This is a genomic window from Gordonia sp. 11cp, from assembly GCF_057767225.1.
The window spans coordinates 4,140,402-4,197,000 of the sequence record NZ_CM173437.1 but is presented as its reverse complement, the minus strand read 5'-3'; the positions used below and the strand labels follow the sequence as shown (position 1 = coordinate 4,197,000).

Here is a 56,599-nt window from a genome sequence, read left to right as displayed (position 1 = left end):
CAGGTTCTTGGCGACCGGCCCGCTGAGCGTGCCGTCCTCACCGACGAGCACATACGCCAGACCGCGCGCACCGCGCTGCTTGGCCCACTCCTGCCACGCGTCGAGCTGGCGACGCGGCTGCGACGCCCCGCCCGACATGACCACGGCACCGACGTACGGGGCCTGGAACACCCGGAACGGGGTGTCCTTGAAGTACTCGGCGCATTCCACGAGTTCGATCCCGAAGCGCAGATCCGGCTTGTCCGAACCGAAGCGGCGCATCGCGTCGGCGTAGGTCATACGCGGGATCGGGGTCGAGATGTCGACCCCGATGAGCTTCCACAGCGCGACCAGGATCTCCTCGGCGACCGCGATGACGTCGTCCTGGTCGACGAAGCTCATCTCGATGTCGAGCTGGGTGAACTCGGGCTGCCGGTCGGCCCGGAAGTCCTCGTCGCGGTAACAACGCGCGATCTGGTAGTAGCGCTCCATGCCGGCGACCATCAGCAGCTGCTTGAACAGCTGCGGGCTCTGCGGTAGCGCGTAGAACGTGCCCGGCTGCAGGCGCGCCGGGACCAGGAAGTCCCGGGCCCCTTCCGGCGTGGACCGGGTCAGCGTGGGCGTCTCGATCTCGGTGAAGTCGTGCGCAGCGAGCACGCCACGCGCGGCCGCGTTGGCCCGCGAGCGCAGACGCAGGGCCGCACTCGGCCCCTCGCGCCGGAGGTCGAGGTAGCGGTGGCGCAGCCGCGCCTCCTCGCCCGGCGTCTCGTCGAGCTGGAACGGCAGGGGCGCCGACTCGTTGAGGACCTCGAGCTCGGCGGCGTTGATCTCGATCTCGCCGGAGCTCAGGTTGGGGTTCTCGCTGCCCTCGGGGCGCACCTCGACGACGCCGGTCACCGCCACGCAGTACTCGGCGCGCAGCCGGTGGGCGGCCGGTGCGACCGACTCGTCCCGGAAGACCACCTGGACCAGCCCGGTGGCGTCGCGCAGGTCGATGAAGACCACGCCACCGTGGTCGCGACGGCGTGCGACCCACCCGGCGACGGTGACGGTCTGCGACGCGTCGGCGCGGCGCAGCGAACCTGCGGAATGCGTGCGGAGCACTGAGAATCCTTCCCGGAGTCGAAATCGGCCGGCGGAAACGCAGACCAGGTGTCCATGGTGCCGTATCCGTGCCCCGAGGCGTCAATCGCATACCGGCGCTGCCTCACCGAGGGCAGGTTTCGCCACGGCTCGTCGCTTTCGCTCCTCAGCTGCTCAACCAACGAGGGGCGGGTGCCGATCGTGCCAGAATGGCCGCGTGACCTTCCAAGGCAGCGGATCGATCGACACCGGCAACGTCTCCGGCGGCGGGGGCGGCGGGGGCCGGATCGCGCTGGGCGGTGGCGCGGGGCTCCTCATCACGATCGTCGCGCTGTTCTTCGGCGTGAATCCCGGCGACCTGCTCGGCGGCGGTGGTCCGGCGCCCGGGACGTCGTCCGACGCGGCACAGATCCAGCAGCAGCTGGACTCGTGCACCTACGAGATGGCCAACGAGAACACGATCTGCCGGATCAAGGCGACCACCGTGAGCGTCGACACGGTGTGGTCGGACCTGTGGCCCGAGTACCAGGCGCCGCAGACGGTCATCTTCGCCGATGCGGTGAACACCGGTTGCGGTTCGGCGAGTTCGGCGACCGGCCCGTTCTATTGCCCCGCCGATTCGACGGCGTACTTCGACCCCACGTTCTTCGCCCAGCTCCGCCGCATGGGCGGCAGCGACGGACCCCTCGCGCAGGAGTACGTCGTGGCCCACGAGTACGGGCACCACGTGCAGAACCTCACCGGCGCGCTCGCGAAGGGACAGCGGATGGGTTCGCAGGGACCGCGATCGGGTTCGGTCCGGGTCGAATTGCAGGCAGACTGCCTCGCGGGGGTGTGGGCCCACCACGCCGACGACGGTCCCGACGCGCTGCTGGCGCCCATCACCGAGGAACAGATCGCGACCGTGATCCAGACCGCGAAGGCCATCGGCGACGACACCATCCAGGGTCCGGGTTCCAATCCCGAGGGTTGGACCCACGGTTCGGCCGCGCAGCGCACGCGCTGGTTCACCATCGGCTATCAGGCGGGCGACCCGGATCGCTGCGACACGTTCGCCACCGACGCCCTGTGAACGCCACCGAATCCGCGGGCGCGCGCGAGCCCACCGCCGTCGACGCGATCGCCGAGGCGCATCTGGACCGGCTGTGCACGCTCGATCCGCTGTTCGCCACCGAGATCGGCCATGGCGAGCACGACGACCGGATGACCGATTTCTCGGCGCAGGGGTGCGCCGAACGCGCCGAGGTCGCCGCCGGCACCCTGTCCGCCCTGGCGCGCGCCGACGTCGCCGATGCCATCGACCGCGTCACCGTCGCCACCATGAGCGCCTCGCTGCGTCGTGAACTCGCGCTCGCCGAGGCCGGCGAGCACATCGGCGAATGCAACGTCATCGCGTCGCCGCTGCAGGCACTGCGCGACGTCTTCGACCTCATGCCGACCGACACCCGCGAACAACGTGAGGTCTTCCTGTCCCGGCTCACCGCGATCCCGGCCTCGCTCACCGGCGTCGTCGACGGTCTGGCCCACCGGCTCCGGCACGGTCCGCGGCCGGCACGCCGGCAGGTGGAGGCCGTCGCCCGGCAAGCGGATTCGGCGGCCGACGGCATCGGCGGCAACACCGCGCCGATTGCGGCCGACCCGGCGCTGGCGGGCACGCTCGCCACCGCGCTCGACGCCGCCCGCACCTCGTTCGGGACGTTCGCCCACTACCTGCGCACCGAAGTTCTCGATAATGCCGTCGACGACGACGCCGTCGGCCGCGACCGGTACCTGCTGCACCTGCCGGCGTATCTGGGCGCCGACGCCGACCCCGACGACGCCTATGCCTGGGCGATGACCCGGCTGCAGCAGATCGTCGCCGAACAGCAGGAGATCGCCGAGGGGCTGCTCCCGGGACAGGGCGTGCCGGCGACGCTCGCCTGGCTGGATCGCCAGCCGCAGTACCAGATCCACGATCGCGGCGAGTTCGTCGACTGGATGCAGGCGACCTCCGACGCGGCGGTCGCCGGCCTCGCGGGCACCCACTTCGACCTCCCGGCTCGGCTGTCCCGGCTCGAATGCCGGCTCGCCCCGTCGTCGACCGGCATCATCTACTACACCCAGCCCAGTGAGGATCTGGCCCGGCCGGGCCGGATGTGGTGGGCGGTACCCGACGATCAGACCGTCTTCCACACCTGGCAGGAGAAGACGACCGTCTACCACGAGGGCGTCCCCGGACATCACCTGCAGCTCGGCTCGGCGATCGTCGACCCGGACCTCAATTCCTGGCGCAAGCTCGCCTCCTTCACCTCCGGACACGGCGAGGGCTGGGCCCTGTACGCCGAGCGGCTGATGGACGAGCTCGGCTGGCTCGAGGACCCGGGCGACCGCATGGGCATGCTCGACTCCCAGCGGCTGCGGGCCGCGCGTGTCGTGGTCGACATCGGCGTGCACTGCCGGCTGCCCGCGCCCGAGTCCCTCGGCGGCGGGATCTGGGACGCCGACAAGGCCTGGACGTTCCTGACCTCGTCGGTGGCGATGGACCACTCGGTGCTGCGCTTCGAGCTCGACCGCTATCTGGGCTGGCCCGGCCAGGCCCCCTCCTACGCGCTCGGCCAGCGCGTCTGGGAACAGACGCGTGCCGCCGCACTGCGCCGCCACCCGGACTGGACCCTCAAGGACTTCCATTCGCGCGCACTGGCTCTCGGCGGTGTGTCCCTGGACGTACTCGCGGCCGAGGTCGTCGGCCGTCCCGACGACTGACGTTCTCAGCCCAGGAGGCGACGGACCTCGGCGGGCCGTCCCGACAACTGACGTTCTCAGCCCAGGAGGCGACGGACCTCGGCGACCGCATCGTCGAGGGCCACCCGGTGCTGTTCGCCGTTGCCCAGGTCCTTGATCTCCAGCCGGCGCTCGGCCAGTTCGTTCTCCCCGAGCACCAGGGCCAGCCGCGCACCCGAGCGGTCGGCGGCCTTCATCGCGCCCTTGAGGCCGCGATCGCCGTAGGCGAGGTCGACACTGATCCCGGCGGCGCGCAGAGTGCCTGCGACACCGACGAGTTCGGCCTTTGCCGCCGAGCCCAGCGGTACCCCGAAGACCTGGCAGCGCGCCGCCTCGGTACCCGCGACGCCCTCGGCCTCCAGCGCGAGCATGGTCCGGTCGACGCCGATCCCGAAGCCGATACCGGAGAGGTCCTGCTTGGCGCCGAGCTGTCGCATGAGACCGTCGTAGCGCCCGCCACCGCCGATACCCGACTGCGCACCGAGGCCGTCGTGGACGAATTCGAAGGTGGTCTTCGTGTAGTAGTCCAGGCCGCGGACGAGGCGCGGATTGATCTCGTAGACGACGCCGAGCCGGTCGAGGTGGGCGAGGACGAGATCGAAGTGCGACTTCGCGTCGTCGGACAGGTAGTCGATGAGCAGCGGCGCACCCGCGGTGGCCGCCTTGATCTCCGGGCGCTTGTCGTCGAGGACCCGCAGCGGGTTGATCTCGGCGCGCGCCCGGGTCGCCTCGTCGAGGTCGAGTCCGAACAGGAACTCCTGCAACGCCTCTCGATATCGCGGACGGCTCTCGTCGTCACCCAGCGAGGTGATCTCGAGCCGGAATCCCGTCAGACCGAGGCGCCGGTACCCCTCGTCGGCGATCGCGATGACCTCGGCGTCGAGCGCCGGGTCGTCGACGCCGATCGCCTCGACGCCCACCTGCTGAAGCTGACGGTAGCGACCGGTCTGCGGCTTCTCGTAGCGGAAGAACGGCCCGGCATAACAGACCTTCACCGGGAGCTGACCGCGGTCGAGGCCGTGCTGGATCACTGCCCGCACCACCCCCGCGGTGCCCTCCGGACGCAACGTCACCGACCGGTCGCCGCGGTCGGCGAAGGTGTACATCTCCTTGCTGACCACGTCGGTCGATTCGCCGACCCCACGCGCGAACAGCGCGGTGTCCTCGAACACCGGGAGTTCGATGTGCCCGTAGCCGGCGCGACGCGCCGCGTCGGTGAGCGTGTCCCGGACCCTCCGGAAGTCCGCCGAGTTCGGCGGGAAGTAGTCCGGGATGCCCCGGGGGGCCTGAAATGCTCCGCTCACAGTCCGTGTCGTCCCTTCGGTCGTGCGCTCTGGCTGTCGAGTCCGGCCAGGAAGGGATTGCTCGCGCTCTCCTGGCCGATCGTGGTCTGGGGTCCGTGCCCGGGCAGCACCAGTGTCTCAGCGGGCAGCGGCAACAGCTTCGCCGCTATCGAGTCGAGCAACTGCTGGTGGTTGCCACCGGGCAGGTCGGTCCGACCGATCGACCCGGCAAAGAGTACGTCACCGGAGAAGCACACCGGGACCACCGCGGGCGTGTCGGGTCCGGCCTGGTCGCGGGCCTCGCCCGGCACGTCGACCTCGACACCGAGCAGCACCGAGCCCTGCGTGTGTCCGGGCGCGAGGTCGACCGAGAACGAGATCCCGGCGAGCTCCACCGGTTCACCGTCGGAGAATTCGATGACCTTCTCCGGCTCGGTGAACACCTCGTCCCCGATCATCGCGCCCAGCGCGCGTCCGATGCCCAGGCCGGGATCGGCGAGCATGGGCCGGTCCGCTGCGTGGATGTAGGCCGGGATGGAGTACTCGTCGCACAGCTGCGTGGCGTTCCAGGTGTGGTCGAGGTGACCGTGCGTGAGGAGGACGGCCACCGGGGTGAGGTCGTGTTCGGCCAGCAGCTCCCGGACCCGGGGAGCCGCGTCCTGGCCCGGATCGATGACCACCGCGTCCGATCCCGCCTCGGCGGCGACGATGTAGCAGTTCGTCTGGAACATCCCGGCGGGAAATCCGGTGATGAGCATGATGCTCCTCGGGTCGGCGCGGACAGGACGACGCACACACGTCGAGAGTCCATTGTTGCGTAGGCGGCATGGCTCGCCACCCGCCGCACCCTGTTCTCAGGTACAACTGGCACACTTGCCCCCGAGTAAGTGACATCCACGACGATGTCGGCACTGCCATGCCGACAGACCGTCGGCACTCCGTGCGGTGCAGCAGATCGGCACTCCGTGCGGGCAGCAGATCGGCACCTCGTGCCGGGATTCAGGAGGATTCACCCGCGTGTCCAGCAATGAGGAGCGCCGTGAGGCGGCGAAGCGGAAGCTCGAAGAACGCCTCGAGACCGAGCGCCTCGCCCGGCGCAAGCGGAAGATCGTGATCGCCTCGGTGTCGACCGCCGTCGTGGTGGCCGTGGTCGCGGGCGTGACGGCCGTCGTGGTGAAGAAGATCATGGACGACCGTGAGGCCGCACGCTGGACGACCTGCGCCTACGAGGACTCCCCGAGCCGCTTCGACCAGCTGCCCGATCAGGTGCCCGACACCGTCCCGGCTGATCAGCGCCCGCAGTATCAGGCCGAACTCGACGAGCTGAAAGCGGCCGCGAAGAACGAGCGGACCTCCCCCAAGCCCGACGAGCGGGTCCTCAAGTCGGGCACCGAGCAGGCCCTCTTCACCACCACCCAGGGCAACCTGCCGATCACACTCGAGCGCGACGGCGCGCCGTGCAACACCGCGGCGGTCATCTCGCTGATCGAGAACAAGTTCTACGACGACTCGACGTGCCACCGTATGACGACCAGCGACAAGCTGAAGATCCTGCAGTGCGGCGACCCCACCGGCACCGGCATGAGCGGGCCCGGCTGGACCAGTCCCGACGAGCCGCCGACCGACCTGCAGAAGGTCGGCCAGCCGGATCCGATGACCGGCTCGCAGCCCGTCATCTATCCCCGCGGGACGATCGCGATCGCCAACAGCAGCCAGGGCGGACAGAACCCGAACACCGGGTCGAGCCAGCTCTTCATCGTCATCAACGACAGCGAGCTCGGTCCCGACTACTCGATCGTCGGCAAGGTCGACGAGCCCGGACTCGCGGTGCTCGACAAGGTCTACGCCGGTGGCATCAACCCCGGCCCGGTCGGCAGTCAGCCCGGCGACGGCGAGCCCAAACTCCCCGTGACCATCGAGACCGCCACCATCGAGTAGTCGCCGAGCCTCTGCTCCTGAGAGTTGCCGGTGGCAAACCCCTCTGCTCCCTGAGAGTTGCCGCTGGCAAACCCCTCTGCTCCCTGAGGTGCGAGCGAAGCGAGCCACGAAGGGCGTCGCAACGTGCCTCACCAGGCCCTTCGAGGCTCGTCGCTATCGCTCCTCGCACCTCAGGGACCAGGGGTTATGCGGTTCTTTCGGATTGGGGAGCGGGGGTTTTGTTCTCCCGGTGCGGCCCGGTCCGCGCTGAGATCAGGCGGCCGAGGTGACCCGGTAGACGTCGTACACGCCTTCGACGTTGCGTACGACGTTGAGGACGTGGCCGAGGTGTTTGGGGTCGCCCATCTCGAAGGTGAACTTGCTGATGGCCACCCGGTCGCGGCTCGTCGTCACCGATGCGGACAGGATGTTGACGCGTTCGTCGGCGAGCACCTTGGTGACGTCCGACAGCAGGCGGTGACGGTCGAGGGCCTCCACCTGGATGGCCACCAGGAACACCGATTCCGGCGACGGGGCCCACGACACGTCGAGGATTCGTTCCTCTTGCTGCCGCAGCGATTCGGCGTTGGTGCAGTCGGTACGGTGCACGCTGATGCCGCCGCCGCGGGTCACGAACCCCAGGATGTCGTCGCCGGGCACCGGGGTGCAGCACTTGGCGAGCTTGATCACCACGTTGTCGATGCCGTCGACCATCACGCCCGCGTCGCCGCCCTGCCGCGACCGCGTCGGCATCGTCGACGGCGTCGACCGCTCGGCGATCGCCTCCTCGGCGTCCTCGATGCCGCCCAGTGAGGCGACCAGCCGGTTGACGACGTGGCGTGCGGAGACGTGGTTCTCGCCGACCGCGGTGTACAGGGCGGTCACGTCGGTGTAGCGCAGTTCGCGCGCGATCGCCGACATCGATTCCGCACTGAGGAGCCGCTGGAGCGGGAGTCCACCGCGGCGGACCTCCTTGGCGATCGCGTCCTTGCCGGCCTCGAGCGCTTCCTCACGGCGTTCCTTGGCGAACCACTGCCGGATCTTCGCCTTGGCGCGGGGCGAGACCACGAAGGTCTGCCAGTCCTTCGACGGGCCGGCGGTGGGCGCCTTGGAGGTGAACACCTCCACCACCTCGCCGTTCTCGAGCGTGCGTTCCAGCGCGACCAGTCGGCCGTTGACGCGCGCCCCGATACATCGATGCCCGACCTCGGTGTGGACCGCGTAGGCGAAGTCCACCGGCGTCGACCCGGCGGGCAACGTGATGACGTCGCCCTTCGGGGTGAACACGAAGATCTCGCGCACCGCGAGGTCGTAGCGCAGGGACTCGAGGAACTCACCCGGATCGGCGGCCTCCCGCTGCCAGTCGAGCAGCTGACGCATCCACGCCATGTCGTCGATCTCGGCGGTGTCGGACTTCTTGCCCGACTTGCGGTAGCCGTTCTCCTTGTAACGCCAGTGCGCGGCGATCCCGAACTCGGCCGTCCGGTGCATCTCGTGCGTGCGGATCTGCACCTCGAGGGGCTTGCCCTCGGGTCCGATCACGGTGGTGTGCAACGACATGTAGACACCGAAGCGCGGCTGGGCGATGTAGTCCTTGAAGCGGCCCGCCATCGGCTGCCACAGGGAGTGCACGACGCCGACGGCGGCGTAGCAGTCGCGGTCCTCCTCGCAGAGGATGCGCATCCCGACCAGGTCATGGATGTCGTCGAAGTCGCGGCCCTTGACGATCATCTTCTGATAGATCGACCAGTAGTGCTTGGGACGTCCTTCGACGGTCGCGTTGATGCGCGCGCCGGACAGCGCGTTGTTGATGTCGGCACGCACCCGGGCGAGGTAGGTGTCGCGGGACGGCGCGCGATCGGCGACGAGCCGGACGATCTCCTCGTAACGCTTGGGGTGCAGGATCGCGAACGACAGATCCTCGAGCTCCCATTTGACCGTCGCCATACCGAGCCGATGCGCAAGCGGCGCAATGACTTCGAGGGTCTCGCGCGCCTTGCGGGCCTGCTTCTCCGGCGGCAGGAAGCGCATCGTGCGCATGTTGTGCAGGCGGTCGGCGACCTTGATGACCAGAACACGCGGATCGCGCGCCATCGCGATGATCATCTTGCGGATGGTCTCGGCCTCCGCGGCGCTTCCGAGCGCGACCTTGTCGAGCTTGGTCACGCCGTCGACGAGATGGGCGACCTCCGGCCCGAAGTCCGCCTCCAGTGCCGGCAGGGAGTAGCCGGTGTCCTCGACCGTGTCGTGCAGCAGCGCCGCGATGAGGGTCGTGGTGTCCATACCCAGATCGGCGAGGATCGTGGCGACCGCCAGCGGATGGGTGATGTAGGGGTCGCCGGACTTGCGCGTCTGGCCGCTGTGCCGTTCGTCGGCGACGTCGTAGGCGCGCTGCAGCAGCGCGACGTCGGCCTTCGGGTAGATCTCGCGGTGCAGGGTGACCAGGGGTTCGAGCACGGGGCGGACCTGGCTGCGGGTGGCGGTCATGCGGCGGGCGAGTCGTGCGCGCACCCGGCGCGAGGCCGACGAGGACGCACCGGGCTGGATGGAGCCCACCGCGCCCGATCCGCTCGCCCGGTCGGCACTCTCGGTCGTCGTCCCGGCGGTCTCCGCGGGGGTCACGCCGCGCTGCGCCGTGTCGGATTCATCGGGCATCAACGGTCCTCCTCACGGTTGTCTGCCGCCACACGGCGAGCCGTCCGGCCTGCCCGGGCGCGCTCAGTCGATTCTAGTCGCGCGCCGGCCGGCATCGTGTCGACGCCGTCAGTCCAGCGCGACCGCGTGGACGGGCACGTCCGGTCCGAGCCCGCGTGCGATCGTGTCCCGACCGCCGAGACCGGCGAGTTCCATGATCACCGCGACCCCGACGACGTGTGCGCCCGCACGGTGCAGCAGTTCGGCCGCGGCGACGGCCGTTCCGCCGGTCGCGAGCACGTCGTCGACGAGCAGCACGCGGCGGCCGGACAGGTTCAGACCGTTCGCCGGGATCTCGAGCGTGGCCTGTCCGTACTCGAGGCTGTAGTCGATCGCGATGACCGGCGGCGGCAGTTTGCCTCCCTTGCGCACCGCGAGCACCCCGACCTCGAGTTCACGCGCCACCGCACCGCCCAGCAGGAACCCGCGCGCGTCGATACCGGCCACGAGATCGATCGACGTGCAGCCGTGGGTGAGCGCGGTGACGATCGTCGACAACCCTTCCGGGTCGGCGAGTACCGGCGTCAGATCCTTGAAAGCGATTCCGGGAGCAGGGAAGTCGTCGACGAGGCGGGCATGTTCGGCGATGGCCGCCCGTGCTCGCGAGACCGCTTCCGCCGTACGTTCGGGCACGACACCACCCATCGGTTCACTCCCCTGCTCAGCCACGGATCGTCCACCGATCCATGTTCCATCCGGTGCCGTCGCGGCCCATGCCGGCCACCACGTTGCCCACCCGATCCTTCCATTGCCGTACCCGCGGTGCCGCGAACAGGGGCACCGACGGCATCGTCGACCAGGTCGCGTTCTCGATGGACCGGGCCAGACGCAGACGATCGGGCGCCGCCACGGTCGTTGCTAGCTGGTCGACTCCCCGGCTCACCATCGGCTCCCGGATGCCGGACAGATTGAGCGGGTCGCCCCCGCGCAGGGCGTAGGCGTCGCGGCTCGGGTCGGCGGCCCCGGCCGCGGCGAACGACGCGCCACCGGCGACGATCAGGACGTCGGCGTCGCGCCCGAGCGCGTCGGGACCGAGCTCCGGGGAGGAGACGTCGTCGACGACGAGGCCGGCGGCGCGGCAGGACGCCGCGATCGCGGCGGTCATCTGCTGCCATCGCGGGGTCGGTGCGACGTAGCCGATGCGCACCGTCCGCGGCGCGACTCCGGACGCGGTCGTCTCACCGGTGGCCGGATCCACACCCGCGCCCTGACCGGTCGCCGACCGCACGAGTCCCCGCGCCCGTTCGATGTCGGGCCGCTGGTAGGCCTGACCGAATTCCGTGTTCATCTGTCCGGCGAGATTGTCGGCGGGTGAGAGCACACGGAGATTCCAGACTTGCGCACCCGCCCCGAAGTCGCGCGCGAGGTCGGCACGCGGCACACACGACGCGAACGCACGGCGCATCCGCACATCACCGAAGACGCCGCGACCGGCCAGGACGAGCTCCTCCACTCCGAGTGCCCGTGCGGGCGACGCCGGGCCGGCCGCACCCGCCGAGCCGGCCACATCGCCGTCGACGAGGCCCGCCGTCACGTCGACGACGTCGAACCGGCCCTCGGGGAGCCGGCGGGTCGCGTCGGTGCCGCGACCCCAGACGACGATGCGCGAGGTCTCGGGCTTGTCTCCCCACCAGGTCTCGTTGGGCACCAGGACCAGACCGCCCGATCGCGAGTACCGGTCGATGCGATAGGGCCCGGACGCCGGGTAGTGCGCGTGGTCGACCCGGCCGAATGTCAGATCGAAGCCGGTGTTCCACGCGTCTGCGATACGCCCGATGGCGGCCCGGTCCATGGCGCGGATCGGGTCGATGACGTCGGTGAGTCCCGCCACCCGGGCCACGACGTGTGCCGGCACCATCGCGCCGGCGCCGAAGAGCGAGAGCCAGTTGCGGTACTCACGTCCGGGTGCGAAGGTCACGGTCGCGCTCTTGTCGCCGGCCGCGCAGTCCACCGAGTCGATGTCCCGGTAGCCCGCGGTGGTCGCCGGGGTGAACCCGGGGAGGCGTCCGCTCATCGCCGCCCAGGCCAGGAGGAGGTCGTCGCAGTCGAGGGCCACTCCGTCGGAGAAGGTCGCCTCGGGGTGGAACTCGTACCGCAGGGTCGGGACCCGGCCGGGCACCTGGGTGACCGTGCCGACGTCACGATCCGGGATGACCTGACCGGCCGGGCCCAGGAGACTGAAACCCGGCAGCAACCGGGTGGTCGCCATGAGCACGCCATCGGCGTTGCCGCCCACCGTGTTCGCGTTGTAGGTCGAGATCCGGGCGTCGACGACGTAGTCGATGGTCGGGGGTCCGTCGTCGCCGCACGCCGTCAGCAACCCGGCGACAGTGACGAGCCCGACGACGAGGCTCAGGATCCTGACGAACTCCCGGCTCCGACTGGTCACGTCGGTGAGACTAGCGGTTGCGGCGGCGTTTGCCGGTCGGGACCGCCCGGTCCGCGTCGTCGGTGTCGACGGTCTCGCCTCGACGGTGGGTCCGCACCGGTCGCGCGTCGCCGACCGGCACGCCGGCCTCGACCGCGGCGCGACGCCGAAGGACCTTCTCGGTGTGCCGGGCGACGTCGGGTCGACGTTCCTTCAGCGTCGCCAGTAGCGGCGCGGCGAGGAAGATCGACGAGTACGCGCCGACGATCACGCCGACCAGCTGGATGAGGCCGAGGTCCTTGAGCGTGCCCACCCCGAGCAGCCAGACCGCGATGATCATCAGCGCGATGATCGGCAACACCGAGATGACCGTGGTGTTGATCGACCGCATCAGGGTCTGGTTGACGCCGAGATTGGCTTGTTCGGCGTAGGTGCGCCGGGTGGTCTGCAGGACCGAGCGGGTGTTCTCGGAGATCTTGTCGAACACCACCACGGTGTCGTAGATCGAGAAGCCGAGGATCGTGAGCAGACCGATGACGGTCGCCGGCGTGACCTCCCAGCCGACCAGCGAGTAGATCCCGGCGGTCACGACCAGGTCGAAGAACAACGACCCCATCGCCGCGACGGACATCTCCCGGTCGAATCGCACCGCGATGTAGACGAAGACGATGACCAGGAACACGGCAAGCGCGATCAGCATCCGCTCGGTGATCTCATTGCCCCAGGTCGAGCTCACATCCGAGATGCTCACCTCGGCGGGTGCGAGCTCCGGCCCGAACTCGTCGGCGAGCGCGCGGGTCACCGACTCCGCCTCGGCGAGGTCGAGTGTCTCGGTGCGCACCTGGATCGTCTGGCTGCCACCGGCGCCCGCGGTCTGCACCGACTCGGGCGCCTCACCGAGGGCTGCGGTGACGACTTCCTCCACGGATTCGGCGGTGATCTCCGAGGAGACGACCGGCACCGACATCTGGGTACCGCCCTCGAAGTCGATGCCGAGGGTGAACCCGCGGATACCGATCGAGGCCAGGCAGATCAACAGGATCGCCGCGGTCACGCCGTACCACATCCGGCGGCGTCCGACGATCTCGAAAGCACCCGTACCGGTGTAGAGCCGGGACAGGAACGACCGGTCGCGGTCGGCGACGAAGTCGGCGTCCGCGCCGGCCTGCGCCTTGTCGGCGTCGAGGACGGCCGAGTCGCCGGCTGCCTTGTTGTCCGGCCCGGTCATCGCACCGTCCCCTTCTCCCGAGTGGCGTCCGTGGTGTCATCGGCGTCGGCCGTCGCGGCGGCGGACCCGGCGGCGGGACTCGCACCCGATTGCCGGTGCGCGGCCACGCGACGCTGGCGGGCGACCTCGCTGATCGCCCCGAGTCCGTTGACGCTCGGCTTCGACAGGAACGTCGAACGGCTCGCGTAGACGACCAGCGGATGGGTGACCAGGAACACGACCATGACGTCGAGGATCGTGGTCAGACCCAGGGTGAACGCGAATCCGCGGACCTCGCCGATCGCCAGGATGTAGATGACGGCGGCGGCGATGAAGCTCACCGCGTTACCGGACCAGATGGTGCGGCGCGCGCTCGCCCAGCCGCGGGGCACCGCGGACCGGAAGCTGCGACCCTCGCGCATCTCGTCCTTTATTCGTTCGAAGTAGACGACGAACGAGTCGGCGGTCATACCGATACCGATGATCAGACCCGCGATACCGGCCAGGTCGAGCGTGAACCCGATCCAGCGGCCGAGCAGGACGATGATGCCGTAGACCATCGCTCCCGCGAGGACCAGTGACAGCACTGTCAGGATGCCGAGCATGCGGTAGTAGGCCAGCGCGTAGATGAACACCGCGATCAGGCCGACCAGTCCGGCGATCAGACCGGCCTGCAGCGAGGCGAGACCCAGGGTCGCCGAGATCGTCTCGGCATCGGAGGCGGTGAACGACAGCGGCAGCGAACCGTACTTCAGCACGTTCGCGAGCTCGTTCGACGACGACTCGGTGAACGGGCTGGCGCTGCCGCCGCTGATCCGGGTCTGACCGCCCGGGATCGGCTCGTTGATCGCCGGCGCCGACACGACGCGCGAGTCGAGGGCGAACGCGGTCTGGGTCCGGTTGGGTGCCTGCTCGGCGGTGTACCGGGGCCAGAAGCTCGCGGCCTCGCCCTCGAACTCCAGGGTCACCACCCATTCGCCGGTCTGCGGGTCGGTTCCGGCGTTCGCGTTCTTGATGTCGCGACCGTCGATGATCTCCGGGCCGAGAAGGTAGACCTCCGAGCCGTCGGTCGAGCAGGCCACCAGGTACTGGTCGGGGCGGTCGTTGCCCAGCAGCGGATCGTTGGCCGTCGGCGAACAGTCCATCTTCGCCATCTGCTGCTGAAGCGCCTCGAGCTGCTGCGGGCTCGCGTTCGCGGGGGCCTGACGCAGTTTGCGCTGCTCGTCGATCGCGGCTGCCGCGGCCTCGGTCGGCAGGGCGTCCGCTTGATCGTCGGCGCCTTCGGGCTTCGGCGGTTGCGGGGTCGCCATGACGGGCTGCCCGACCACCGGCCGGACATACAGGCGCGCCGTCTGGCCCAGAGAGCGGGCTTGGGCGCCGTCCTGGCCCGGGACCGTGATGATCAGGTTGTCACCGCTGACGACGACCTCGGAACCGGAGACACCGAGTCCGTTCACACGCTGTTCGATGATCTGCTTGGCCTGGTCGAGCTGCTCTCGGGTCGGAGCCTTACCGTCTTCGGTCCGCGCGGTCAGGGTGACGCGCGTACCGCCCTGGAGGTCGATACCGAGCTTCGGTTCGATGGTCTGTGGGCCGGTGAAGAAGATCAGTCCGTAGACGACCGCGAGCAGGCCGATGAAGGCCACGAGCGGGCGCCACGGCGGGATCTCTCGAGCCGGTCGCGACCGCTTCCCTGCAGTCCGGCCCTTCCCCGAAGTCCGAGAGGGAGTTGTCACAGCTGTTCAGGTCTCCTTGAGAGCGTCAACCGGCCGACAGGCATCTCGACCGGCACGGCCACCATCGGCCCGGTGTCCGGGACACACCAGAGGAGGTCCAGGGCGGCCGCGCGGGCAGGTGGGCGCGCCGCGTCGTGAACCGACGCGGCGCGGATTCGGCTTACTTGTCGGTGTCGCGTGCGTCGTCGGTGGCAGGCTTGTCCAGGCTGACCGAGTCGACGTCGTAGTCGTCGGAGTCGATCTCCGGGGCGACATGGCCCGCATAGGTGGCGGCGGCTTCGTCGGTGGGGACGACACGCATGACGGCCAGCCGGTTCCAGCGGGTGACCACACCGGTCGCGATCTCGACGTCGACGACGTCGGGCGAGCTCGCGTCGATCACGGTGCCGAAGAGCCCGGAGGTCAGCTGGACGCGGGTGCCCGTGGACACCGAGTTCTGCATCTCCTGCATCTCGGCCACACGCTTCTTCTGCTTCCGCATCGACAGGAACATGAAGCCGGCGAGCAGGGCGAGCAGGAGCGGGAAGAGCAGAGCGTCCATGAGTGCGAGTCAATCCTTCGGGTATCGGGATGTACGGCGTGAGCGAGCGGCCTGTCCGGACGGATCCGGGCAGCATCAGCTCAGCTGTGCTCCACACAGTGTGCCACGTCTTGCGGGGAGGTCATCCCCGCAGGTGGTGCCGGTGGGGTCAGAGGTCGTCGAACAACGTCTCCGCGGCGACGTCGCGCGGACGCACCCCGAAGGTGGCGTTCATCGCACCTGCCGGCGGGGTGAGACCGAGGTGATGCCAGGCGGCTGCCGTGGCCACCCGCCCGCGTGGCGTCCGGGCGATCATGCCCGCACGCACCAGGAACGGCTCGCAGACCTCCTCGACGGTCGCCGGCTCCTCGCCGACCGCCACGGCCAGCGTCGACACACCGACCGGACCGCCGCCGAAGGCGCGGATCAGGGCGTCCAGCACGGCCCGGTCGAGTCGGTCGAACCCCAGCTCGTCGACGTCGTAGACCGCGAGGGCCGCGCGGGCGACCTCCACGGTGATCGAACCGTCGCCGCGCACCTCGGCGTAGTCCCGAACCCGACGCAGCAGCCGGTTCGCGATGCGGGGGGTGCCGCGTGAGCGGCGGGCGATCTCGCCGGAGGCGTCGTCGCGCAGTTCGATGCCGAGGATCGCCGCCGCCCGGCGCAACACCCGGACCAGTTCCTCCGGCTCGTAGAACTCCATGTGCGCGGTGAAACCGAAGCGGTCGCGCAGCGGACCGGTCAGCGACCCCGACCGCGTCGTCGCACCGACCAGGGTGAACGGCGCGACATCCAGCGGGATCGAGGTGGCACCCGGGCCCTTGCCGACCACGACGTCGACCCGGAAATCCTCCATCGCCAGGTAGAGCATCTCCTCGGCCGGCCGCGCGATGCGGTGGATCTCGTCGATGAACAGCACATCGCCCTCGACGAGATTGGAGAGCATGGCCGCGAGATCGCCGGCCCGCTCGAGTGCCGGGCCCGAGGTCACGCGGATCGCGGCGCCCATCTCCGAGGCGATGATCATGGCCAGCGACGTCTTGCCGAGCCCGGGCGGACCCGACAGCAGGATGTGATCGGGGGTCCCGCCGCGACCCTTGGCTCCCTGGAGCACGAGTTCGAGTTGCTCGCAGACGCGCGGCTGGCCGACGAATTCGGCGAGCGATCGGGGCCGCAGTCCGGCGTCGAGGTCACCGTCGGACCGCACCGGCATCGCGCTCACGTCGCGATCGTCGACGTAGTCCGGGTCCTCGGTCATCTAGGACGCCTTTCCCAGCAGCGACAACGAGTGCCGGAGCGCCGTCGACGCGTCGGCATCGGGATGTTCGGCGAGTACCGCGGTGACCGCCTTCTCGGCGGGGCCGGGCGTGAACCCGAGGCCGACGAGGGCCTCGGCCACCTGATCGCGGATGCCGCCGACGACCGTGACACCGCCCGACGGCTCGCCGGTGGGCCGGTCGACCTTGTCCCGCAGTTCGACGCAGAGCCGTTCGGCCACCCGCTTGCCGATACCCGGAACCGAGGTGAGGGCCTTGGTGTCGGACTCGGCGAGCGCGCGGCGCAGCGCATCGGGCTCGAGGACCGCGAGGGTGGCCATCGCCAGTCGCGGACCGACGCCGGTCACCGTCTGCAGGAGCGCAAAGAGGGAACGGGCGTCGGGTTCGGTGAAGCCGTAGAGCGTCATCGAGTCCTCGCGGACGATCATCGAGGTCAGCAGCGTCGCCTCGTCGCCCCGGTGGAGCCGGGACAGTGTCGCGGGTGTGGCCAGCACGCGATAACCCACTCCTCCGCAGTCGATCACGGCGTGGTCGAGGGCGATCTCGAGCACCGGTCCGCGGACTGACGCGATCATGCGCGACTCCCCTCTCGTGCTTGGGCCACCCGCGCGCGGTGACGGGCCGCGGCCGCGTCGGCCTGCTTCTGCGCGGCGGCCATCCGTTCCATCATCGGTCCGCGCCAGCAGTGACAGATCGCGAGCGCCAGCGCGTCCGCGGCGTCGGCAGGACGCGGTTTGGTCTGCATGCCGAGAATCCGGGTGACCATCGCGGTGACCTGCGCCTTGTCGGCGCGCCCGCTGCCGGTCACCGCCGCCTTCACCTCCGACGGGGTGTGGAATCGGACCGGGACATCACGTTGCGACGCCGCGAGCGCGATGACGCCGCCGGCCTGCGCGGTCCCCATCGCGGTGGACACCTGGTTCTGCGCGAAGACCCGTTCGATGGCCACCACATCCGGCTGGTGGACGTCGAGCCAGTGACACGCGGAGGTGTAGATCGCGAGCAGCCGCTCGGCGAGTTCCATGTCGCTCGGGGTTCGCACCACGTCGACGTCGAGGGCGGTCACCGTTCGGCCCCGACCCGACTCGACCAGCGCGATACCGCACCGGGTCAGACCCGGATCGACGCCCATGACGCGCACTCGTACCCTCCCAGGCATCGTGTTCTGCGAACAGTTGTTCGAGATCTTATCGGGGAGGACGGACAAGTCCGGTGATCAACACACCGCGCGGGGTCTCGGCGTCAGTCGTTCTCGAGTTCGGCGAGGACCTCGTCGCTGATGTCGACGTTGCTGTAGACGTTCTGGACGTCGTCGGAGTCCTCGAGCGCGTCGATCAGCTTGAACACCTTGCGGGCACCGTCGGCGTCCACCGCCACCTCGACCGACGCACGGAAGCTCGCCTCGGCGGAGTCGTAGTCGATCCCGGCCTCTTGGAGGGCGCTGCGGACGGCGATGAGATCGCTTGGCTCACTGACGATCTCGAAGGAATCACCGAGATCGGTGACCTCTTCGGCGCCCGCGTCGAGCACCGCCATCAGCACGTCGTCCTCGCTCTGCCCGTTCTTCTCCAGCGTCACCACTCCCTTGCGGGTGAACAGGTAGGACACCGAGCCGGGATCGGCCATGTTGCCGCCGTTGCGCGTCATCGCAGTCCGGACCTCGCCCGCCGCGCGGTTGCGGTTGTCGGTGAGGCACTCGATGAGGACGGCCACCCCGTTGGGGCCATAGCCCTCGTACATGATGGTCTGCCAGTCCGCGCCGCCGGCCTCTTCACCGCCGCCGCGCTTGCGCGCGCGCTCGATGTTGTCGTTGGGGACCGACGACTTCTTCGCCTTCTGGATGGCGTCGAACAGCGTGGGGTTGCCCGCCGGGTCGCCGCCGCCGGTCCGTGCCGCCACCTCGATGTTCTTGATGAGCTTGGCGAACATCTTGCCGCGCTTGGCGTCGATGGCCGCCTTCTTGTGCTTGGTGGTGGCCCATTTGGAGTGGCCGCTCATGTCCGTCGATTCCTTTCCCGGCGCCGGCACGTGCGGCGGGCCGCGGCCCGCATCCGGCGCATTCCTGGCTCTACTCGGTCGCCCTGTCGGTTGGGCGCCCTGGTGGATTGTTCCCGGCGTGCCGGGCTCGTGGTCTACCGCTGGTTCGGCACGATCTTACCGACGCACCATCTCCACGAAGTATTCATGTACGCGCCGGTCGCCGGTCACCTCTGGGTGAAACGACGTCGCGAGCACGTTCCCCTGGCGGACCGCGACGATGCGTCCGGCCGCCGGGCCGTCGGGAACGCGCGCCAGCACCTCGACCTCGGGGGCGATCGTCTCGACCCAGGGCGCACGGATGAACACCGCGCGCATGGGCGCGGCGCCGTCGGTGTCGGTGATGCCGGTGAACTCGAGGTCGGTCTCGAAGCTCTCCACCTGGCGGCCGAATGCGTTGCGCCGCACGGTCACATCGAGGGCATCGAGATGTCGTGCGTCGGGCCGCGTGTCGAGGATCGTGGACGCGAGCATGATCATGCCGGCGCACGACCCGTAGGCCGGCAGTCCGTCGGACAGCTTTTCCGCCAGCGGGTCGAACAGATCGAAGATGCCGAGCAGCTTGCTCATCGTCGTCGACTCACCGCCGGGGATGATGATCCCGTCGATCTCGTCGAGTTCGGCCGGGCGTCGGACGGCCACGGCGTCGGCGCCGGCCGCCTCGAGCGCGAAGACGTGTTCGCGCACGTCGCCCTGCAGGGCAAGGACCCCGATACGCGGTCGGCTCGGCCCGCTCACCGATCAGTCCGCGCGTGCTGGTCGGCAGGGATCGCGCGGCCGGTGCGGGCCAGCCCCTCCTGGGTGACCGCGGCGACGAGTCTGCCCCGGATGTCGAAGATCCGTCCCTGGGTCAGCGCTCGGCCCGACCCCGCCGACGGCGACGTCTGGTCGTAGAGCAGCCAGTCGTCGGCGCGGAACGGCCGCATGAACCACATCGCGTGATCGAGCGAGGCGACCTGCGGGTTGGACTCCGGGTGCGGCACCCGCGAAGACCCGAGGAGGGTCATGTCACTCATGTAGGCGAGGGTGCCGACGTGGAAGACGGTGTCGTCGGGCAGCCGGTGGCGGTAGCGGAACCACACCCGTTGCTGCGCAGCGAAATACGATGACGTGACCATCTTCTCCCGCGGCACGATGCGCAGGTCGAAGTTGGCCCACTCCTTGAACACCGCGCGTTCCTCCGCGCCCAGTTCGTCCAGGCGGTCGGTCAATTCGTCCGGTTGCGGCGCGGGAGGCATGCGGTCCTGATGCTCGTAACCCTCGTCGGTGCGGACGTGGAACGACGCGGACATGGTGAAGATCGCCTCACCGTTCTGGACGCCGGTCACCCGCCGGGTGACGAACGAGCGCCCGTCCCGGATCCGGTCGACGAGGAACACCGCCGGGCGGTCCGGGTCACCGGGACGCAGAAAGTAGCCGTGCAGGGAATGGACGTCGAACTCCTCGGACACCGTTCGGGTCGCCGACATCAGCGACTGTCCGGCGACCTGTCCGCCGAAGGTCCGCCGGAGATGGCTCGGGAACGCACCGCCGCGGTAGATGTCGGTCTCGATCTGCTCGACCTGGAGTATGTCCTCGATGGCTGCCACGCAGACCAGTATCGCGCACGACCCCGGTGGGGACTCCCCTGCCCACCGAAGCGCCGGCGACGATCAGAGCTCGTCGAGCGTCATGATCCCGTCCTGGATGGCCCGGGCCACCAGCGACGCCTTCGTCGGGGCCGGACGGCCGATCTCGGCGTACTTCGCACGGATGCGGGTGAGGTGGGTGTTGACCGTGCCGAGGGAGATGTAGAGCTCCTGTGCCACAGCGGGTTTGGAATCGACCAGCATCCAGGTGCGCAGAACCTCGACCTCGCGCGAGGTGAGATTGGGCTTGGCCCGATCGACCGATGACGCTACCGCCTCGGGGATCTCGGCGGCGGGCACGGTGACCGCCCGGTGCAGGTGGGGATGTCCCGGACGATGTCCGAGTGCCAGCGGCTGACCAGCGCGCGACGGCTGGATCTGGTGGCCGGGCAACGGCATCCGGCGGGCTGCGAGACGCGCCAGTGCTTCCTTCCGGCGCGCGATGGCCTCCGCATCGCGACGAGCGCTGACCGAGCGCAGGTGCTGGGGGGCCTGGTGGGCGATCGCAGTCATGTGTGCTTCCTCTTCACTCATTGTCTTCCGGTGGTCACCCGGGTTGTCCCGGCGATGAGATGAAGATTATGAGCTTTCGCCCGGGTGGTCGATGGGGAGAACTCCCCTACCCGTGGGGAGAACTACCCACCACGAAACCGCAGGTCAGACGGGCAGTGATGAGACACCGGACTCAGCCGGCGGCGTTGCGTGCCGCCTCGGCGTCGATGAGAGGGAGATCCTCACGGGTGACGATGCGCGACGACACCGCGTACTCCACGAGTTTGGTCCGGCGGTTGCTGGCGAGTTTGCCACCCCCGCCGCGCATTCCGCTCACCCCGAGTTGATCGAGTTTGTCGCAGACGTTGTCGAGCTTGCGATTGAACTTGGTGAGCGGCCACCCCAGCCGGCGGGCCGCCTGCGCCGACGACGGGATGGCACTCGCGCCGGTCCCCTCGCGTCGCAGGATCTCCTCGGCCAGCACGATGATCAGCAGCTTCTGACTCTCGGTGAGGGTCGGCACCCCCTGCGTGGTGTGTCCCCCGCTGTATTCCGGGCGCGTCACCGACTTCACCTGGGGGGCGCGGGCGAACAGGCTCAGCTCGTAGGTGGTGGGGCCGGCGGTGAAGACGATGGTCGTCTCACCGAAGACCAGCGGCATCCGCGCACCGGGGCCCAGCGTCGCCGAGAACCCGACGTCGCCCGCCGACACGCTCGCCGACAGATGCGTACCCAGGTTGGTGAGCCACCACAGCCCGTTCTCGTTGTGGATCACCAGGAATCGCCGATGCAGGTAGGGATTGTCGTCGATCGACAGATCTGCCTCACGCCCGATGAAGAACCGGCGGTCGGCGTCGAGGGCGATGCGCTCGCCGCAGTACTCGACGTAGGTCGCCCCGGCATCGAGCGCGGCGTCGCCCGGTTCTGCGGGGGTCGCGGCTCGGTCCTGCCCCGTGGTCATCAGCTCTCCGATCAGCTCGGGTCGGGGGCCGGTGCCTGTCCGGCGGCCTCTCCCGGCGCCGAATCGTCGAGCGCGGGCATCGTCAGGGTCGGTACCGACTCGTGGACGGTCACGACGATCACGGTGACGTTGTCGTGTGCACCGAGTGCCAGCGCGGCGTCGACGAGTCGCTCGGCCGCCTGCTGGGAGTCGGCCGCGTTGCGCAGGATGTCGCCGATCTCCTCGTCGGGCAGCTCTCCGGTCAGGCCGTCGGTGCACAGCAGCAGCACGTCGCCGGGGAAGGCCGGCGTGCTCGAGTAGTCGGCCACCGGGTCGACCATGCCCGCCCCCAGCGCACGGGTGATCACGTTGCGGCGCGGGTCGGTTCGGGCCTGCTCGGGAGTGAGGAAGCCGGCGTCGATGAATTCCTGAACCTGAGAGTGGTCGGTGGTGAGCTGGTTGAGCGACCCGTTCTGGAAGCGGTAGGTCCGCGAGTCGCCGATGTTGAGCACCAGCCAGTGGGGGCTCTGCTCGTGGGTGACGAGCACGATGCCGGTCGCGGTGGTGCCGGCGCGGCGCTCGGTCTCGGTGTCGATCTCCCCGATGCGGCGCTGGGCGGCGAGCAGCAGGTCGTCGAGTTGCAGCTGGGTTGCCTTGAGGTCACCGGCGCTGGTGGCCTCCGACAGCGTGAGCAGTGCCGCCTCGCTGGCCAGTTCACCGCTGTCGTGTCCACCCATGCCGTCGGCGAGCAGGTACATCCCCGGCAGCGCGAGAGCCGCGTCCTCGTTGGTCTCCCGGACTCGCCCCACGTTGCACGCGGCCGACCACTCGAGCCGCAATTCACCCACGATGTGTGTGCCCGAGACCGAGGCGTCTCGAACGATGGTCGCCGCATCCATGATCAGCAGATACTACCGCCGCGGAGCCCCTGACCCGCTACGCATGTCGACTGTTCGGTCTCGGCGTGTTGGGCGGGGCGCCGCGGCGGACGGCGGTCCGTCTGACCACCTACGATCGGGTCGCGATCCTCACCAGCCGCGCTCGGCGAGGCGGTGCGGCTGCGGGATGTCGTCGACGTTGATGCCGACCATCGCCTCGCCCAGACCGCGCGAGACCTTCGCGAGCACGTCGGGGTCGTCGTGGAAGGTGGTGGCCTGCACGATCGCCGCGGCGCGCTGTGCGGGGTTGCCCGACTTGAAGATCCCCGATCCCACGAACACGCCCTCGGCGCCCAGCTGCATCATCATCGCGGCGTCGGCCGGGGTGGCGATCCCGCCTGCGGTGAACAGCGTGACCGGCAGCTTGCCGGCCTCGGCCACCTCGACGACGAGGTCGTAGGGCGCCTGCAACTCCTTTGCCGCGACGTACAACTCGTCTTTCGGCAAAGACGTCAGCCGGCGGATCTCGTCGCGGATCTTACGCATGTGCGTGGTCGCGTTGGACACGTCGCCGGTGCCGGCCTCACCCTTCGAGCGGATCATCGCCGCACCCTCGGTGATCCGGCGCAGGGCCTCACCGAGATTGGTCGCACCGCACACGAACGGCACGGTGAAGGCCCACTTGTCGATGTGGTTGCTGTAGTCGGCCGGGGTCAGGACCTCGGACTCGTCGACGTAGTCGACACCCAGGCTCTGCAGGATCTGCGCCTCGACGAAGTGACCGATGCGGGCCTTGGCCATCACCGGGATCGACACCGCGGCGATGATGCCGTCGATCATGTCCGGATCGCTCATCCTGGACACGCCGCCCTGTGCGCGGATGTCGGCGGGCACCCGCTCGAGCGCCATGACCGCGACCGCACCGGCGTCTTCGGCGATCTTCGCCTGCTCGGGGGTCACGACGTCCATGATCACGCCGCCCTTGAGCATCTCTGCCATGCCGCGCTTGACCCGGGCCGTGCCCTGGCCGACCTCGGGGACGGTCGCGCCGTTGTGACTCACTGAAGATCTCCTCGTGTCGCAGTCTCGACCTGCCGCGATCGCAGCGGCGGTACCCCACCAGTCTAGGTGAGGGGCCGATCGCCCCTGACGAGGGTCAGTCCGCCTGGCCTGGGGTGACGCGCTCGATGATCTCGAAGTACTCCGGGGGCGTCGCGTGTCCGCCGAGCCGCAACCACCGGACGGGCCGGCGTTGCGCGAGAGCCCGGGTGTCGCGCACGGCGTCGTTGTAGAAACGACGCGCCATCATCACCCGTGTCTCGGCGTCGGCGAGTTCGACGACGAGCGCTGCGGACCGGCGATTCGGGTCGGTCCGCGCCAGTGCGGCCGACACGGTGTTCTCGGCGTGCTCACGCTCCGACGGTGCCGCACGCTCGGCCAGGTCGGCCAGGAGCGCCAGTTCCCGCGCCTGCGCGGCGACGTCGTCGCCCGCGGACCTGCGGTATCCGGCGGTCCCCTCGCCCGCGATCATCTCGGCGGACACCGCACGCACGACCACCGCGCGCCGGTCGAGGCTCGACTCGAGCGCCTGGCGGGCGAGGTCGACCCGCACGTTGAGGCGGTCGAGTCGATTCGCCGTGTGGTAGGCCCAGCCGATCACGAGCAGCACGGCCACCACGCCGAGAACGATCCAGGTGGCCATCAGTCCGACACCACGACGGGACCGGCGCCCACGGTGACGGTGTCGTAGACCCGGAGGATCTGATCGGCCACCCGCGACCAGTCATACCTGTCGGCGCGCACCCGCCCGGCGGCGACGAGATCCTCACGTGCCTCCGGATCGGCGAGGAGCTCGACCAGACCGGCGGCGAGCTGGTCCGGAGAGCCCGTCTCGACCAGCCGACCCGCCCGGCCGTCGTCGAGAACCCGGCGGAAGGCGTTCAGTGAGCTGGCGATCACCGCCGCCCCGGCTGCCATCGCCTCGACCAGGACGATGCCGAAGCTCTCGCCGCCCAGATTGGGGGCGCAGTACACGTCGGCGGAGGCCAGCGCCCGCGCCTTGGTCGCGTCGTCGACCTGTCCGAGGAACACGAGGTGCTCGGCGAGCGCCCCCGCCCGTCGGCGCAACGCTGCCTGATTGCCGCCGCCGACGACGAGGACTCGCACGTAGGGGAATTTCTCCACGACCGAGGGCAGCGCGCGCATCAGCACGTCGATGCCCTTGCGTGGTTCGTCGAAGCGACCGAGGAACAGGATCGTCCCTCCGGGGTGCGGATAACCGTCGAGGGGCTCCGCGTCGGCGAAGGACGAGACGTTGATGCCGTTCGGGATCTCGACGGCATCCGAGCCCAGCGACTCCATCTGCCACCGGCGCGCGAGCTCGGACACGGCGATCTTGCCCGCGATCCGCTCGTGGTAGGGCCGCAGGATCCCCTGGAAAGCGCTCAGCCACAACGACTTCGAGGTGGCTGTGTGGAACGTGGTGACAATGGGTCCCGACGCCACCATCAGCGACAGCATCGAGATGCTCGGCGAGTTCGGTTCGTGGACGTGCAGGACGTCGAAGCCGTTCTCGGCGATCCAGCGGCGCATTCGCAGGTAGCCCTTCGGGCTGAAGTTCACCCGGGAGACCGACCCGTTGTACGGGAGCGCCAGCGCCGGCCCGGCCCGGACGACGTACTCCGGGAGTTCGGTGTCGCGGGCGGCCGGGGCGAGCACACTCACCTCGTGACCACGGTCGAGGAAGACGTCGGCGAGTTCGGTGACATGGGCCTGGACCCCGCCGGGCACATCGAAGGAGTAGGGGCAGATCATCCCGATTCGCATGGCACTCCCCTGGTCGTCGTTCCCCAATCCCGATCGTCCCCGCCGGTCACGGTGGCGGTCCGTCCTGCTCCACACGACCACGCTGCCGGTCGGTCCAGTCCGCTTCCCAGAGCGGCTGCAGCATGTGCCAGTCCGCGGGGTGTGCGGCGATGTTGACCGCGAACGCGTCGGCGAGCGCCTGCGTGGCGGACTCGATGCCGCCGGAGGTGTCGATCGGCTCGCCGCAGCTCATCCGGGAGTAGGGCGCCTCCTCGAACCAGTGATGGGCCGGCAGCAGCGCTGCGCCGGTCTCGATCGCCAGCCGCGCCGACCCGGCAGGCATCCTGGTTCGCCCGCCGAAGAAGGTGACCGGCACCCCGTGCCGGGCGATGTCACGCTCGCCGAGCAGGCACACGATGCCGCCGGCGCGCAGCCGATCGGCCAGGCGTCCGAAGGGAGGCTGCTCGCCACCGCTCAACGGGAAGATCTCAAAACCGAGCGACTCCCGGTAGGCGACGAACTGGTCGAACAGCGACTCCGGCTTGAGTCGTTCGGCGACGGTCGCGAACCTGCCGTAGTGATGGACCAGCCACACACCGGCCATGTCCCAGTTGCCCGTGTGCGGCAGGGCCAGGACCACACCCTTGCCGCGGGCCACGGCAGCATCGAGCCGAGCCCGGTCCGGCGCCGGGAGCGTGACGGTCGACGTGACGGTCGCGCGATCCTGTGCCGGCAGCCGGAAAGCCTCGCACCAGTAGCGCGCGTACGAGCGCATCGCGTCGGCGACGAGGTCGTCGGGAACCTGCGCGGGTTCGACGCCGAGGACACGGGCGAGATTGCGCCGCAACTGATCCGGACCGCCGCGACGGCGTCCCGCATAGGCTCCGGCACGGTCGAAGACAGCCCTCGCCGCCCGCTCTGGTGCCCATCGGACCGCGGCCCAGCCCGCCCGGTACCCGAGGTCGGCCGCCAGCGCGCCGAAATCGGTCATCGTTGTCCCGCAGGTGGGTTCTGTCCGCCCGAGCCGGCCGGCGGGTCGGAGTCCCCGAGGTCGGTACCGGTCTCGGCGGTGTCCCCGGGTTTCGGGGTGATCGGGATGAGGTCGCGCGCACCCGGCGACTGGGCGATCGACCACATGCGCTGGCCGACGGTGATCACGCTGGCGATCGCGAGAAACCACATCGCGACATGTACGGCCCACCACAACCCGAGACCGGTGAGCCCGGTGCCGACGAGCACGATGATCAGCCGGTCGGGCCGTTCGATGAGACCGCCGTCGCCGTAGAGGCCACTGGCCTCCGCGCGGGCCTTGGCGTAGGAGATGACCTGCGAGGTCACCAGACAGATCAGGGTCGCGACGAGCAGCAGGTGATGGGGTTCGGTGACCGCGCACCACCACGCCAGCCCCGCGAAGATGGCACCGTCGGCGACGCGGTCACAGGTCGCGTCCAGCACCGCGCCGAATCGCGTACCGCCACCCCGGGCACGCGCCATCGCCCCGTCGAGCATGTCGAACATCACGAACAGCCAGATGACCAGCGTGCCCACGAACAGATGGCCCATCGGGAACAGCGTGAGCGCGGCCGCGACGCCGGCGAGCGTGCCGATCACCGTCACCGAGTCCGGCGTGAGTCCGGTCCGCAGGAGCGCCCGACCCATCGGGAGGGTCACCTTCGAGACCGACGCCCGACCCAGAATGCTCAGCATCGCGGAGTTCCTCCCCCATCTCGCCGTGCGCCGCACCCCGACGCTTCCCGGTCATCCATCGTCTGACATCGCCTCACCTGATCACGCCGCGTACGTCAGTCACCCAGACGTTGCCACGCGTCGGCCAGCAGTCCGCGGGTGTCCCGAAGCAACTGCGGCATGACCTTCGTCTCGCCCACGATCGTGATGAAGTTCGCGTCACCCATCCACCGCGGCACGATGTGCTGGTGGAGGTGCTCGGACAGCGAGCCACCCGCCGCGTAGCCGAGGTTCAGACCGACGTTGAAGGCGTTCGGGTTCGACACCGACTTGATGGTCCGGATCATCCGCTGGGTGAACGACATCAGCTCGGCCGATTCGGTGGCGGTCAGGTCCTCGAGGTCGGCGACCTGCCGGTACGGCACCACCATGGTGTGCCCCGGGTTGTACGGGTACAGGTTCAGCACCGCGTAGACGGCCTCGCCGCGCGCCACGATGAGGCCGTCCTCGTCCGACATGGTCGGGATGTCGAGGAACGGGTGCCCGGTCTTCTCCGCCGGCTGCGGGTCGGCGATGTAGGTCATCCGGTGCGGACTCCACAACCGCTGCAGGCGATCGCCGACGCCGACACCCTCGTCCCGGATCTCGCCGGGCGCGTCCCCGAACGCGGCGTCACTCATCGAGTGCCCCCGCCACCACGACCGTCTCCACGTCGCCCAGGGCGGTCTCGATCAGCTCCTTGGTGGGCGACTCGTTGCGCCTGCTCCGAACCCACTCGACGAGCACGGACACCGCGTCGGCGACCGGGACGCCGTTGACCTGGGTGCCGTCGCGGAAGCGGAAGCTCACCGCGCCGGCCTCGACGTCGCGTTCGCCGGCCAGCAGCATGAACGGCACCTTGCCGGTGGTGTGGTTGCGGATCTTCTTCTGCATCCGGTCGTCGGAGTTGTCGACCTCGGCACGGATTCCGGCGGACGCCAGCGAATCGACGACCCCCTGCAGGTGCCCGGCGAACGTCTCGGCGACCGGGATGCCCACGACCTGGACCGGCGACAACCAGGCCGGGAACGCACCCGCGTAGTGCTCGGTCAGCACACCGAAGAACCGCTCGATCGAACCGAACAACGCGCGGTGGATCATCACCGGGCGGTGCTTGGCTCCGTCGGACGCGGTGTACTCGAGTTCGAAGCGCTCGGGCAGGTTGAAGTCGAGCTGGATGGTCGACATCTGCCAGGTACGGCCGAGTGCGTCGCGCGCCTGCACCGAGATCTTCGGGCCGTAGAAGGCCGCGCCGCCGGGGTCGGGGACGAGATCGAGCCCGGACGCCTGCGCGACTTCGGCGAGGGTGGCCGTCGCCTCCTCCCACGCCTCGTCGGACCCGACGAACTTCTTCGGGTCCTTGGTGGAGAGCTCGAGATAGAAGTCGTCGAGGCCGTAGTCCTTGAGCAGGTCGAGAACGAACTGCAGCGTCGAGGTCAGCTCGTCGCGCATCTGCTCGCGCGTGCAGTAGATGTGCGCGTCGTCCTGGGTCATGCCGCGCACGCGCGTCAGACCGTGGATGACACCGGACTTCTCGTACCGGTACACCGCGCCGAACTCGAACATCCGCAGCGGCAGTTCGCGATATGAACGGCCCCGGCCACGGAAGATCAGGTTGTGCATCGGGCAGTTCATCGGCTTGAGGTAATAGTCCTGCCCGGGTTTGCGAACCGCCCCGTCCTCGTCGTACTCGGCGTCGACGTGCATGGGCGGGAACATGCCGTCGCGGTACCAGTCGAGGTGTCCGGACACCTCGTAGAGGTGCGACTTGGTGATGTGCGGCGTGTTGACGAAGTCGTATCCGGCCGCGACATGGCGGGCACGCGAATAGTCCTCGAGCTCCTTGCGGATGATGCCGCCCTTGGGGTGGAACACCGGCAGGCCGGACCCGAGTTCGTCGGGGAAGCTGAACAGGTCGAGTTCGGCGCCCAACTTGCGGTGGTCGCGCTTCTCCGCCTCGGCGAGCAGTTCCAGATAGGCGTCCTGGGCTTCGACGGACTCCCACGCGGTGCCGTAGATGCGCTGGAGGTCGGCGTTGTCCTGGTCACCGCGCCAGTAGGCCGCCGAGCTGCGGGTCAGCTTGAAGGCCGCGATGTACTTGGTGGTCGGGACGTGCGGCCCGCGGCACAGATCGCACCAGATGCGTTCGCCGGTACGAGGATTGAGGTTGTCGTAGACCGACAGTTCGCCACCGCCGACCTCCATGACCTCGGCGTCGTCGGCGGCGCCCTTGTCGTCGATGAGCTCGAGCTTGAACGGCTCACCGGCCAGCTCGGCACGGGCCTCGTCCTTCGACGCGTACACCCGCCGCGAGAATCGCTGACCCGACTTGATGATCTGCTTCATCTTCTTCTCGAGGGCGGCGATGTCCTCGGGTGTGAAGGGCTCGGCGACGTCGAAGTCGTAGTAGAAGCCGTCCTTGATCGGCGGACCGATGCCGAGCTTGGCCTCCGGGAAGAGCTCCTGGACCGCCTGTGCGAGAACGTGTGCGGACGAATGCCGGATCACGCTGCGGCCGGCCTCGGTGTTCGCGGCAACCGGTTCGACGTCGGTGTCGGCGTCGGGCGCCCACGACAGGTCGCGCAGATCGCCGTCCGCGTCACGGACGACGACGATGGCCTCCGGCCCCTTGTTGGGGAACTCGGCCTCGCGCAGTGCGGTGCCCGCGGTCGTCCCAGCCGGCACACGGATCGTGGCGGGGCTGGTCACCTGGACGTCGTCGGGCACGGGGGCGCTCCTAGGGTCGGGGCGGACACGCGAAGACGCGTCCGGGTCGGGACGTTTGCGACTCTGATGGTATCCGCGCCGCGTCGTCGTGGAGTGCACCCCTACCTTGTGGCCCTCGCGATCAGCCGAAGACGGGACTCGCCAGCCAGCTGTAGTCCAGGCCCACCCAGCCGGCGACGGTGTGCAGGGCTCCGAGCAACCACAGGGTCGCGATCACGATCGCGCAGGTGCCGAGCCAGAAGATGGCCTGCACCGACCAGTGCTGGCGGCCGATCCATTCCATCCAGGCGTCGTACTTGGCCCGCGCGAACTTCAGCAGCCGGTGCGCCCACTCGAACTCGGACGACAGGATTCCCAGCCCGAGGAACACGATGAGCCATCCGGGGCCCGGGTACGGGATCGCGAGGATGCCGCAGAGCAGGACGATCGTGCCGATGGTCCCGACCGCGATGCGGTAGATGCCGTGCCAGCGAGGGTTGCTGCGCACCACGAACCGACGGTGGCGGGCGAGGATTCGCAGGCGGTGCCGGCGGGATCCGCGGTCGACGTCGGCGCGCCCGGCAGCAGGATTCGACGAAACGCTCCGCGCCGGGTCCGGTGTGGAGGTCTCGTTCACTCCGGACTCGCTCGCCCCCGGTGTCGGCATCGTCTCCCACCCTGTTCGTTCGGCCCGGAAAGTGACGTCCAGGCTACGCGATCACAGCGGCGTCCTCCGGCGCCGGCAGGCTCGGCGTTCGACGGCGACGCCACATGAGCGCGGCGTCGATCAGCGTCGCGGACACCGTGACCGCGAGCAGAAGCGGATAGCACCCGGAGTACAGCACGACGAGCACGTCGTCGACGATGGAGCCGTTCGGGTCGCGCGGCATCATGAACAGCCCCAGGGCGATCGCGTGATCCGACGTCAGGTAGGGCCCGCTGTCCCACCAGTGCCGCCACCAGGTGAACGTCAGGGCGACCACGCCCATCGGAGCGAGCCAGTACCACCACGCACCCGCCGTCCTCCCCCGCCGAATGGCCAGGTCGAGCGCGACGATGAACAGGGGTACGCACCAGACCCAGTGGTGCCCCCACGCGAAAGGCGAGACCGCACACATCGTCATCCCGACGATCGTCGCGGCGAGAAGGTCGCGCGACTCGCGATGAGCGAGGACCGCGGCGAGCAACCCCAGACCGGCGACGATCAGCGCGAGCGGCAGCCACAGCCACGTCGGCGCCACGAAGACGGGCCCGCCGGGCGCGCGCTCGGCAAACCGTCCGATGTCGCAGTGGGCCAGCAACTGGGACACGAATCCGCGCACCGACTGGTTGGCGGGTGAATCCGCCCGGCCGATGCGGTCCGTGTCGGCGAGGTGACGGGTCCAGTAGGCCCACGAGTCGGCCGGAACGATCAGGAATCCGATCGCCACGGTCGCCGCGAAGGTCGCCACCGCGGTGCCGGCCGCACGCCATTGCCGGGTCACCAGCAGGTAGACGACGGCGAACAGCGGCGTCAGTTTGAGTCCGGCGGCGACTCCGATGGCCACCCCGCGCCACCGTGAGCACCTCCCGAGAAACACCAGGTCGATCAGGATCAACGCCATCACCAGAAGGTTGACCTGGCCGAGCCAGATGGTGGTGCGGATCGGCTCGAGGGCGGTCGACCCGATCGCGATCAGCGCGGCGAACACGCCGAGACGCGCATCGAGTCGGTAGTTCAGGCTCCGGAGACTCATCGCGACGACGCCCGCGAGCGCGGCGAAACCGATTGCCCACCAGACTATTCCGGCCATGCTCTCGGTGAGCAGAGCCAGCGGGACGAAGACCAGCCCGGCGAACGGCGGGTAGGTGAAGTGCAGACGCCACAGGACAGGGGCGTCGTACAGCGGTGCGGCGTCGAGCACGGTGGCGGCGCCCGCCCGGTAGACGCGGAGGTCGGTGGCGTTCTCGAACAGTCCGTAGAACGGGTTGGTGATGGGGAATGCCGCGATGTGCCAGGCGATCACCGTGATCGCGATGACTGCCGCGACGACGATCGCTGCCGTCGACACCGATGCGGGCGCAGGGCGTGACGACTCCGGCAGTTCCTCGGCAGTCCTCGCGGCCACGCGGCGAGAGTACGCCCGAATTGTGACATGGCTCACGCGAAACGCCGCGGGAAGCGGTCGGTTGTTCGGCAGACAGTCGGGTTCCGACGGTTCGGGGCGGGCTACCGTTGATCCCGGTGGGTGACGAGATCACCTTGGGGACGACACCATGCCACCGAAAGCGCCCTGGACACTCGGGCCGGCACTCGCTGCGGCGACTCTGACACTGGCCGTGGCCTGCACAGAGAACGGCATCGAGCGGGCCGCGATGACGCGCGCCACCTCGTCGAGCCCAGTCGACGGTCCGGCTCCACCGATTCGCATCGCGGTCGAGACCCCGTCCGACGTCGTGCGCCCGCGGATCGACTTCTGGCCGCTCCCCGACGACGCCGCCCTCAGGCCCGAGCAGCGCCGCGCCGCCGAGGCACTCGTCCGTCTGTCGTCAGGGAGCGACGGCGAGAAGCTCGCGCAGCGGTCCGCATGCCGTGTACTGAGCGACATCCAGTCACCGCCCCTCGACGCCCCGGGGTGGCGGGTACGGATCGTCGCCACGGACACGATGCAGTATGGCCACGCACTCCTCGCCGCACCGCAGCAACAGGCCGCGGACGATGCGGTCGTCGTGTTGGCACGGCTTCTTCACGACATCGACGCGGTGGCAGGGCAGCCTTACCGGCCCGTGTTCGTCCAGGGGTGCAGTCCTTACTGAGCTCGACCGATCGCCGCGCCGCACCCACGGAACGCCGGTGCGGCAACTACCACTGCCACCGCAAACCGGCGCTGTTCGACTGCCGGCACGTGGCGGTGCCGTCGGTTTGATACACCATCGCGCGAGCACCGAGTTTCGGGCAGGGGGTGCCGATACGGACCTTGGGCGCACGGGACACGGCATGACTGCGCCAGAACCCATCGCCCTCCGGCGAGCAGTACAGCGTGCCGTCGGCGGAGTCCATGCCGTACTCGTGCTGATAGCAGGGTCCGCCTTCGCGTTGAACCGAAGACGGCGTCGCTGACGCCCCGCCGACGCCGGCCACAGCGCCGATGACCGCTGCTGCCATGACTATTCCGGCGACGGACTTTCTGGCCATCAGTGATCTCCTCAGAAGTTCTCGTAGCGATATGCGTGGCGAGGGCAGAGGTCCTGGGTCGCGTAGAGCAAGAACAGTCGCTGTTGGTAAGCGGGCTGGTAGCTGCCGTCAGGGTTGTAGAAGACCCGCTCGGCAATCTGAGTGTCCGCATGTCGGTCCATGACGCCACAGGCCCGGTAGCCGCCTGCAACCATTTCCGCGTCAGTGGTGTAGCGACTGTTCGGCCAGGCTGCAGTGGGTAGGGTTCGCGCCTTGTTGACGAAAGCCTGCTCGGCGACAGTGATGGCGGACGATTGCCCGGTGCCGACGAGCAGCCCCGCACCCAGTGCCATCGTGGCCAGCATGCCGGTGATGAGTCGTTTCATCGGCAGAGTTCTGTCTGCGCGGCGGTGACGACCATGGCGGAGTTCTCCTTGCTGAGAAACAGTCCATCCGCCGCGTACAGCGCGTGGGCGATGGACGATGACGAACGGCCGGTGTCCAACTGACTACACACCCAGTAGCCGGTGTGAAGCGCGTCGTCAGCCGTGGTGAAACGTCGGCTACAACCGCTGGCGCCGTCGCCGGGATAGTCGAAGCACGACGCCGCTCCGGGGGTTGTTGTGTAGATCCCCTGCGACTGCAGAATGGCGAGATAGTCGCCGCGCGCTGCCGAGGCATCACCGGCACCGAACGCGACAACGACAGCCGATGTGAGCGCGGCGACTCCAGCAAGCCAGCCACAGCGTGTGGTCATGTCTGTCTCCAAGCGTCCGCCTGCAGCCGTGAGCCACCGATCGCTACAACTGCCGCCGCATCGTATCCATCCGCGGTGCCGAAACTTGAGGTCAATGGCTTTGTTCATCCGATCAATCGAACGCCGCACTGCAGCGTGGATGCCGTCCGCCATTGCGCTCGACCGGTCGCGGCGCCCATGGAACGGTCCGGGCTTCTATGGTCGGTGGTCGGTGGTCGATTGTGTGTCCACCGGTTCGTGTACCCGCGGAGGAGCGATGACAGTATCCAGCGACAGTCCGATCGACCGGGAGATCCTCGACCATCTGGCCCACATGCGGGACGACCTGACCCGGTTTCAGATGGAGTACCAGTTCGCGGTCGACGAGATCCTGACCAAGGTGACCATCCTGCGTACAGAGTTTCTCCACCTGCACCACTACAACCCCATCGAGCATGTGACCTCGCGGGTCAAGACACCCGAGAGCATCCTCCGCAAGGCGATGCGCAAGGGCATCTCTCCTGACCTGCCGTCGATCCGCGCACAACTGACCGACATCGCCGGCATCCGCGTCACGTGCAGCTTCATCGCGGACACCTACCGAATCCTGGAGACCCTGACCTCACACGACGACATCCGGGTCATCGAGATCAAGGACTACATCGCGGCGCCCAAACCCAACGGCTACAAGAGTTTGCACGCGATCGTCGCGATCCCGGTGTTCCTGTCCACGGGTCCCGTCGAGGTCGTGGTCGAACTCCAGGTCCGGACCGTGGCGATGGACTTCTGGGCCACGCTGGAGCACAAGATCTTCTACAAGTACGACGGCCGCGTCCCGGACCACCTGTCGGCAGAGCTCGCTTCGGCGGCCCGCACAGCGAACGAACTGGATCAGCGGATGGAGCGGCTGCACGCCGAGGTTCACGGCGACACGACCAGTTCGGCGCGGGGCCCCATCGACGACGACGTGATCCGGTATCTCCGGCAGCACTCGTCCACGCCGGAGGTCGAGGGAAGCGGGCCCTAAACGCCGGTGACCTGATGTTTAGCCGCCTTGGACGCGACAAGGTTTGCGTCGTTGCATCACAACAGCCTCGCCCAAGCGTCGGCGACGCTCTTGTGTGAAACGTGTCGCGGAACCGAACCAAGACCGACACCGCCAACGCGGCATCGCCGCCTTCGGCCGTGACGCCGAGGGGACGGCCCGGCATCTAGCCCCCCTGGCCCCGGCATTCTGCCGTGGACCGACCAGAACGGCAACTACGCCTCGCAGTCATCGGTCACCAACTGGTGGTGGAAGGCCCGGGCGATCGCAGGATGCCGGATCTCACCTTCAACAACCTGCGCCACTACGCGGTACTAGAGATGCGCAGACGGGTGCAACTCTCGCCGAAAATCATGAGCAGGCTCGGTCATCCAGCGTACGAGCTGCGACGCAGTTCCAGCACGCGGGGACCCGCGACGACGACCTCGCTCGTCGGACTGCTCGGTGACGCGCCAGCGCGGTCGGGTCACTCGTTTGTCGCGGTGCCCATCCACTCGTCAAGAACCTTCTGGACTGCGGCCGCACGCTTCTTCTTCGCAGGCTCGACAGCCGTCACGTGCGCGTTGAACTGTGCGAGCCACTCGTTGTCGAACTGGTACGGGAGCTGTGCGGTCGTCCGCTCCGCCCGCTGCGGGGCCCGCCTCAGCTCCTCGGCCGGGAACAGGTCGAGCATGCCAAGCATGTCACGTGGTGTCGGGGAGATCGCCTCGCCGCGGCGAACCCAAGTGATCACGTCGTTGCCGGCGCTATCAATGCAGATCCCGTTCTTGTGCGATATATCGTTGCGGATCAGCCGGACCTCGTTGAAGAAGGCGGACCGGACGTCGTTCTTGCCCCAGGGCTTCCCATCGTCGTCAAGGCCGTGCGCCGCCGCCAGTCGCGCCCTGTAGGTGTCCTCCCACGCGGCGTGGACCGTCGTGAACCATTGGGTGTACGCCATCCGGTAGATCGGCGGCGGCGTCCCGCCGGTCATCATCTCCCGCATCGCAGCGCCGATGTTGGCTGGCGTGATCACCGTCGGCGTCGCCGTGCTCGCCGACGTGAGGCTGCTCATGGGGATCGTGTAATTACTTGTGCTGCCGACGAACTTCATCGTGGTGAGGTCCAGGTTGTCCCCCACCGCCGGGTCTTTGTCCTTTGCCTCCTGCCACGCGATGACCTTCTGGGACAGCGCGTAGTTGGCGGTCAGCGCGAGGATCAGGCTCATCCGGTACTCCTCAGCGAAGTCCGCGATGATCTCTTCAACCGTCTGCACCCGCAACTCCTCCTCCGTACTCAGGGCCAGCGAGGCCGCGCGCGCCGTATCCCTGAGCGCCGTGATCCGTTCCAGAAACTCGCGCCCGCCCGCCAGTGACTTGAGCGCGCAGAACCCCCGTAACTCCGACACAGCCGGGGCTACGATGGCGCCGACTTCACCTTCAGTAGACTCCGCGAGAGCCGCGGCCAGGTACCCGTTAAGCGCATGCTGCATCCCGGACAGCATGGAACGCACCGCGACTCGGTCATCACCGGGCCACTGGGCAATCAGAGGGTCCAGGATCGAGTCAATGTGCGAGAGTCGTTCGGTCCACCGACCGACGAGATCGTCAAGAGGCATGCGGGACACGGTATTCGCGATCAGCCGCGATCAACGCAGGACCAAGGAAATTTAAGCCGATCGGACTTGCGCCGCGTGGCAACCGATCCAGCGGCGCAGCCACCGGCTGAGCCTCCTCGATGCCCACCTCGAGGAGGATTCGGATGACCGCCCAGGACTGCCCACCAGCCTTTGGAATGGATCGGTTCATTCGTCGCACTCAGCGCGGGGGCCACCTCAGCGGTGACTGGTACCCCGCCACTAAGGCTAGGGACATCACCGTGGCCGTTCTGCACAAACGCTCCACCGTGCCCTACATCGATGACGACGAACTATGCGTGTTCAATTCTGCAGGGACGCGAACCGTCACCGGTCACGCCGCGCTGACCGCGAGCTGTCCTCCGTTGCCGAACACCGCCGCGCTCTACTCGAACGGTGCTGGCCCGCCGTTCTTAGCGTGGCGCGTCAGTTGTAACTCAACCGGGAGGTCGGGCCAGGCGACGTACTGCGCGCCTCGGCGTTCCCAGCGGCCCCGGCGGCGACATCTACATCGCGGGTTTACGGTCCGGCCTGCGGGTCGCTGTCCTAACGACTCAAACGCGAACCACCCGTTGGGATAACCTCGACGGGGTCAGTTCACTGTCCGCTCCGCTAGGCGGGCGGATCGGTCCATTTGTCGTTCATCCACCACAATTCGGGCCGACGACCACGATTCACGAGGACAAACGGCTTTCCATCGTTGTCGATGCGAACTTCGCGGTGCTTGCCGCCGACAACGAGGTCTAGCCTCGCAGTCCATTCGTAGGCCACGACATCGCTCTCGTCACCGTTCGCCTCCACGATGAGGTGAAACTGTGCCGACTGAGCTCGATCGAGCTGGAACGCGAACGGCTGGACGACCTCGCCACCGGGGACTTTCGAGAGAACGTTGGTCGCCCATGTCGACAGAGTCACTTCCATCCGCTTGAACTCCAGCGATGCCCCGCCGACGGGGCGGACGAGCACGAAGCCGTCAGGCAAACTACGAGCGTTGGTGTCGACCCGAAGTGCGCTGACCACGACGTCGCGGTCCTCCCATGCGGTGATCGTGACGAGTAGATCCATGTTATGTGCGGCATACCCGTCGAGTCGCCGGGCCCACTCGGGCATCTCCGTAGCTTTGCCCGGCGGTGCAGGTGGAAGGGCGTCGCGACCCCGCGCGACGAATTGAGGAAATGTCACCCAGTCGGCCGTGTTCGCGTGAATGATCTGCGGGTCTCGCTCGACATGGATTTGGACGTCGGATTTGCCCCGCAGCTGCCGCCAGAATCGAGGCCACCGTAGCCCACCGACCGCACCTAAAACGAACGCAACGACAGGCGGCCATGCCTTCGTTAGAAGGTCGAGAATTGTTTCCATCAGTCCTCGACACTCGGCTGGGTGAACGGGCTATCGACACCGTCGCGCGACACTTCGATGATCCTCAGTAGCTTAAAGCTTCGGCCCGTACAACGTCACCCGAGCGGGACGGCCTTCGGGTGGTTGATCATCGCTCTGCCGCCGGATGCGTTCTTTACTACACGCGATCGCGGCCTTGTCCGCGGCCTCAAGGAGGTCGTACAGGGCGCCGGACGCGATACTCGTCCCCGTAAACATCGCGATTGTTTCCAGGGGCGGTACCCCCATGCCACCCGGTTCGCGGTAGTAGACATCAGCGTTTACAGTTTCCGCGAGCAGGTAGTTAGGTAACTCCTCGAGCGTTGAAAGCTGCTCCGGCCCCACTTAGTCGGCGCGCCCAAACACCTCGACTCGCACCATCCCGAGGCTCGGCTGTTCGTCAGATGTCAACTCACCCCGCTGGGCAGATACGACGCCGAGCGACGCGGGAGACACCCGACGACATCCGTACTTACTGGGGCAGTGTGGGGGTCAGGGGTTCGAGTCCCCTTAGCTCGCGGTCGGTTCAACTACCAAACGTCAGGGTGCTCGATCACTGTAGTGCGAGCACGATCTCCAGTGTCTCCTAGTCCGAGTGAACGTTCAGGTGTTTGGACTACCCCACTGCGGGTTTCGACAGGCGGCACCAAGAGTACGGACCAAACTCACCACTTGGTTGAGCGTGTTGATCGCTTGGTGAATGTCGGTCGTCGTCACACCAGGATCGGTGCCCTGGGGCACCCGATCGACGGTCTTGATTGGCATAGCCGTCGCCTCCACGGGCTCACCCGTGTCGTGGCCGACCCAACCCACCAACGATTCAGCGTGAATGAGATTGTTCCGGAAACCGATGTGATCACTGACGTCTCTACGACCGTTAATATCCGACCCTTATGCGTATCGAGGTCGCCCACGTGCACCGTGAGACCGAAGAACGCGTCCGACAGCGGCATCGCCGTCGTGGTCGAGAGGAGCACGTCCAGGCGGTCGCATCTACGACGAACGAATCTTCAACTGGAGCGAGGTAGACATGAAATCTGCCGCCTCATCGTTGAACTTAACTCAGGGACAACCGTGACGTATCCGCCGATCGCTCGGTAGAGCTGCACCACATCGCGCCGCTCTTGGTATCCGATCTCGACGCTAGCGTGAGTCTCAGCGTAGTCGTCATCCGGCGTGGTCACTCGTGCCGAACCGGAATCGATGCTGAACGCGAGAGGGCAACAACCCTCTGACCTTGTGGTCCCGGCTGGGATCGAACCAGCGACCTTCCCGGTGTGAACGGGACGCTCTTCCACTGAGCCACGGGACCGTGTCGGGCGCCTCTTGTCAGTGACAGGGGCGCCTGTGCACGAGCCAGAAGATTACACGGGTTGCGCAGAAGTCCCAAATTCCGGCGGTGGGCCATGTCACTGCATGGCGATCTGCACCTGCGGATGAATCACACGCTGCGGATTCACTCTCGCCCGCGCCTCTGACCAGGCGATTTGGATAGTTCGGAAACCATCGCGTAAGTTTCTCTTCGCACCGCGAGCAGCAAGATCCACAAGATCGCTCGTGGGCATGCGGATGTAGCGCAGCTGGTAGCGCATCACCTTGCCAAGGTGAGGGTCGCGGGTTCGAATCCCGTCATCCGCTCGGCGCGAGTCGACTCGCATCTGGTGGTGTGGCCGAGTGGTGAGGCAACGGCCTGCAAAGCCGTGTACACGGGTTCGATTCCCGTCGCCACCTCCAACGCTGCACAATTCCATACCCGCGCGATTAGCTCAGTGGGAGAGCGCTTCCCTGACACGGAAGAGGTCACAAGTTCAATCCTTGTATCGCGCACCACGACAAAACCCCCGGTCTGACCGGGGGTTTTTCGTTTGCGATCAGCGTGCCGTCACGGTCGCCACCGACCATTCGTCGACGATCTCCCCCAGCCCGACCGCCGACGGCGAGGAGGGGGCGGGCAGCACGGTCCGCGAGAAGCGCGGCGCGGGCGCCGGCGTGATCGCGTCGTCCAGGCGGACGAACGAGCCCCGCTGCACCGCGACCGGGTCAGAGGCGGCCTCGTCGAAGTCGAGAACCGGTGTCACACAGGCGTCGACGTCGGCGAACACACTCCCCCAGTCGTCGCGCGTGCGCGTTCCGAATCGGGCTTGCAGTGCGGCGCCGATCACCGGCCACGAGGCGCGGTCCCACCGGTCGGGCAGATCACCCACCCCGAGGGTGTCGACCAGATTCCGCCAGAACTTCACCTCGAGCGCGCCGACGGCGACGAATCTGCCGTCGGCGCACCGATACGTGGTGTAGAACGGCGCCGACCCGTCGAGCAGATTGCCCTGGTCCCGAGGACCCCAGCGTCCGGCCGCCTTCCATGACCACTGCAGCGCGGCGAGCAGGCCGGCGCCGTCGACCATCGCGGCGTCGATCACCTGACCGCGACCGGTACGCGTGCGGTCGTGCAGGGCGGCCAGCACCCCGACGACGAGCAGCATCGAGCCACCGCCGAAGTCGCCGACGAGCGAGAGCGGCGGCACCGGCGGCGCTCCGGCCGGACCCATCGCCTCGAGTACACCGGTGACCGCCAGATAGTTGATGTCATGTCCCGCGCTCGGGGCGCGGTCGCCGTCCTGCCCCCATCCGGTCATCCGTGCATAGATGAGTCGCGGTGCGTCGGAGCAGATCTCGGGACCGAGTCCGAGACGTTCCATCACGCCCGGCCGAAAACCCTCCACGACGATGTCGGCGCGCATGATCAGCTCGCGGATGCGGGCCAGGTCGGCGGGGTCCCTGACGTCGGCGTCGACACTGCGTCGTGACCGGTACAGACCGGCGTCGGCAGCCGGAATGCCGTCGGGCCCGGGCAGATCGGGGCCGGGGCGCCGGATCCGGAGGACGTCGGCGCCGAGATCGGCGAGCAGCATGCACGCGTGCGGCGTCGGCCCGAGACCGGGCATCTCCACCACCCGCACCCCGGCGAGCGGGCCGCTCACGACGTCGGACGGTGGTGGAGAACGCCACCGATCGTGAAGTCGACGTAGTCGCGCGCCAGCTGGTCGACATCGTGGGAGTCGTTGAGCCACCAGCTGATCCCGTTCATCAGGTCCAGCACCGCGACCGCGGATCGGTGCGGGTCGCGAACCTCGAACAGCCCTATCCGTGCGCCGGCGTCGATGACATCGCGGATACGACGCTGGTAGTACTTGCGGTAGTCGGTGACCACGCGTCGGTGCTCGGGCGTCAGCGCCGACAGCTCCCGGAGGGCGACAAGGTGTTCCACCCGGTGTCGCGCCAGTCGCCGGACGTGCGCCTCGATGAGGTTCGTCAGCCGTTCGACGGGACCGCCCTCGGCATCGAGCAGCAGCAGGTCCTCCTGCGGGTCCTCGGTCATGCGCAGTGCGATCGCGTAGAGGATCTCCTCCTTCGACTGGAAGTGGTTGTAGAGACTCGCCCCTCGCATACCGACGGCCTGGGCGATGTCGCGCATCCCGGCGTTGGAATATCCGTGTTCGGCGAAGTAACCGGCGGCGGCCTCGACGATCTCGTCGCGGCGCCGGCGTGGCCGTCGATCCGTCCGCTGCCGGTGATCGTCGGCTGCCTCGATGACGTCGTCCTCAGCCCTGACCGGTTCCATAGGCCTTCCTCAACTCGCGTTTGAGCAGTTTGCCCTGAGCATCGGTCGGCAGTGCATCGACGACGTAGACCTCCTTGGGCACCTTGTACGATGCCAGGTCGGTCCGGCAGTACTCGCGGATGTCGGCACCGGTGTGTTCCGCGCCGGGGCGGAGCACCACGAAACCGGTGACGGCCTCCGACCAGTACGGGTCGGGCAACCCCACGACGGCGGCGCGCTCGACGTCGGGATGCGCCTGCAGCACTCGCTCGACCTCTTGCGAGGCGACGTTGAAACCGCCGGTCTTGATCATGTCCTTGCGCCGGTCGCGGAAGAACAGGTTGCCCTCCGCGTCGATACGGACGATGTCACCGGTGTGCACCCAACCACCCTCGAAGACCTGCGCGGTGCGCTCGGGGTCCTTGAAGTAGCCCAGCATGACCGACGGTGTGCGACAAAGCAGCTCGCCCTCCTCGGCGTCGTTGCCGTCGGCGTCGACGACCCGGACCTCCAGGTGCCCGACCGGCTTGCCGATCCAGGTCGGGTCCTGATCCGGCACGTCCTCGAGCCGCCGGAACCAGCCGACGGAGCCGAGCTGGGTGAGTTCGGACTGCCCCCAGTAGGTGCCCCACACCGATTCCGGAGTGGCCGCGGCCCACGCGTCGACCGCATGCGGCGACACCTGACCGCCGTAGGTGAGGCACCGACGTACCGAACCCACTGTGGCGGGGCCGAATTCGGGGTGGTTGGCCAGCGCGATGAAGAACGTCGGCGTCTGCGCCAGCACCGAGATCTTCTCGTCCCGGATCATCCGCAACGCCGTCGCCGGGTCGACCGCGGCCGGCAGCACCAGGGTCGCGCCCAGCAGCGTCAGCGACGTCAGCGAACCGATTCCGGCGATGGTGTGGAACGGCATGACGTAGAGCCACACGTCGTCGTTGCGGCAGCGCAGCCCCCACGTGTATGCGGGCGAGGTGGAGATGAGGTAGTTGCGGTGGGCGATCTCGACGCCCTTGGGCGTCGACTCGGTCCCGCTGGTGTAGACGATCATCGCGAGATCGTGTTCGTCGACGTCGCAGTCGGGTTCGGAATCGTCTGCCGCGGCGACCGACTCGTCGAAGGAGTTCCACGAGTTCGCGTCGTCGTCACCGACGACGAGCACCGAGATACCGAGACCGTCGGCGATGGGACCGGCCAGCGCGGACAGGGGTTCTTCGACGACGAGCACCGTCGGCTCCAGGTGACGGAGCTGCTGTGCGACTTCGCCTTCCCGGAACATCGGGCTCACGCCGGAGTACGCGGCACCGACCTTCAGCGCGCCGTAGTATGTGGCGACCGTCTCGACCCGGTTGCGGCTCATCACCGCCACCCGGTCCCCTCGTCCGACGCCGAGGTCGAGCAGCACATGCGCGACCCGATTGGCCATCGCGTCGAGTTCCGCGTACGACGTCGACGTCCGTCCGCCCTGCGCGTCGTAGGCCACGATCGCCGGTGTCGAACCCTGGGACCGGGCCAGGCGTCGTAGTTGGTCACCGATGGTGGCCCGGCCGAGCTTCGAGGTCTGTGCCGATGTGAGTGCGCGGGTGCTGGAGTCCACGGCGGGGGCGCTCACGCGAACATCCGGTTGTCGAACCGGTCGAGGAAGGTGATCTCCTCGACCGGGGTCCGGGTCAGCTTGCGGGGGAAGTCGTCACGCGGGTAGCCGACGGCGATGTGCGCGGCGGTCAGGTATCCCTCGGGAATGCCGAGGAGGTCCTTCACCTCGTTCTCGGCGGCGCACAGCAGGGTTGTCAGCGCGGTCGCCACGCCCTGTTGCCGGAGCGCGAGGGTGAGGTTCTGCACGCTCGGGTAGATCGACGCCCCGCCGACGACGCTGAGCCTGCCGAGCTCGTGGTCGGTGGGGTGCAGTCCTTCCATCTCGGCGCAGACCACGATGAGGGCGGGCACCTCGGCGAGATGATGAGCGAAGTAGTTCGCACTCTCCACGGTCTTGGGTACCGCACCGACCTTCTTCGAACCCTCGACGACCGCCGCGTAGTAGCCCTCCCAGAACGGCAGGTAGAGGTCGGCGAGCGCCTTCTTCGTGACCTCGTCGCGGACGACCACCCAGCGAACGGGCTGCCGGTTGCCGCCCTGCGGGCCGAACCGCGCGTCGTCGAACGCCCGGTACAGCACGTCGTCCTCGACAGGCCGCTCGCTGAAGTAGCGGCAGGTGCCCGTCGTGCGCATTGCTTCGCTGAGATCCATGTCCATCCTCCGTGATCACTAACCATCGTTAGTATGACTGAGCCCACACTTACACACGCCGATCGCGGCGTCAATAGTCGATATCGGTGTCTGAGGTTGGTGTTGACGAGGCACTACTAACAGTGGTTAGTTTCAGTCATGACATCCGTTTCCCTACGGTCGACCCGGCCGCACACCGCGGAGATCCGCGCGGCGGTCGCCGACGGCAACATCCCGACCCTGCTCGCCGTTCTCGTGGAGATGACCGGCGACCGGCGGTGGATGGCGGACCGGTACCGCCCGACGCGTAGCCGCGGCATGGACGACAACTCCTCGGGCGGTCTCGCCGAGGACATCCAGCAGGAGATCCGCGAGGCGGTCGTCGACGCCCTCGACGACTGGTATGACCGCGGTCGTCCCGAGCGGAAGCCGGCCGACGAGACCCTCGTCGCCGCACTGATGTCGTTCACCGCGGGCGAGCAGGTGGCTCCGGAATTCGCGCCGATGATGACCGAGATCGTCCGCGGAGACCTGCGGGGTAGGCATCTCCCGACCCTGCCGGCCGATCTCGCGACGTCGATCGACGCGCTGGTGATCGGCGCCGGAGTGGCCGGCATGCTGATCTCCACGCAGCTCGCCGCGGCCGGCGTCGAGCACACCGTGCTGGAGAAGAACGACGAGGTCGGCGGCTCGTGGTACGAGAACCACTACCCCGGCGCCGGGGTCGACACACCGAGCTACCTGTACTCGATCTCGTCCTTCGACCACCCCTGGTCGACACACTTCGGGAAACGCGACGAGGTGCAGGGCTATCTGCAGGCCTTCGCCGACCGGCACGCGGTGCGTGACCGGGTCCGATTCGGCACCGAGGTCCTCTCGGCCGCCTACGACACCGACACCCAGCGCTGGACGGTCCACGTCCGTGACCGCGACGGCCATCAGGACACCCTCACCGCCCGGATACTGATCAGCGCGGTCGGAATCCTCAACCGTCCCAAGCTTCCCGAGCTCCCGGGCATGGCCGGCTTCACCGGCCCGATCTTCCATTCGGCGCAGTGGCCCGACGAACTGGACGAGCCCGGCGCCCTCACGGGCAAGCGGGTCGCCATCGTCGGGTCCGGTGCCAGTGCGATGCAGATCGGGCCGGCGATCGCCGATCGGGTCGGGTCCCTGACGATCTTCCAGCGCTCACCGCAGTGGATCGCGCCGAACGACGACTACTTCGCACCGGTCGGCGACAACGTGCACTGGCTGATGGACAACCTCCCCGGGTATCGCGAGTGGTATCGCGCACGGCTGTCGTGGATCTTCAACGACAAGGTCCACTCCACCCTGCACGTCGACCCGGACTGGCCGGAACAGACCGCGTCGATCAACGCGGTCAATCACGGTCACCGCGAGTTCTATCTCCGCTACCTGCGCTCCGAGCTCGGCGACCGCGACGACCTCGTCGACCTGTCGACCCCCGACTACCCGCCCTTCGGGAAGCGGATGCTGTTGGACAACGGCTGGTTTCGCATGTTGCGCCGGTCGAATGTCGAACTGGTCCCGCACGGTGTCGAGCGCGTCACACCCGGCGGGCTCGTCGACGGCACCGGCACCGCACACGACTTCGACATCATCGTCTTCGCGACCGGATTCCACAGCGACCGCTACCTGTACCCCATGGACATCGTGGGACGCAGCGGGCAGAACACGGTCGAGGCGTGGGGTGACCACGACGCCTACGCCTATCTCGGCATCACCGCCCCCGATTTCCCCAACCTGTTCATCCTCACCGGACCGAACACCGCCCTGGGACACGGCGGCAGCTTCATCAGCATCCTGGAATACCAGGTGCGCTACGTCTGTGATGCCATTCGCACGATGATCGAGAACCGTTTGGGCGCACTGGAAGTACGGCGGGATGTCACCGACGAATACAACGATGCCGTCGACCGCGCCCACGCGACGATGGTGTGGACGCACCCGGCGATGACCAACTGGTACCGCAACCCCGACGGCCGCGTCGTCGCCGTCCTGCCGTGGCGGATCGTCGACTACTGGGCGCGCACGCGCACCGTCGACCTCGCGGACTTCCTCGCCGAACCTCTCCGGTGAACGACGGGACTACGGTGTCTGTCATGACCTCGCTCATCTCCGCCCCCGACCTCGCCGCCCGTCTCGGCGAGGAGAACCTGCGCATCGTCGACGCGACCGTTCACCTGACCTTCGACGCCGACGGCGCACATGTCGCCTCCGGCCGCGACACCTATGTGGCCGGGCACCTGCCGGGCGCGGTGTTCGCCGACCAGATCGCCGACCTCAGCGATCCCGACGGTGAAGCGCCCTTCGCGGCAGCCGACTCGGCCCGATTCGCCGCGGCGATCGGCGGCCTGGGGATCGGCGACGACTCGACCGTCGTCGTCTACGACACCGTCAACGGCATCTGGGCCACCCGCCTGTGGTGGCAGTTCGGACTCGAGGGCTTCGACGACGTGCTCGTCCTCGACGGCGGGTACTCCGCCTGGACCGCGGCCGGTCTGCCGGTCGAGACCGGCGACGTCACCCATCCGGCAGCATCATTCACCCCGCATCGCCGACCCGAGCGCGTCGTGTCCACCGCCGAGGTCGCCGACGCCACCGCCGATTCTTCTGTCCTGCTGGTCAACGCGCTCGACCGCGAATCGTTCGCGAACGGCCACATCCCGTCCAGTGTCAACGCCCCGTTCGGTGACCTCTTCGACGACTCCGGCCGACTCCGGCCACTCGAGGAGTTGCGCGAGCTGTTCGGCAACGCGGGCGCCCTCGACCCGTCGGTGCGGCCGGTCACCTACTGCGGCGGCGGGATCGCGGCCACCGCCGCCGCTTTCGCGCTGCGCACCCTCGGCCGGGAGGACGTCGCCGTCTACGACGGGTCGATGAACGCCTGGACCGCCGACCCCGCCCGTCCGCTGTCGTGACAGACGTGGACGACATCGCCTTCACCGTCGAACTCGTGACCGATCCCGCCGCCGCAGCCTCGGTCGCGGATGTTGCCGCACGCACGTTCCCGCTCGCGTGCCCACCGCACGCGACCCCCGACGACATCTCCGGCTTCATCGAGAACAATCTGCGCGAGAACAACTTTCGCGAACACATCGCCGAGCCACTGACCGACGTCCTGGTGGCACGCGACGGCGCCGGCGGTCCGATCGTGGGTTACGCGCTGGTCTTCCACCGAGAACCGACCGACCCCGACGTGTGTGCCGTCGTCACCGGACGTCCGGTCACCGAGGTGTCGAAGCTGTACGTACTCCCCGACCATCACTCCCGCCAGGGCGCCAGCCCGTCCCGTCTGCTGATGACCGCGGCGCTCGAGCGTGCCCGATCACACGGCAGCAGCGTCGTGTGGCTCGGTGTCAATCAGCAGAACGTCCGCGCCCAGCGGTTCTACGCGAAGATGGACTTCACGCGTGTCGGGGAGAAGACCTTCACCCTCGGGGACAGCGTCGAGCACGATTACGTGTTCACACTGCGGCTGTGAGCCGGCGGATGTCCGCGTCCCCCAGTTCGATGCGGGACGCGGCCACGTTCGCGCGCAGGTGGCTGACGCTGCTCGTTCCGGGAAGAGGTATCACGGTCCCCTGGGTCTGACGCGCGCGTTGGTGGACCCACGCGAGCGCGACCTGTCCGGCCCCGACCCCGAGCTCCGAAGCGATACGAGAGAGCTCGTGTGCGAGCTTCCCGTCGGCGTTCTGGTTCAGGGCCCCGTGCCCCATCGGCGAGTGCGCGACCAACGCGATTCCCAGCTCCGCGAGTGTCGGCAGGTAGTCCTCGACATCGCGCTGAGTCAGTGACCACTGTTCCTGCACTGCCGCAACCGGATGCACGGCGTGTGCACGGCGGATGTCCTCGAGCGTGACATTCGACAGTCCCAGAGCGCGGATCTTGCCGGCCTGCTTCAACTCGGCCATCGCCTCGACGGTCTCCTCGATCGGCGTCTCCTCGCTGCGGTGGTGCAGATAGTAGAGGTCGAGGTGATCGACACCGAGCCGACCAAGCGAACCGTCGACGGCTGTGCGCACGGTCGCGGGATCGGCGCGCACGTACCAGTCGTCGTGGCGACCTGAGTCACCCCGGTACACGCCGAACTTGCTACAGAGGGTGATCTGATCGCGATGGGAACCCAGTGCCCGTCCGACTATGTCCTCGTTGCCGTACATCTCGGCGGTGTCGAGAAGTGTGACTCCTTCGTCGAGCGCCACCTGCACGAGCGTGGCCGGGTCACGGTCGCTGTCGCCCCATCCGTCGTCGGTCAGTCGCATCAGCCCGAGCCCTTGGACGGGCACCCGGTCGGTCCAGATCGCAGCGGTCATGGAGAGCACGCTACGACCTCGAGCGTGCGGGCCGACCATGGTGTCGGCCCGGAGTTCAGGCCGCCGACTCCGCGAACCGCGACAGGGCGAGCAGACGCGACGTCGCGCGCAGGTACTTCTTGCGATAGCCACCGGCGAGCATCTCGTCGGTGAAGATCTCGTCGAGCTTCGCTCCCGCGACGGTGACCGGGATGTGGGCGTCGTAGAGGCGGTCGGCGAGCACGACCAGGCGCAGCGCCACCGACTGGTCTTCTGCCGGATGCACTCCCGAGATGCAGACCAGGGAGACGCCGTCGACGAGGTCCTTGTACTTCGACGGGTGCAGCGTGCTGAGGTGGTCGCACAGAGCGTCGAAGTCGTCGAGGGTCGCACCCTCGGTGGATTCGGCGATCGCGGTCAGCTCCGACTCACTGCGCGGCTCCGGTGCCGGCGGCAGATCACGATGACGGTAGTCGGGACCGTCGACGCGAATCGTCTCGAACACGGCCGAGAGTTTGCGGATCTCGCGGAGGAAGTCCTGGGCGGCGAACCGGCCTTCGCCGAGCTGTCCGGGAAGCGTGTTGGAGGTGGCCACGATCGAGACGCCCTTGGCGGTGAGTTCGGTGAGCAGCCGCGAGACGAGCATCGTGTCGCCCGGGTCATCGAGCTCGAACTCGTCGATACACAGCACGGTGTGCTGCGAGAGTCGTTCGACCGCGTTCACGAAGCCGAGCGCGCCGACCACGTGGGTCACCTCCACGAACGTCGCGAACGACTTCGGCGCGGGCATCGAGTGATAGATGGACGCCAGGAGGTGGGTCTTGCCGACGCCGAAACCGCCGTCGAGGTAGAGGCCGACGCCCTGGGACGGTGACTTGCGCGAGAACAGGCCCTTCTTCCCGGAGCGCGCCTTCGACGCTCGCACCACGAAGTCGCGCGCCTTGGCCACCGCTTCGGCCTGCGACGGCTCGTTCGGGTCGGGGATGTAGGAGTCGAAGCTCACGTCGTCGAAGGTCGACGGGGGCACCATCTCGTCGATGAGTGCGTCGGGCGAGGTCGCAGGGTTGCGATCGCAGAGTCGGGCCACCATGTGTGGAGAGTAGCCATCCGCGGAATGATGGACACATGTTCCACCTGCAGAAAGCGACCCAGGTCACACCCGACGACGAACTGGACCGGTTGGCCGAGCTCTACCTCTACCCACCTCGTCCGTCGTCGGGTCCCGGCGCAGCCGCGCCGTTCGTACGCGCCAACATGGTGTCGTCGATCGACGGGGCCGTCACCTACGACGGCAAATCGGGCGGACTCGGTGGACCCGGTGACAAGGCCGTCTTCCGCGTGCTGCGCGGACTCGCCGACGTCATCCTGGTGGGCGCGGGCACCGCGACGACCGAGGGTTACGGCCAGCCCCAGCCGGACGAGGCTCTCGCCGCGCATCGCGAATCGCTGGGGCAGGCCCCTGCGCCGGCACTCGCGCTGGTGTCCCGATCGCTGTCGATACCACCCGACTTCGAGCCCGTGTCCGACCCGAACACGGTCATCCTCACGTGCACCAGCGCACCCGCTGATCGTCGGCGAGCGCTGCTCGACGCAGGCGCGACACTGCTCGACTGCGGCGACGACACCGTGTCGACACCGGCGATCCTGGAGCGGTGCGCCGATCGCGGATGGTCACGTGTGCTCTGCGAAGGCGGCCCCAGCCTGCTGGGTTCACTCGTGGCGGCCGACGCCCTCGACGAACTCTGCCTGACCACGAGCCCGCACCTGGTCGGGGGTAACGCCGGGCGCATCGTGGCCGCCGGGGGCTCGGGGTCCGCCGACGGGTCAGCGGTGCTACGCGCCCTGCGTCCGGCGACGATCATCACCGACGACGACGGCTTCGTGTTCACCCGCTGGCTCCGTCACGGCCGCTCCTCGACGCAGTGAGCCGTCGGTTCCACGCCTGACGCGCCGACACCCGGCCCGGGGTCTTCTCGGTCGACGTTGACTACTCTCGCGGACATGCCAAGAGCGCACACCCCGGCCGTCGGCGTAGGACCGAGCACCCGCCCGAGGGCTCTCGCGGGTGTCGTCGTCGGCGCGATCGCGGCGATCGTCCTCTCCTCCTGCGCGGTCGGCCCCGATCGGGGCCCGGACCTGATCCCGGGGGGCGGCGGTCAGCAGGGGCCGGCCCCGTCCTCGTCTACCGCTCCACCGGTACCGGCGCTCGCAGCGCCCAAGACCGATCTCGAGTGGAGCGAGTGCGCGGCGGAGACCAGCGAACGGTACGGGGTCGCACGTCCGGAGGGCGTGACCGTCGAATGCGCCGAATACGACTCGCCCATCGACCGTGACAAACCCGACGGCGAGGCCATCTCGGTGGCGGTGACCCGAGCCCGTACGGCCGACACCCCACCCGATGCCGCACCGCTCGTCCTCACCTCCGGCTCCGACCTGCCGTCGTCCCGAACCCTGATGGTGATGACGGCCGGGCCGGGCCGGGCACTGCTCGCGTCGCACCCCGTCGTCGCGGTCGACCATCGCGGAATCCCGCTCAGCAGTGACATCGACTGCATGACCCGACTGGAACGCGAGACGATCGCGAACAACGGCCTCACCGAACGCGGGACGACCACCGACGCACGGATCTCCCGGCTGGCGGCCGCCGGGTCGTCGTCCTCCGACGGTTGCACGGAGACGCTCACCCCCTACCAGCTGAGCTTCGGGGCGGCGAACGCAGCCGCGGACCTCGAGTCGCTCCGTCAGCGCTGGGGCGTCGAACACCTCGGGCTCATCGGGACCGGCGAGGGTTCCGACGTCGTGCTTAGCTACGCGTCGCTGTACGGCGGACGTGCCGGGCGGATCATCCTGGACACCCCGACGCCGTTCGGCGCGAACGCGCGCGACCGCGCGCAGTCGCAGGCACAGGGCGTTCAGTTCGCCCTGCAAGGCTTCGCACAGCGCTGTTCGGCGCTGACCGGCTGTGCGCTCGGCTCCAACGGAGTCGCGACGATGACCCGCCTGCTGACCAAGGCACGCGCGGGCGACCTCCCGTCGCTGTCGGACACCACCGCCCTCAGCGCGATCACGACGACACTGGCACTCGCCGCGGACCGGCCGCAGTCGCTCCTCGACCTCGCCGACGCGATCGCGGCCGCCGACCGCGGGGAGACCGCGGCGCTCGTCCGCCTCGCCGAACGCGCCGCGACCCTCCGGCTCCCCGACGGCGCCCAGGTCTCCCGCTGCAACGACGTCTCCGGACCGGTCGGCCAGAACGAAGTGCCGGGCCTCGTGGACGCGTGGTCGAAGCAGAATCCCCTCACCGGCGCCGACAGCGCGCTCTCGCTCGTCCGATGCAACGGCTGGGCGTCGGGCGATCCGGTCCGGCCACCCACGTCGCTGCCGGCCGACCCGCTGATCCTCAACGGGACGCGCGACTCCATCAACGGCGGTGAGGGAGCCGCCGCCCTGGTCCCGCTGTTCATGAACGCCGGAGCCGAACCGGTGACGGTCACCTGGGATGGTCTGGGCTTCTCGGTCCTGGGACGGAGCGCCTGCGCCGCCGGCGTCGTCGTCGAATATGTCGACCGCGCCCCTCTGCAGGGCCCGACCCAGCGCGGTTGCCCGACGTGAGGACGGTCGGACCACGCGCAGGGTTCTGAGCTCGACGGCGCGCGTAGTACGGTTCGCGGGTGGCCAATCTCGACAGGTATCTCTACCCCCCGATGAGTGCTCAACGGATCATCCCGATGGTCCTGTGGCCGATCAGCCTGCTCATGGTCGTGCACCGCTCGGTGTTCCTGGGGGTCAACGGCGACCGCACCGATGACTTCAAGCCCGTGTACAACGCGGCCTTCAACTTCCTCAACGGTCTGCCTGTCTACGGCGAGAACTACGCCACCGTGGACCCGCACTACCTCTATCCACCATCGGGAACCCTCCTGATGGCACCGGTCGCGGTCATCGACTACGAGCGCGCGCGCTGGGCCTTCATCGCCGTCAGCGTGATCGCCCTGCTCGTCTCCGCCTACCTGCTCACCCGCATGTTCGGCTACGCGATCAACTCGTGGGTCCTGCCGACGGTCCTGTTCTTCTTCTTCAGCACCGAGACCGTCTCGCACACACTGATCTTCACGAACTTCAACTCCTTCGTGCTGCTGGGGCTGATCGCATTTCTCATGCTGATGCTGACCCGGCACGACTGGTGGGCCGGCGTACCGATGGGGTTGACCCTGGCCGTCAAACCGGTGCTGGCACCGCTCATGCTGCTGCCGCTGCTCAGTCGTCAGTGGCGGGTGTTCGCCCTCACCATCGCGATCCCCGTCGTCCTGACGGTCGTCGCCTGGCCGCTCTCGGTCGACGCGAACGACTTCCTCAGCCGAACGGTCCCGTATCTCGGTGAGGCGCGCGACTACTACAACAGCTCCATCGCCGGCAACGGCGCGTACTTCGGTGTCGCCCCGTGGTTGATCCTGCTGCTGCGCGTGGCGTTCGTGGTGATGGCCGCGTTCTCGCTGTGGTTCCTGTACCGCTACTACCGCAAGACCAACGAACTGCTGTGGCTCACGGCGTCATCGGGAGTGCTCCTGTGCACCACGTTCCTGGTTGGCTCGCTCGGCCAGGGCTACTACTCGATGCTCTTGTTCCCGCTGCTCATGACGGTCCTGCTCCCCGGGTCACCGATGCGCAACTGGCCGGCGTGGCTGGGCGTCTACGGGTGTATGACGTTCGACGGCTTCTACTCCGACCGCTGGACCGCGTTCGGTTGGATGGTCGAGTACAACAAGGTCACGTGGGGCTGGTCGCTGCTGATGATCGCGGTGTTCTGCTCGCTGCTGTTCCGCTGGCTCGACATGCGGTCCGACGGGGTGACCGGCATGGTGACGCCGGTCCGGTCGGAGTCCGATGCGCCGCGCTTCCCGGCCGGTGGAGCCGACGCCTTCGACAGCACGGCGGAGCCCGGCGACAAGGACTCGATCAGCCTGTCGAAACAGCGCTGACACAGTCGGTCCGGACGCGCGCGCTACCGTGGAAGGCATGACCGACAGCACCCCGCGGACCGACGCCGAGAATCTCGCCGACCTCACCGACGAGCAGTGGAAGCAGCGCCTGACTCCCGCCGAATACCGGGTCCTACGCCAGGCGGGTACCGAGGCCCCCTTCACCGGCGAGTACACCGACACCAAGACGGTCGGGGTCTATCGGTGCCGCGCCTGCGACACCGAGCTGTTCCGCAGCGAGCAGAAGTTCGAATCACATTGCGGCTGGCCGTCGTTCTTCTCTCCGCTGGCCGGCGACAAGATCATCGAGGTCGAGGACACCTCGCTCGGTATGCGGCGCGTCGAGGTGCTCTGCGCGAACTGCAAGAGCCACCTCGGTCACGTCTTCGCCGGTGAGGGCTACGACACCCCCACCGACCTCCGCTACTGCATCAATAGCATCAGCCTGAAGCTGGAACCCGCCGAGTAGCGACGGTCCCCCGGATCAGGGCAGCGCGTCGATGAGCGCGGGCACCTCTACCCGGGGACCGGTGAAGAACGGCGTCTCCTCGCGTACGTGCATCCGGGCCTCGGTGGCACGCAGGTCACGCATGAGGTCGACGATGCGATGCAGCTCGGGGGCCTCGAAGGCCAGCAGCCACTCGTAGTCGCCGAGCGCGAACGACGACACCGTGTTGGCTCGGACGTCCTTGTACGCGCGGGCCGCCTTGCCGTGGTCGGCGAGCATCTTGCGGCGCGCCTCGTCGGGCAGCAGGTACCACTCGTAGGACCGCACGAACGGGTAGACGCAGATGTAGTTGCCGGGGTCCTCGCCCGCGAGGAACGCCGGGATGTGGCTCTTGTTGAACTCGGCGGGGCGGTGCAGGGCGACATTGCTCCACACGGGGTTGCACGCGCGTCCCAGAACGGTCTCGCGGCGGAACTTCGCATAGGCGGCCTGGATCGGCTCGACGTCGGCGGCGTGCCACCAGATCATGAAATCGGCGTCGGCGCGCAGCCCCGACACGTCGTACACCCCGCGCACCACGACGCCGCTGTCCTCGAGTGACTTGAAGAAGTCCGTGGCGTCGGATTTGGCCTGATCGCGGTCGGTACCCAGTTCACCGGGGCGGACCGCGAACACCGAGAACATCAGGTAGCGGATCGTCGAGTTGAGTTCTGCGTAGTCCAAGCGGCTCATGGATGCCATCGTGCCACCGCCGCCCGCACAACTACCAGGCAGGTCAGCGGTGGCAGGTCAGGTCAGATCGTCGAGCAGCTCGGCCGCCGCGCGGCCGGCCCGGCCGATACACGCCGGTACCCCGACCCCTGCGTACGACGACCCGGCCAGTGCGAGGCGCGGTGGGCGCGCGGCCAGCACCCGCGCCATCGCCGCGAGGTGGCCCGGCGCATAGACCGGCAGTCCGTCGTCCCAGCGCTGCACGTACACGTCGACGACCCGCGACGAGACCGGTGCGACACCGGCGGCACGGCACACCTCGTCGAGATCCTCCAGCGCCGTGCGCCGCAACCGGTCGTCGACCCCGGGTTCGGTGGCCTCATCCGGTACCGGCGCACCGAACCGCCCGAACGACGCCCGGACCGACACCGGCCGGTCCGCGCCAGAGGTGTCCGGCCCCGACAGGTGAGCCCACTTCTGTGAGCTGAACGTGAACGCCTTGGCGCGCAACCCTTCTCCGGTGCCCACCAGCACACCCGAGTGCTCGGGCAGCGCTGTTCCCGGCGCGAACGCGATCGACACCACGACCGACGAGGCGCGTCGGACGGTCCGCAACGGAACGGACAGGTCCGGCACGGATCGGTGCAGGAGGTCGCCGGCCCGCCAGGCCGGCACCGCCAGGATCACGCCGTCGTACGGTCGCCGGTCTGCGGCCCCGTCCACGTCGAGCTCCCAGCCATCCCCCGACGGAACGAGTTCGGTGACCGGACTGCTGGTGTCGGGGTCGACCCCGGCCGCGGTCCGCAGGGCGTCGAGGAGGATCGCGTAGCCGCCCACGAGTGCACCGAAGACGGGTCCCGACGCGCCCGCGCCGGCGGCGATGAGGGCCCCGACGGCCGCCGTGAGCGACGGCGCGCCCGCGTCCAGACGTGCGGCGAGTGCCGGGAGCGCCTCACGGACCCCGATGTCGCCGGCGAGGCTGGAGTACACACCGCCGAGCATCGGGTCGACGCTGCGGGCGACCACGGAGGGTCCGAACCGTTCGGCGACGAGTTGCCCGACGGACGCGTCGGCGCCGGTCTCCCAGCTCATCGGGCGTTCGGGTTCGCCGGTCATACGCTCGATGTCGGCGGGCTCGGCGAGACCGTCGACCACCGCCGGCCCGGCCGGGATGCCCATCAGCGCCGGACTGGGCAGCGGGTGCAACCGCTCCCCCGACCACACCGCGGGACGCCGCGGGGTCGGTGAGACGACCCGGTCGGCCAGTCCGAGTTCGGTGACGAGTTCGAGCGCCTCGGGGCGCCGGACGATGAACGCCTCGGCGCCGACGTCGACGGGCCGGTCGCCGACGGTCGCCGTGTGCAGCACACCACCGAGCCGTGCGGTGGCCTCGAAGAGATCGATGTGCGCGTCCGACCCGAGGGCACGACGGAGGCGGTAGGCGGCGGTCAGGCCGGAGATCCCGCCGCCGACGATCGCGATCCGGACCCGCGGGGACATCAGAGGCTGTGGATCACTTCGACGACCCGCGTCAGCACATCCGGGTCGGTGCCGGGAAGCACGCCATGGCCGAGGTTGAAGATGTGCCCGACCGCCCCGGCCGCGATGGCCCGGTCGCCGTCGGCGACGACCCGCCGCACCTCGGCGTCGACGACATCGGTGCCGGCGAACAGCAGGGTCGGGTCGAGGTTGCCCTGCATGGCCTTGCCCGGACCGACCCGGCGCACGGCCTCCTCGAGCGGCACCCGCCAGTCGACGCCGATGACGTCGGCGCCGACATGGGCCATCGGGGCGAGGAGTTCACCGGTGCCCACCCCGAAGTGGATGCGCGGCACGCCGTATTCGGCGACCTCGGCCAGCACGCGGGCGCTGTGTGGCGCGACGAAACGCTGGTAGTCGGCGGCCGACAGCATGCCCGCCCACGAATCGAACAGCTGGACGGCGTCGACGCCGGCGTCGAGCTGCACGCGCAGGAACGCGATGGTGATGTCGGCGAGACGGGCCATCAGCTCGGCCCACGTCTCCGGATCGCCGTGCATCATCGCCTTGGTTCGTTCGTAGTTGCGGCTCGGCCCGCCCTCGATGAGGTAGGAGGCGAGGGTGAACGGCGCACCCGCGAAGCCGATCAGCGCCGTGGTGTCTCCCAGTTCGCCCAGCAGGAGTTCGATCGCACGGGCGATCGAACCGACCGCAGCGGGCTCCAGGCGCGGGATGCGCGACACCGCGTCGGGCGAGCGCACCGGCTCGGCGATCACCGGGCCGGTCCCGGCGACGATGTCGAGGTCGATGCCGGCGGCCTTGAGCGGCACCACGATGTCGGAGAAGAGGATCGCCGCGTCGACGTCGTGTCTGCGGACCG

General features: G+C 68.4%; 54 protein-coding genes and 4 tRNA genes (2 of these 58 only partly in view). 15 read left to right on the top strand and 43 right to left on the bottom strand.

Features of this window, described 5'->3' with window-relative positions; all coding sequences use genetic code 11:
- Nucleotides 1-1,083, bottom strand: partial view of an aspartate--tRNA ligase gene (gene aspS, locus AC3B6C_RS18840; protein WP_488373742.1) — the 5' portion only. Its footprint begins 750 nt before the window's first position; only the first 1,083 of its 1,833 coding nucleotides appear in the window; the start codon lies at nt 1,081-1,083; its stop codon lies beyond the left edge, outside the window.
- Nucleotides 1,084-1,279: 196 nt separating this feature from the next.
- Between aspS and ypfJ the strand changes: the two genes are divergently transcribed.
- Complete coding sequence (ypfJ, locus tag AC3B6C_RS18835; RefSeq protein ID WP_010840950.1) at nt 1,280-2,134, top strand: KPN_02809 family neutral zinc metallopeptidase; 855 nt, start codon at nt 1,280-1,282, stop codon at nt 2,132-2,134.
- Nucleotides 2,131-3,804 carry a DUF885 domain-containing protein gene (locus AC3B6C_RS18830; protein ID WP_488373741.1) on the top strand — a complete coding sequence of 558 codons (1,674 nt, stop codon included), beginning with the start codon at nt 2,131-2,133 and terminating at the stop codon, nt 3,802-3,804. Before ypfJ ends, AC3B6C_RS18830 begins: the two co-directional genes overlap by 4 nt.
- 56 nt (nt 3,805-3,860) lie before the next feature.
- Here AC3B6C_RS18830 and hisS read toward each other — a convergent pair whose 3' ends face one another.
- Complete coding sequence (gene hisS / locus AC3B6C_RS18825) at nt 3,861-5,126, bottom strand: histidine--tRNA ligase (RefSeq protein WP_014926620.1); 1,266 nt, start codon at nt 5,124-5,126, stop codon at nt 3,861-3,863.
- On the bottom strand, nt 5,123-5,863 hold the full coding sequence (locus AC3B6C_RS18820) for an MBL fold metallo-hydrolase (protein ID WP_488373740.1): 741 nt from the start codon (nt 5,861-5,863) through the stop codon (nt 5,123-5,125). The genes hisS and AC3B6C_RS18820 overlap by 4 nt, the downstream gene beginning before the upstream one ends.
- A 259-nt stretch (nt 5,864-6,122) precedes the next feature.
- Here AC3B6C_RS18820 and AC3B6C_RS18815 point away from each other — a divergent pair, with 259 nt between their 5' ends.
- The gene (locus AC3B6C_RS18815) at nt 6,123-7,043 is read left to right on the top strand and encodes a peptidylprolyl isomerase (protein ID WP_488373739.1); all 921 of its coding nucleotides are present in this window, start codon (nt 6,123-6,125) and stop codon (nt 7,041-7,043) included.
- A 252-nt stretch (nt 7,044-7,295) separates the two neighbouring features.
- Here the strand turns inward: AC3B6C_RS18815 and AC3B6C_RS18810 are convergent, their stop codons facing one another.
- The 24 genes from AC3B6C_RS18810 to AC3B6C_RS18695 form a co-directional block, all read right to left on the bottom strand.
- Complete coding sequence (locus AC3B6C_RS18810; protein ID WP_488373738.1) at nt 7,296-9,677, bottom strand: RelA/SpoT family protein; 2,382 nt, start codon at nt 9,675-9,677, stop codon at nt 7,296-7,298.
- A 108-nt stretch (nt 9,678-9,785) separates the two neighbouring features.
- Nucleotides 9,786-10,361, bottom strand: a complete 576-nt coding sequence (locus tag AC3B6C_RS18805) for an adenine phosphoribosyltransferase (protein WP_014926616.1) — start codon at nt 10,359-10,361, stop codon at nt 9,786-9,788.
- Between the two features lie 16 nt (nt 10,362-10,377).
- On the bottom strand, nt 10,378-12,105 hold the full coding sequence (locus tag AC3B6C_RS18800; RefSeq protein WP_488373737.1) for an ABC transporter substrate-binding protein: 1,728 nt from the start codon (nt 12,103-12,105) through the stop codon (nt 10,378-10,380).
- Between the two features lie 10 nt (nt 12,106-12,115).
- The gene (gene secF / locus AC3B6C_RS18795) at nt 12,116-13,312 is read right to left on the bottom strand and encodes a protein translocase subunit SecF (protein WP_010840942.1); all 1,197 of its coding nucleotides are present in this window, start codon (nt 13,310-13,312) and stop codon (nt 12,116-12,118) included.
- Nucleotides 13,309-14,937 (bottom strand): protein translocase subunit SecD, encoded by a 1,629-nt coding sequence (secD, locus tag AC3B6C_RS18790; RefSeq protein ID WP_488373736.1) that lies wholly within the window; start codon nt 14,935-14,937, stop codon nt 13,309-13,311. The genes secF and secD overlap by 4 nt, the downstream gene beginning before the upstream one ends.
- Before the next feature lie 250 nt (nt 14,938-15,187).
- Nucleotides 15,188-15,568 (bottom strand): preprotein translocase subunit YajC, encoded by a 381-nt coding sequence (gene yajC, locus AC3B6C_RS18785; RefSeq protein ID WP_010840940.1) that lies wholly within the window; start codon nt 15,566-15,568, stop codon nt 15,188-15,190.
- 148 nt (nt 15,569-15,716) lie between these two features.
- Nucleotides 15,717-16,805, bottom strand: a complete 1,089-nt coding sequence (gene ruvB / locus AC3B6C_RS18780; protein WP_014926612.1) for a Holliday junction branch migration DNA helicase RuvB — start codon at nt 16,803-16,805, stop codon at nt 15,717-15,719.
- Nucleotides 16,806-17,399, bottom strand: a complete 594-nt coding sequence (gene ruvA / locus AC3B6C_RS18775; RefSeq protein WP_014926611.1) for a Holliday junction branch migration protein RuvA — start codon at nt 17,397-17,399, stop codon at nt 16,806-16,808.
- Complete coding sequence (gene ruvC / locus AC3B6C_RS18770; RefSeq protein ID WP_010840937.1) at nt 17,396-17,965, bottom strand: crossover junction endodeoxyribonuclease RuvC; 570 nt, start codon at nt 17,963-17,965, stop codon at nt 17,396-17,398. Before ruvC ends, ruvA begins: the two co-directional genes overlap by 4 nt.
- A gap of 101 nt (nt 17,966-18,066) precedes the next feature.
- Entirely contained in the window at nt 18,067-18,822 is a 756-nt protein-coding gene (locus AC3B6C_RS18765; protein WP_010840936.1) for a YebC/PmpR family DNA-binding transcriptional regulator, read from the bottom strand.
- A gap of 156 nt (nt 18,823-18,978) precedes the next feature.
- Complete coding sequence (gene pdxT, locus AC3B6C_RS18760; protein WP_055474651.1) at nt 18,979-19,599, bottom strand: pyridoxal 5'-phosphate synthase glutaminase subunit PdxT; 621 nt, start codon at nt 19,597-19,599, stop codon at nt 18,979-18,981.
- Nucleotides 19,596-20,450 (bottom strand): acyl-CoA thioesterase, encoded by an 855-nt coding sequence (locus tag AC3B6C_RS18755; RefSeq protein WP_488373735.1) that lies wholly within the window; start codon nt 20,448-20,450, stop codon nt 19,596-19,598. The genes pdxT and AC3B6C_RS18755 overlap by 4 nt, the downstream gene beginning before the upstream one ends.
- Before the next feature lie 63 nt (nt 20,451-20,513).
- Complete coding sequence (locus AC3B6C_RS18750; RefSeq protein ID WP_488373734.1) at nt 20,514-21,002, bottom strand: helix-turn-helix transcriptional regulator; 489 nt, start codon at nt 21,000-21,002, stop codon at nt 20,514-20,516.
- A gap of 172 nt (nt 21,003-21,174) precedes the next feature.
- Nucleotides 21,175-21,942 (bottom strand): FHA domain-containing protein, encoded by a 768-nt coding sequence (locus AC3B6C_RS18745; protein WP_010840932.1) that lies wholly within the window; start codon nt 21,940-21,942, stop codon nt 21,175-21,177.
- Between the two features lie 11 nt (nt 21,943-21,953).
- On the bottom strand, nt 21,954-22,820 hold the full coding sequence (locus AC3B6C_RS18740) for a PP2C family protein-serine/threonine phosphatase (RefSeq protein WP_010840931.1): 867 nt from the start codon (nt 22,818-22,820) through the stop codon (nt 21,954-21,956).
- 129 nt (nt 22,821-22,949) lie between these two features.
- Nucleotides 22,950-23,861 carry a pyridoxal 5'-phosphate synthase lyase subunit PdxS gene (pdxS, locus tag AC3B6C_RS18735; RefSeq protein ID WP_010840930.1) on the bottom strand — a complete coding sequence of 304 codons (912 nt, stop codon included), beginning with the start codon at nt 23,859-23,861 and terminating at the stop codon, nt 22,950-22,952.
- A 94-nt stretch (nt 23,862-23,955) separates the two neighbouring features.
- A complete protein-coding gene (locus AC3B6C_RS18730; RefSeq protein WP_488373733.1) occupies nt 23,956-24,501 on the bottom strand; it encodes a LemA family protein in 546 nt (181 codons plus the stop codon).
- Complete coding sequence (locus tag AC3B6C_RS18725; RefSeq protein ID WP_488373732.1) at nt 24,501-25,625, bottom strand: glycosyltransferase family 4 protein; 1,125 nt, start codon at nt 25,623-25,625, stop codon at nt 24,501-24,503. The genes AC3B6C_RS18730 and AC3B6C_RS18725 overlap by 1 nt, the downstream gene beginning before the upstream one ends.
- Nucleotides 25,626-25,671: 46 nt before the next feature.
- A complete protein-coding gene (locus AC3B6C_RS18720; protein ID WP_010840927.1) occupies nt 25,672-26,595 on the bottom strand; it encodes a phosphatidylinositol mannoside acyltransferase in 924 nt (307 codons plus the stop codon).
- Complete coding sequence (gene pgsA / locus AC3B6C_RS18715; RefSeq protein ID WP_044506577.1) at nt 26,592-27,311, bottom strand: phosphatidylinositol phosphate synthase; 720 nt, start codon at nt 27,309-27,311, stop codon at nt 26,592-26,594. The genes AC3B6C_RS18720 and pgsA overlap by 4 nt, the downstream gene beginning before the upstream one ends.
- Before the next feature lie 95 nt (nt 27,312-27,406).
- Nucleotides 27,407-27,970 carry an ATP adenylyltransferase gene (locus AC3B6C_RS18710; RefSeq protein WP_004018806.1) on the bottom strand — a complete coding sequence of 188 codons (564 nt, stop codon included), beginning with the start codon at nt 27,968-27,970 and terminating at the stop codon, nt 27,407-27,409.
- Complete coding sequence (gene thrS / locus AC3B6C_RS18705; protein ID WP_014926605.1) at nt 27,963-30,056, bottom strand: threonine--tRNA ligase; 2,094 nt, start codon at nt 30,054-30,056, stop codon at nt 27,963-27,965. Before thrS ends, AC3B6C_RS18710 begins: the two co-directional genes overlap by 8 nt.
- Before the next feature lie 121 nt (nt 30,057-30,177).
- The gene (locus tag AC3B6C_RS18700) at nt 30,178-30,702 is read right to left on the bottom strand and encodes a TIGR02611 family protein (RefSeq protein WP_055474656.1); all 525 of its coding nucleotides are present in this window, start codon (nt 30,700-30,702) and stop codon (nt 30,178-30,180) included.
- Between the two features lie 43 nt (nt 30,703-30,745).
- Nucleotides 30,746-32,143, bottom strand: coding sequence for a glycosyltransferase 87 family protein (locus AC3B6C_RS18695; RefSeq protein ID WP_488373731.1), 1,398 nt, complete (start codon nt 32,141-32,143; stop codon nt 30,746-30,748).
- Between the two features lie 148 nt (nt 32,144-32,291).
- On the opposite strand from AC3B6C_RS18695, the gene AC3B6C_RS18690 reads away from it, so the two are divergent.
- A complete protein-coding gene (locus AC3B6C_RS18690) occupies nt 32,292-32,831 on the top strand; it encodes a hypothetical protein (protein ID WP_488373730.1) in 540 nt (179 codons plus the stop codon).
- Between the two features lie 46 nt (nt 32,832-32,877).
- Here AC3B6C_RS18690 and AC3B6C_RS18685 read toward each other — a convergent pair whose 3' ends face one another.
- The 3 genes from AC3B6C_RS18685 to AC3B6C_RS18675 are packed head-to-tail and all read right to left on the bottom strand — an operon-like array spanning nt 32,878 to nt 33,946.
- Nucleotides 32,878-33,210 (bottom strand): hypothetical protein, encoded by a 333-nt coding sequence (locus AC3B6C_RS18685; RefSeq protein ID WP_488373729.1) that lies wholly within the window; start codon nt 33,208-33,210, stop codon nt 32,878-32,880.
- 11 nt (nt 33,211-33,221) lie between these two features.
- Complete coding sequence (locus tag AC3B6C_RS18680) at nt 33,222-33,575, bottom strand: DUF732 domain-containing protein (protein WP_488373728.1); 354 nt, start codon at nt 33,573-33,575, stop codon at nt 33,222-33,224.
- Nucleotides 33,572-33,946 carry a DUF732 domain-containing protein gene (locus AC3B6C_RS18675; RefSeq protein ID WP_488373727.1) on the bottom strand — a complete coding sequence of 125 codons (375 nt, stop codon included), beginning with the start codon at nt 33,944-33,946 and terminating at the stop codon, nt 33,572-33,574. The genes AC3B6C_RS18680 and AC3B6C_RS18675 overlap by 4 nt, the downstream gene beginning before the upstream one ends.
- 256 nt (nt 33,947-34,202) lie before the next feature.
- On the opposite strand from AC3B6C_RS18675, the gene AC3B6C_RS18670 reads away from it, so the two are divergent.
- Nucleotides 34,203-34,952 (top strand): GTP pyrophosphokinase, encoded by a 750-nt coding sequence (locus tag AC3B6C_RS18670; protein ID WP_488373726.1) that lies wholly within the window; start codon nt 34,203-34,205, stop codon nt 34,950-34,952.
- 484 nt (nt 34,953-35,436) lie between these two features.
- Here the strand turns inward: AC3B6C_RS18670 and AC3B6C_RS18665 are convergent, their stop codons facing one another.
- From AC3B6C_RS18665 to AC3B6C_RS18650, 4 genes are all read right to left on the bottom strand, one after another.
- Entirely contained in the window at nt 35,437-36,567 is a 1,131-nt protein-coding gene (locus AC3B6C_RS18665) for a hypothetical protein (RefSeq protein ID WP_488373725.1), read from the bottom strand.
- Between the two features lie 630 nt (nt 36,568-37,197).
- Nucleotides 37,198-37,944, bottom strand: coding sequence for a hypothetical protein (locus AC3B6C_RS18660; RefSeq protein ID WP_488373724.1), 747 nt, complete (start codon nt 37,942-37,944; stop codon nt 37,198-37,200).
- Nucleotides 37,945-39,202: 1,258 nt separating this feature from the next.
- Nucleotides 39,203-39,274 (bottom strand) — tRNA-Val (locus AC3B6C_RS18655).
- A 97-nt stretch (nt 39,275-39,371) separates the two neighbouring features.
- Nucleotides 39,372-39,557, bottom strand: a complete 186-nt coding sequence (locus tag AC3B6C_RS18650; RefSeq protein WP_488373723.1) for a hypothetical protein — start codon at nt 39,555-39,557, stop codon at nt 39,372-39,374.
- On the opposite strand from AC3B6C_RS18650, the gene AC3B6C_RS18645 reads away from it, so the two are divergent.
- From AC3B6C_RS18645 to AC3B6C_RS18635, 3 genes are all read left to right on the top strand, one after another.
- A tRNA-Gly gene (locus tag AC3B6C_RS18645) sits at nt 39,528-39,600 on the top strand. The two genes, AC3B6C_RS18650 and AC3B6C_RS18645, sit on opposite strands and share 30 nt — an antisense overlap.
- Nucleotides 39,601-39,622: 22 nt before the next feature.
- Nucleotides 39,623-39,696 (top strand) — tRNA-Cys (locus AC3B6C_RS18640).
- 21 nt (nt 39,697-39,717) lie between these two features.
- Nucleotides 39,718-39,792, top strand: a tRNA-Val gene (locus tag AC3B6C_RS18635).
- Between the two features lie 41 nt (nt 39,793-39,833).
- On the opposite strand, the gene AC3B6C_RS18630 is transcribed toward AC3B6C_RS18635, so the two are convergent.
- The 4 genes from AC3B6C_RS18630 to AC3B6C_RS18615 are packed head-to-tail and all read right to left on the bottom strand — an operon-like array spanning nt 39,834 to nt 43,807.
- Nucleotides 39,834-40,940, bottom strand: coding sequence for a CaiB/BaiF CoA transferase family protein (locus AC3B6C_RS18630; protein ID WP_488373722.1), 1,107 nt, complete (start codon nt 40,938-40,940; stop codon nt 39,834-39,836).
- Nucleotides 40,937-41,581, bottom strand: coding sequence for a TetR/AcrR family transcriptional regulator (locus AC3B6C_RS18625; protein ID WP_488373721.1), 645 nt, complete (start codon nt 41,579-41,581; stop codon nt 40,937-40,939). The genes AC3B6C_RS18630 and AC3B6C_RS18625 overlap by 4 nt, the downstream gene beginning before the upstream one ends.
- Nucleotides 41,562-43,172 carry a class I adenylate-forming enzyme family protein gene (locus AC3B6C_RS18620; protein WP_488373720.1) on the bottom strand — a complete coding sequence of 537 codons (1,611 nt, stop codon included), beginning with the start codon at nt 43,170-43,172 and terminating at the stop codon, nt 41,562-41,564. Before AC3B6C_RS18620 ends, AC3B6C_RS18625 begins: the two co-directional genes overlap by 20 nt.
- Entirely contained in the window at nt 43,169-43,807 is a 639-nt protein-coding gene (locus tag AC3B6C_RS18615) for a nitroreductase family protein (RefSeq protein WP_010840912.1), read from the bottom strand. Before AC3B6C_RS18615 ends, AC3B6C_RS18620 begins: the two co-directional genes overlap by 4 nt.
- A 138-nt stretch (nt 43,808-43,945) precedes the next feature.
- On the opposite strand from AC3B6C_RS18615, the gene AC3B6C_RS18610 reads away from it, so the two are divergent.
- Genes AC3B6C_RS18610 through AC3B6C_RS18600 form a run of 3 tightly spaced genes read left to right on the top strand, consistent with a single transcriptional unit; the run spans nt 43,946 to nt 47,291 of the window.
- Nucleotides 43,946-45,886: a flavin-containing monooxygenase gene (locus tag AC3B6C_RS18610; RefSeq protein WP_488373719.1), complete on the top strand. Its 1,941-nt coding sequence runs from the start codon at nt 43,946-43,948 to the stop codon at nt 45,884-45,886.
- 23 nt (nt 45,887-45,909) lie between these two features.
- Nucleotides 45,910-46,728 (top strand): sulfurtransferase, encoded by an 819-nt coding sequence (locus AC3B6C_RS18605; protein ID WP_488373718.1) that lies wholly within the window; start codon nt 45,910-45,912, stop codon nt 46,726-46,728.
- Nucleotides 46,729-46,733: 5 nt separating this feature from the next.
- Complete coding sequence (locus AC3B6C_RS18600; protein ID WP_488376303.1) at nt 46,734-47,291, top strand: GNAT family N-acetyltransferase; 558 nt, start codon at nt 46,734-46,736, stop codon at nt 47,289-47,291.
- Here the strand turns inward: AC3B6C_RS18600 and AC3B6C_RS18595 are convergent.
- Complete coding sequence (locus AC3B6C_RS18595) at nt 47,275-48,123, bottom strand: aldo/keto reductase (protein ID WP_488373717.1); 849 nt, start codon at nt 48,121-48,123, stop codon at nt 47,275-47,277. The two genes, AC3B6C_RS18600 and AC3B6C_RS18595, sit on opposite strands and share 17 nt — an antisense overlap.
- Nucleotides 48,124-48,178: 55 nt before the next feature.
- A complete protein-coding gene (gene zapE / locus AC3B6C_RS18590) occupies nt 48,179-49,192 on the bottom strand; it encodes a cell division protein ZapE (RefSeq protein ID WP_010840907.1) in 1,014 nt (337 codons plus the stop codon).
- A 35-nt stretch (nt 49,193-49,227) separates the two neighbouring features.
- Between zapE and AC3B6C_RS18585 the strand changes: the two genes are divergently transcribed.
- The 4 genes from AC3B6C_RS18585 (at nt 49,228) to msrB (ending at nt 53,550) form a co-directional block, all read left to right on the top strand.
- Complete coding sequence (locus tag AC3B6C_RS18585; protein ID WP_488373716.1) at nt 49,228-50,028, top strand: pyrimidine reductase family protein; 801 nt, start codon at nt 49,228-49,230, stop codon at nt 50,026-50,028.
- Between the two features lie 75 nt (nt 50,029-50,103).
- Nucleotides 50,104-51,714, top strand: a complete 1,611-nt coding sequence (locus AC3B6C_RS18580) for an alpha/beta hydrolase (protein ID WP_488373715.1) — start codon at nt 50,104-50,106, stop codon at nt 51,712-51,714.
- A 59-nt stretch (nt 51,715-51,773) separates the two neighbouring features.
- Nucleotides 51,774-53,081, top strand: a complete 1,308-nt coding sequence (locus AC3B6C_RS18575) for a glycosyltransferase family 87 protein (RefSeq protein ID WP_488373714.1) — start codon at nt 51,774-51,776, stop codon at nt 53,079-53,081.
- Between the two features lie 37 nt (nt 53,082-53,118).
- The gene (msrB, locus tag AC3B6C_RS18570) at nt 53,119-53,550 is read left to right on the top strand and encodes a peptide-methionine (R)-S-oxide reductase MsrB (protein WP_488373713.1); all 432 of its coding nucleotides are present in this window, start codon (nt 53,119-53,121) and stop codon (nt 53,548-53,550) included.
- Nucleotides 53,551-53,565: 15 nt separating this feature from the next.
- On the opposite strand, the gene hemQ is transcribed toward msrB, so the two are convergent.
- The 3 genes in view from hemQ to hemE are tightly spaced (at most 57 nt apart) and all read right to left on the bottom strand, a layout consistent with a single transcriptional unit that may run on beyond the window.
- On the bottom strand, nt 53,566-54,261 hold the full coding sequence (hemQ, locus tag AC3B6C_RS18565) for a hydrogen peroxide-dependent heme synthase (RefSeq protein WP_488373712.1): 696 nt from the start codon (nt 54,259-54,261) through the stop codon (nt 53,566-53,568).
- Between the two features lie 57 nt (nt 54,262-54,318).
- Nucleotides 54,319-55,740 carry an FAD-dependent oxidoreductase gene (locus tag AC3B6C_RS18560; protein ID WP_488373711.1) on the bottom strand — a complete coding sequence of 474 codons (1,422 nt, stop codon included), beginning with the start codon at nt 55,738-55,740 and terminating at the stop codon, nt 54,319-54,321.
- Nucleotides 55,740-56,599, bottom strand: the 3' portion of a protein-coding gene (gene hemE / locus AC3B6C_RS18555) for a uroporphyrinogen decarboxylase (protein WP_488373710.1). 205 nt of this gene lie beyond the right edge of the window; 860 of the gene's 1,065 nt are visible here — the last part of the coding sequence; its start codon lies beyond the right edge, outside the window; it ends in the stop codon at nt 55,740-55,742. Before hemE ends, AC3B6C_RS18560 begins: the two co-directional genes overlap by 1 nt.

What these genes read in the sequence shown, in the direction of transcription:
- AC3B6C_RS18820 (WP_488373740.1), bottom strand. Translation starts at nt 5,863, where the DNA reads ATGCTCATCACCGGATTTCCCGCCGGGATGTTCCAGACGAACTGCTAC.
- AC3B6C_RS18810 (WP_488373738.1), bottom strand. Translation starts at nt 9,677, where the DNA reads ATGCCCGATGAATCCGACACGGCGCAGCGCGGCGTGACCCCCGCGGAG.
- AC3B6C_RS18805 (WP_014926616.1), bottom strand. Translation starts at nt 10,361, where the DNA reads ATGGGTGGTGTCGTGCCCGAACGTACGGCGGAAGCGGTCTCGCGAGCA.
- secF (WP_010840942.1), bottom strand. Translation starts at nt 13,312, where the DNA reads ATGACCGGGCCGGACAACAAGGCAGCCGGCGACTCGGCCGTCCTCGAC.
- yajC (WP_010840940.1), bottom strand. Translation starts at nt 15,568, where the DNA reads ATGGACGCTCTGCTCTTCCCGCTCCTGCTCGCCCTGCTCGCCGGCTTC.
- ruvB (WP_014926612.1), bottom strand. Translation starts at nt 16,805, where the DNA reads ATGACCGAGGACCCGGACTACGTCGACGATCGCGACGTGAGCGCGATG.
- ruvA (WP_014926611.1), bottom strand. Translation starts at nt 17,399, where the DNA reads ATGATCGCGTCAGTCCGCGGACCGGTGCTCGAGATCGCCCTCGACCAC.
- AC3B6C_RS18765 (WP_010840936.1), bottom strand. Translation starts at nt 18,822, where the DNA reads ATGAGCGGCCACTCCAAATGGGCCACCACCAAGCACAAGAAGGCGGCC.
- AC3B6C_RS18750 (WP_488373734.1), bottom strand. Translation starts at nt 21,002, where the DNA reads ATGACTGCGATCGCCCACCAGGCCCCCCAGCACCTGCGCTCGGTCAGC.
- AC3B6C_RS18745 (WP_010840932.1), bottom strand. Translation starts at nt 21,942, where the DNA reads ATGACCACGGGGCAGGACCGAGCCGCGACCCCCGCAGAACCGGGCGAC.
- AC3B6C_RS18740 (WP_010840931.1), bottom strand. Translation starts at nt 22,820, where the DNA reads ATGGATGCGGCGACCATCGTTCGAGACGCCTCGGTCTCGGGCACACAC.
- AC3B6C_RS18730 (WP_488373733.1), bottom strand. Translation starts at nt 24,501, where the DNA reads ATGGCCACCTGGATCGTTCTCGGCGTGGTGGCCGTGCTGCTCGTGATC.
- AC3B6C_RS18725 (WP_488373732.1), bottom strand. Translation starts at nt 25,625, where the DNA reads ATGCGAATCGGGATGATCTGCCCCTACTCCTTCGATGTGCCCGGCGGG.
- AC3B6C_RS18720 (WP_010840927.1), bottom strand. Translation starts at nt 26,595, where the DNA reads ATGACCGATTTCGGCGCGCTGGCGGCCGACCTCGGGTACCGGGCGGGC.
- pgsA (WP_044506577.1), bottom strand. Translation starts at nt 27,311, where the DNA reads ATGCTGAGCATTCTGGGTCGGGCGTCGGTCTCGAAGGTGACCCTCCCG.
- AC3B6C_RS18710 (WP_004018806.1), bottom strand. Translation starts at nt 27,970, where the DNA reads ATGAGTGACGCCGCGTTCGGGGACGCGCCCGGCGAGATCCGGGACGAG.
- AC3B6C_RS18700 (WP_055474656.1), bottom strand. Translation starts at nt 30,702, where the DNA reads ATGCCGACACCGGGGGCGAGCGAGTCCGGAGTGAACGAGACCTCCACA.
- AC3B6C_RS18690 (WP_488373730.1), top strand. Translation starts at nt 32,292, where the DNA reads ATGCCACCGAAAGCGCCCTGGACACTCGGGCCGGCACTCGCTGCGGCG.
- AC3B6C_RS18685 (WP_488373729.1), bottom strand. Translation starts at nt 33,210, where the DNA reads ATGGCCAGAAAGTCCGTCGCCGGAATAGTCATGGCAGCAGCGGTCATC.
- AC3B6C_RS18680 (WP_488373728.1), bottom strand. Translation starts at nt 33,575, where the DNA reads ATGAAACGACTCATCACCGGCATGCTGGCCACGATGGCACTGGGTGCG.
- AC3B6C_RS18675 (WP_488373727.1), bottom strand. Translation starts at nt 33,946, where the DNA reads ATGACCACACGCTGTGGCTGGCTTGCTGGAGTCGCCGCGCTCACATCG.
- AC3B6C_RS18670 (WP_488373726.1), top strand. Translation starts at nt 34,203, where the DNA reads ATGACAGTATCCAGCGACAGTCCGATCGACCGGGAGATCCTCGACCAT.
- AC3B6C_RS18665 (WP_488373725.1), bottom strand. Translation starts at nt 36,567, where the DNA reads ATGCCTCTTGACGATCTCGTCGGTCGGTGGACCGAACGACTCTCGCAC.
- AC3B6C_RS18660 (WP_488373724.1), bottom strand. Translation starts at nt 37,944, where the DNA reads ATGGAAACAATTCTCGACCTTCTAACGAAGGCATGGCCGCCTGTCGTT.
- AC3B6C_RS18625 (WP_488373721.1), bottom strand. Translation starts at nt 41,581, where the DNA reads ATGGAACCGGTCAGGGCTGAGGACGACGTCATCGAGGCAGCCGACGAT.
- AC3B6C_RS18615 (WP_010840912.1), bottom strand. Translation starts at nt 43,807, where the DNA reads ATGGATCTCAGCGAAGCAATGCGCACGACGGGCACCTGCCGCTACTTC.
- AC3B6C_RS18610 (WP_488373719.1), top strand. Translation starts at nt 43,946, where the DNA reads ATGACATCCGTTTCCCTACGGTCGACCCGGCCGCACACCGCGGAGATC.
- AC3B6C_RS18605 (WP_488373718.1), top strand. Translation starts at nt 45,910, where the DNA reads ATGACCTCGCTCATCTCCGCCCCCGACCTCGCCGCCCGTCTCGGCGAG.
- AC3B6C_RS18595 (WP_488373717.1), bottom strand. Translation starts at nt 48,123, where the DNA reads ATGACCGCTGCGATCTGGACCGACCGGGTGCCCGTCCAAGGGCTCGGG.
- zapE (WP_010840907.1), bottom strand. Translation starts at nt 49,192, where the DNA reads ATGGTGGCCCGACTCTGCGATCGCAACCCTGCGACCTCGCCCGACGCA.
- AC3B6C_RS18585 (WP_488373716.1), top strand. Translation starts at nt 49,228, where the DNA reads ATGTTCCACCTGCAGAAAGCGACCCAGGTCACACCCGACGACGAACTG.
- AC3B6C_RS18580 (WP_488373715.1), top strand. Translation starts at nt 50,104, where the DNA reads ATGCCAAGAGCGCACACCCCGGCCGTCGGCGTAGGACCGAGCACCCGC.
- msrB (WP_488373713.1), top strand. Translation starts at nt 53,119, where the DNA reads ATGACCGACAGCACCCCGCGGACCGACGCCGAGAATCTCGCCGACCTC.
- hemQ (WP_488373712.1), bottom strand. Translation starts at nt 54,261, where the DNA reads ATGAGCCGCTTGGACTACGCAGAACTCAACTCGACGATCCGCTACCTG.
- AC3B6C_RS18560 (WP_488373711.1), bottom strand. Translation starts at nt 55,740, where the DNA reads ATGTCCCCGCGGGTCCGGATCGCGATCGTCGGCGGCGGGATCTCCGGC.